Consider the following 50,572-nt stretch of genomic DNA (forward strand, 5'->3'; position numbering starts at 1 on the left):
GCGGATTATGCACTTGCAGATAATCCGGATTGTTTCAGTGTATTTGTTCATGCAAACCTTGACTGGCGTATCAACCGTATTGCTCAGAAATACAATAAAAATGCTAAAGAGGCCAAGGACATGATCAACAAAACAGACAAAAGCCGTTCCAGCTACTATAATTATTATACCAACAAGAAATGGGGATCTGCGGACAGCTATAATCTTTGTCTGGATAGCAGCAAGCTTGGCATTGATGGAACTGCGAAGGCAATTATCGAAGCCATTCACATTTATGACAGCCTGAAAAAATAAACATCAGATTTTTAGGCACCCTGCCATTTTATGGCGGGGTGTTTTCTGTATCAGCGCGATACCCTGAAGTCGGAATTTATCTTTGCAGGTTATTGGAAAATAATGTTTATGTTTTTTTTAGACACAAACCAGAGATGCTATGTTATAATCACCTGGTGGAGGAAATTACTATGAAAATTCGTTGGAACCATCGTTATGTGCAGTTAGGTGTGACTGCATTTCTGGTTATTGCTGCCAGTATTTTATTTTATTACGGGATTTTCCATATGAAATCTCTGATCACCGGAATTAAAACATTTTTCGGTATTATGGCGCCGATCATTTACGGAGCTGCCATAGCATATCTGCTAACCCCCATTGTTAATTTTCTGGAGCGGAAGATCATTTTTCCGATTTTTGAAAAAAGGAATAAAGCACTTCAGAAAAAGGGGAGGAAAGTAGTACGCTGGATCTGTGTGATCCTTTCTGTATTTCTTATGTTTCTGGTCATTTATGCCCTTGTCATGATGATCCTTCCTCAATTGATTCGAAGCATCATGAATATTATCTACAGTTTTCCTCATTACGTAAGTGTAGTGGAAAACTGGTTAAATTCCGTCGTGGAAAAGGGATGGAAACTGAATCCGGATATGATCAGCCAGATCAATCAGTATTCCAGCAGATTACAGGAGTATCTGACAAATACGATCCTTCCCCAGATGCAGTTTATGATGAAAAATATATCCGCAAGCTTTCTGGATCTTCTTGTTTTTCTGAAGAATTTCCTTATTGGAGCGATCGTATCTCTTTATATACTGGCGGATAAAGAGGGATTTGTTGCCAAGGCAAAAATGGCTGTTTATGCAGTTCTTCCAACCAAATGGGCAACCTTTCTTGTTCATTCCATGCGTTTTACGCATAAAACCTTTGGTGGATTTATCAGCGGAAAGATCCTGGATTCCGCAATTATCGGTGTATTGTGTTATGTTGGAACATCGATCATCGGAACCCCATATGCGATTCTGGTCAGTGTGATCGTCGGTGTTACAAATGTTATTCCGTTTTTCGGGCCATATCTGGGAGCAGTTCCGTGTTTTCTTCTTATTTTGCTGGTAGATCCCATTCAGAGCTTGTATTTCCTGATCTTTATTTTGATCCTTCAGCAGTTTGACGGAAATATCCTTGGACCAAAGATCCTGGGTGAGTCGACCGGACTGTCCAGCTTTATGGTTATTGTTGCAATCATGGTCGGTGGTGGTTTATTTGGAGTTCCGGGAATGATCGTTGGAGTTCCGGTATTTGCTGTGCTGAATGCTGCTGTATGGAAGCTGATCGGACGTAGTCTTGATGAAAAAGATATGTCTGCAGATGCTGAGTTTTATAGAGATATTGATTGTGTAGACCCCGTTTCCGGAAAGGTCCTGCCAATGCCGGTGAAAAAATCTGTATCAAAAGCACAGGAAGTTACAGTAAAAGCGGAAAAAAACAGAATCTGGTCCGGGGCTTGGGATGAAATTAAACGAATGTTTACATTTTTAGTTAAATTTATTCAGGCGAAATATATAGGCTTTCGATTGAAGCAGAAAAACAGACGGAGACGGAGGAAGAACAGGTTATGAAATTTGTAATTCAGCGTGTAAATCATGCAGAAGTCAAAGTGGACGGAGAAATTGTCGGAAAAATCGGAAAAGGGTTTCTTGTTCTGATCGGCGTTGGCCGTGAGGACACCAAAGAGGATGCAGACTGGTATCTGAAAAAGCTTCTGGGACTTCGTATTTTTGAGGATGAAAATGGAAAGACCAATTTGTCCTTGGCGGATGTAAACGGGGAATTGCTTTTGGTTTCACAGTTTACCTTATATGCAAACTGCCGTAAGGGAAACCGTCCAAGCTTTATAGAAGCCGGTGCACCGGATGAAGCAAATAAATTATATGAATATATTATTTCAGAAGCCAGTAAACAGGTTCCGGTTGTGGAACACGGAATTTTTGGTGCAGATATGAAAGTATCTTTGGAAAATGACGGGCCGTTTACCGTTATTTTTGATGAAAATCTACGGAAGTAGCCGTTTGCACTACCCATCTATTTGAAAAACTCGGGTTTGTCGTATAGATATAGATGAGTGTAAAACCACTTCTTTTAACAGGTGTTTCAGGTATTTCCTGCAAATTATGTAAAATTTATATATTAAGGAGTTTTTATGGATAACAAAATTACTTACCACGAACAAAATGACATTGACAATACTTTAAAACTCCGTGAGGTTTTAAAAACGCTTCCGCCATTTTGCAGGGATTATTTCCGGGCTATCGATGCAACGACTACAACCAAGACCAGAATTTCCTATGCATATGACATTCGTATATTTTTCCAGTTTTTACTGGAGCAAAATCCAATGTTCAAAGACAAAACCATGTCGGATTTTACAGTTGATGTTCTGGATCAGGTCAAAGCTGTTGATCTTGAGGAATATGAAGAATTTCTCAAAGTTTATAAATCCGCGGACTCTTCCAAAACGGAAACAAATGGTGAACGTGGCGTCAAACGTAAAATTTCTGCTTTAAGAAGTTTTTATGCTTATTATTATAAACATGAAATGATTACCACCAATCCGTCTGTTCTGATCGATGTGCCCAAGATCCATGATAAGAATATTATTCGTCTGGATACAGATGAGGTTGCCATGCTGCTGGATTATATTGAGCATTGCGGAGATACGCTGACCGGGCAGAAACGGATGTACCATGAAAAAACGAAGGACAGAGATCTTGCTATTGTTACTCTCCTTCTTGGTACCGGGATTCGAGTATCGGAATGTGTCGGACTGGATGTTGAGGATGTAGACTTCAAAAACAATGGAATCAAAGTTACCCGAAAAGGCGGAAATGAAATGGTTGTATACTTTGGTCCTGAAGTAGAAAAAGCGTTGAAGAAATATCTGGAAGTCAGGGAGAATATTACGCCTCTGGCAGGCCATGAGCACGCTCTCTTCTATTCTACCCAACGCCGCCGGATCGGTGTTCAGGCTATCGAGAATCTGGTTAAAAAATATGCCAGGGAGATCACAACTACAAAAAAGATCACCCCGCATAAGCTTCGCAGCACCTATGGTACTGCCCTGTACCAGGAAACCGGTGATATTTACCTTGTAGCGGATGTTTTGGGTCATAAGGATGTCAATACTACTAAGAAGCATTATGCGGCTCTGGATGATGCTAGACGGCGTCAGGCGGCCAAGGCGGTACGTCTTCGCGAGGACTGATGAATAATGGGACTGCGGAGCAACTGATTCGTTTGACATGCATTGCATATAAATATAGAGACAGTTAGTTCACATAATATAAATTATGTAAATCAACTGCCTCTATATATTTAATCAGATCAAGAAAATCTCAAATTCCCTGTAGGGTTCAAAAAACCTTAAGCAGTGATTATGGACATCTGTATTATATCCATGACCCAAAATCAAAATCCGTACTTAACTTATTTATCAAAATCTGTCTCGAATACACCCTCCGGAGTACGCATGGTAAGAACACCCAGATTAAATTCACTGTCCATAATTGAGATATGATATTCAAAGATCACATCATCATCAAATTTGGAAAGCAGCACATAGCTTCCATTCTCTTTCCCATCGATCTGATCGCAGATGTCGTCGTAAACGTCCTCTCCGGAAATCTTTCGCGGGTATCCGCTTGCTTTGATCTTCTCTTCGATCGCTTTATATAATTCTTCCATACTTTATCCCATATCCTTTCTGATATTAATTTGCTGATAAACCAGATATGTTTTTATCATACCAGATTTATCGGCAAAAATCAGCAAATATTTGGTTGTTTCTGATAAAGTTTCAGATAGAGATACCGATTATAGGATTTGCTGCATATGAAGGATTTTATTTCTTTTCGTAAAGGAATTCTTCCGGCAAAGTTACTTTGAAATCTTTTGCAAGAGCACGGAAGTCATTCGGTGTGATGGTCTGCAGTTTCTGCGGAGCCATGGATAAGATCTTAACCAGGATCTCTGCGGATTTTTCAACGGTATGAAGAAGTCCGAAGGTCAGGTCAAAATCCTCGCCTGAGCAGAACATACCATGATGCGCCCAGATAACCACATCATATTTTTTCATCAGTTCAGCGGTTTTGATCGCGATTTCTCTTCCACCTGGAACCATCCATCCGATAACTCCCACACCATCCGGAAATACTACCGGACACTCTGTTGCAGATTCCCAGAGTTCACGGGTGAATACTTTGTCATCCAGAGGAAGAACAAAGGTAAGTGCAATGGTATTGGTGGTATGTGCATGGTAAATAACACGATGTTTACCGTTGGTAAGCTTTTTCTTTACTTCATGGTTCATCAGATGAGTTGGGAGCTCGCTGGTCGGTCTTCCTCCCTCTACAAGACCCCAGCGGATACGGTAATTTGTTCCTGTCTCGTCAAGCTCAATGATCGCAAGACATACTTCCGGGTCAACGATGATATTACGGAAGTATTTTCCGCTTCCTGTTACCAGGAAAAACTCTCTGGCAAGTCCCGGAACCTCAACACCGATAGGGGTCCATTCTCCTGGCGCGTTCAGTCGTGGACGGATCATCTCTACTTCTTCTGCTTTCAGACGATAACTTAAGTTTCCACCGTTTCTCTCGTGCCATCCCTGCTGATATCCATCGTCTGCCATTTTGATAAAGCCCTGTACGAATTTAGATTCAAGAATTTTCATAATATATTTCCTCCGTGTTTAAATGTGGTTTATTGTTGGGTTTGCGATTGCTTCAATATGCTTTCTTGTTGTTTGTGACTTTATTATATGCCCGATTATGTGGATTTGTAAAGGGCTTTTTTGAAAAAATATCAATAAATCCACATGTAAAATACAAAAAATCTTGTAAACATTCAATAAACCACATAAAAATAAACATAAAGCAACAAAAAGCACGAGTGGTCAATAGTAATGACATGTACATTGAATGTGGTTTGATGTTGCTTTGCGATGTGGGATTTATAGTATGGTAGATAAACTTGGAACGCCGAAGAATTGTAAGAAAAGAAAAAACAGGAACATTTCCGTATTCTGTACCTTAGATACTCACACGAAAATATTCCTGCTGGTTTAAAAAAGATTTTTATTTAATTTTTTCGGAAGCATACTGAGATAAGAAGTCTGTACAGTGTCCGACATGTGATATCCCAATATGGCAAGCAGATCTTCCATTTTGGATAAAATTTCTTTCCGCTCACTTTCCTGCTCTGCGATCACCTCAAGCTCCAGAAAGTCTCCAAGCCCCTCTACCTGATCCAGACAGGCGGTAAATCTGCCACATTTCATATACTTTCGCATTTTCATGACAGACGCTACCGGAGAAAAATCCAGATGGATGAGAATATTTTTAAGCACTTCTGCATCGGATACTTCTGTTTCCAGTTCCATTCGGGACATGGAGATTTTATCCAGTTTGGGCCCCTTAAAATTAATCTGAGTCTTAGAAATACCGGATCTGCAGTCTGTGCTTGTTCGGATACGCAGTGCTTCATCACGTTTTTTTACATCATGATAGACACTGTTAAAATAGGTATCTTCTTCCTGGATCTGTGCTGTCTCCTGAAATCCCTGATCTGTCAGAAATTTCAGGGTTTCCTTAAGATTCTTTAATGGAAGCTTGATCTCAATTTCAAACTGGGCCATGTGATTACTTCAGAATTTCTGCTTTTTTGTTCAGAAGTGCTTCGCAGGCTGCACATGCTGGGCAGTCACAGTATTTTGCACCGGAAGCTTTGATCTCCTCAGCATGAGCCAGGATCTTTTTTGCGTCATCTGCGCCAAATACCTGTGCGCCCATGTCAGAACCTGCAAAAGAGATCAGTCCGTCGATGGGCATGATATCTGCTTCCAGCTCTTTTACGTAAGCAGTTGCTGCATCTGCTTCTTTCTCAGTTCCTGCCGCATCCAGATAATTCTGTGCCGCTTCTTTTACTTCTTTGCATGCAGATGGTGCCTGAAGAAGATCCTGTGTTAATTCTTTAATTGTTTTTGCCATGATAATTTCTCCCTTCTGATCATAGCACTCCCAGAAATTACTGCATCAAGTTCAGCTGTGCAGAACATGAATGGTTGGAAGTGCTATAATAACAGATAAAATCTGCCTGTTATGTATTGATAACAATATCATACCACAACCCTGGATTATTTGCAGAAAATATTGAGACGTTTTTTATAAAGGCATACAGGAACATCCGATTCCCAGTCCGTCCGGGCCAATATGGCAGGAAAGTCCAAGGGAAAGATCATCACACATCACATCCATTCCCGGAAAGCTTTCCCGGATCTGTGAGATCCAGTCTGCGGTAACTTCCGCAGTGCTGCTGGAGGCAGCCATAAGATATACTTTTCCGGCATCATATTCTTTTTTGAAAGTTGTTTCCAATTCTCTGTGCATAGCATCGATCATGGCTTTTCTTGATTTTTTCATGCCTCTGCATTTCTGGAAAACATCCAGTTTACCGGTTCCAAATTTCATAACCGGTTTGATATTGAGAAGATTTGCGGCCAGTGCTGTGGTGGTATTGATACGGCCTCCCTTTTTCAGATATTCCAGTGTGCTTAATCCGACATAGATCACGGTTTTTTCACGGGAAGCTTCCAGAATATCCTTGATCTGCGGTGCTGTATATCCATCTTCCACCAGGTCTATCGCATCCAGAATGGAACGGTGAAGGGGTGTGGAAACACGCCCGTTATCTACCACATACACTTTGTTTTCGTATTTGGGTTCCTGAGACAAGGCGGCAGCAGTCATGCAGGAACCGCTTAAACTACTGCTCAACGGAATGTAGAGGATCTGATCATAAGATAAAAGCATTTCGTCCCACATTTCCATAACTTCCTGTGGGGAAGGCTGTGAAGTTGAAACATCTGCTCCTTCACGCAGCTTCTCATAAAATCCTGTTCTGGAAAAATCCAGGTCTTCATGAAACAGTTCTCCATTCAGATAAAAAGGCATGGGAAGGACATGAATATCCAGTTCCTCTGCTTCTTGTTTTAAAATGCCACTGTGGCTGTCAGCCATGATTCCAATTTTTTTCATTTTCCATTTATCTCCTGCGTAATTTATGAATGTGTTTCGCAACGCGGTTCTTTTTTATAAAGAGCTACACTTTCACGGAAGCGTTTTTTGTTCAGCTCCCGCATCTGGGAAACCTCGTTTTTCTTTACGAAACCATGACTTTCCATAAAGGTTCTTTGATCCAGCTGGTCCATATATATGGAATAATCCGTATCCTTCTCTATTGAAATCTGTTTGAGAAGCCCGGTACCGATTCCGTTTCTACGGTAATCTTTGCTTACATAAAGAAAGAGGATATTTCCGGGAGTCGGTTTCTCCGGGGAAACAGTCAATTGTTTTTTCATATCCTGAAGTTTGTTAAAATGCTCCAGATTCTTCCGGCCTTCCTTAGTAAACTTCAGGCGCAGGAAATGATAGCCTTTTTTCAAACGGAAAACCGGGGCAAAATGGCCATGAGATTCTTTACCGGTAATGAGCACCCCAACTACCTGATCACGGTAGGTTGCCACGGTAACGCTATCTCTGTATATCATATAGGTGTAAAAGAAAAGTCTGGTCAGATGTTTTTCGGTATGTGTTTCCTCAAACTCCCAGCGGTCTTTATAATTTCTTCGGATAAATTCCCGGATTATTGAAAAATCTTCCTTTTCTGCTTTCCGGTAGGCAGGTGCTTTTTTTAATAACATAGTCCATATCTCCTGTATTTTTTCATAAATAACTATCCTATACTTTAAAAGATGATCTGCAACTTAACATCAACTGTTTCTCAACAATTGTTGAAGTTTATGAAAAAGTTTATATAAAATAAAAAACAACGGAAGAACCTCATGAAAAATAAGGTGTCCGCTGTTTTTTGGTTTTATGGATATGTGTAAAATATTTGTTTTACAGTATAACAGTAAAACGACAGCCGCTTCCGGGAATATTTTCCACGGAAACGGTTCCCTTACACAGGTTCAGGATCTGTTTTACAAGGGCAAGTCCAAGACCGTTTCCCTCCTGTTTATGGGAACTGTCGCCCTGGTAAAATTTGTCAAAGATATGTTTCATGGAGTATTCACTGATCTGGGGGCCTTCGTTTTCTATGGAAAAACGAATCTTTTCTCCTTCCGGCATCATCCGGATATAGATCGTACCACCACAGGGACTGAATTTGATAGCATTGGAAAGCAGATTGTCCCATACATGACAGATGAGATTTTCGTTTCCAAGATACTCCACATCCATCATGTCCACATCAAATTCAATTTCTTTTTCTGACCATTTCGGTTCCATCATAACAATGGATTGTCGGATCTGCTCATCCAGACGGTACCAGTTCTGACGGGTCTGGATCGACTGGTGTTCGATCTTGGACAGCAACAGGATATTTCCTGCCAGGTGGGAAAGCCTTCTGGTGTTAAAAAGGATTTTGCTGATGTACTGCTCCTGCTCTTCTGATATAGGCATGTCATCATCCTGCAGCAGAGTTGCATAACCCTCAATAGCACTGATGGGAGTTTTGAATTCGTGGGAAACATTGGAAACAAAGTCTGTCTGCAGAATCTCCGTTGCTTCCAGTTCCTGGACCATCAGGTTGAAATTAGAATAAATATCCCGGATTTCCTTCATTTGCTTTTCCGTTTCCAGTCGGACGGAAAAATCGCCTTCAGCAACCTGTTGCATGGCTTTTTTCAGCTTTAGTACAGGACCGAAATACCGGATACTGAGAAAGTTGTTAAGGACACCCCCTGCGGTCACGCTGGCCAGGATGATCCATACGATGTTCGGAACAGCTGAAATATGCAGTACATCCATAACAAGCCAGGATATCAGAGATACACAGACAAGCTCCAACATGATCATAAAGATAAAACGTAAACGAATGCTTAAATTTATGAAGAGTTTCTTTTTCATGCCTTTACCACCTTATATCCAACTCCACGGATCGTCACGATCTTAAAATCCGGATTATCGCGAAAGCGTTCCCGAAGCCTTCCAATGTGGACATCTACTGTGTGGGCATCGCTTGCGGAATCATATCCCCAGATATCATCCATAAGCTGTTGCCGGGTAAAGATTTTTCCCGGAAAAGAAACCATCTTATATAAGAGCATGAATTCTTTCTGAGGAAGTACCATACTTTCCGAGGAGGTGGAGACCGTCAGGGAATCGCACTCCAAAATGGTATCTCCGATTCGCTGTTTCCGCTCATTGATCATCTGTGCTCTGCGGAGAAGTGCACCTACCCGCAAAACCAGTTCATTGATATTGACCGGTTTCACCATATAATCATCGGTACCGGACAGAAATCCCATACGCATATCATCAAAAGCATCTTTGGCAGTGACCATAAGTACAGGAATGGAATCTCCGGCATCTCTGAGTGAGCGGACCAGTTCATAGCCATCCATGTTGGGCATCATTATGTCCGAAATGATCAGATCGTAATAATCTTTTTCCAGGACATCCAGCGCTTCCTGCCCGTCAGAGACCCCTTTTACTGTATAACCGTTTTTTAAGAGGACATGCCGGAAAAGCTGGCGGAGTTCCAGGTCATCTTCCGCAATGAGAATTTTAAACATTTTTACATCCCTATTCCTTGATCTTTTCAATGTCCATGTTTTCAGGCAGGATACAGCTTAAAACAATGGATATGATAAATACAACAGCAACTACATTTTACGCAAAAACGGACTGTATGATCGACGGGAAAATATCCCAGATCCCGCTCTCACTTGCTGTGGTGAATCCGATTCCGACAGCAAGAGAAAGAGATAGGCGGCAGCAGTCCGATGTGAAACAAACTACTATTATAAGAAAAATTACGGAATAATCATAACATAGATTCGTTGTGGAAACCAGACGGATTTTGATGAATAAATGTAATAATAGATGAATTAGGTCATATTATGAATATTTATACACGAAAAAAAGAAATACCCTCTTGCATTTTCGAAACTTTTACTGTAGAATTATTAACCAGGTAAACACAAATGTATGCCATACCCGAACACTGATTACAAAGATGTAACCAATCTTAACTGTATCAGTGTTTTTTAATATACAATGGGGAAACGAGGAAAAAGATTATGGAAAAAAAGCATGAAATGATGAGTCTGGAGGACTCCGAACAGCTGAAAGGCAGAATGAAATTCTTTGAAAAGGAACTGGTAGAGAATCATCACATCGATCCCAACCTTTATGTGGAATACGATGTAAAAAGAGGACTTCGTGATTCCGCAGGTAAAGGTGTTCTCACAGGTCTTACTGAGATTTCCGATGTTACCGGCTATAAGCTGGTCAATGGCAGACGTATTCCTGCAGACGGTGCATTGTATTACCGGGGAATCGATGTGCAGGATATCGTAAACGGACTGAAGGACAGACGTTTTGGTTTTGAGGAGACGATCTATCTTCTGATTTTCGGTAAGCTTCCCAGCAAGGAAGAGCTTTCCAGATTTCTTGAGCTTCTTTCTGACATGGAGGATCTGGGAGGACGTTTTGTCCGTGACGTTGTCATGAAGGGAACCAATGCCAATATTATGAATGCTATGGAGCGCTGCGTACTTGCTCTCTATACATATGATGATAACCCGGAAGATATTTCTGTGGAGAATGTACTCCGCCAGTCTCTGGAACTGATCGCTAAGCTTCCTGAAATCGCGGTTTACTCCTATCACGCATACCGTCATTTCCGTAAAGACGAGACACTTTTTATCCGCAATCCGCAGAAGGGGCTTTCACTTGCCGAGAATATCCTTCTGATGCTTCGTCCGGATGGCAATTATACAGAGCTTGAGGCCAAGGTCCTTGATATCGCACTTGTACTTCATGCAGAGCACGGCGGTGGTAATAACTCTACTTTTACCACACATGTAGTAACATCTTCCGGAACAGACAGCTACTCTTCTACCTCTGCATCCATCGGTTCACTGAAGGGACCGCGTCATGGTGGTGCCAACCTGAAGGTCCAGAACATGTTTACAGATCTGAAGGCCAATGTAAAGGACTGGGAAAGTGATGAGGAGATCACGGCATATCTGCAGAAAATACTGAATAAAGAAGCATTTGATCATGCAGGTCTGATCTATGGTATGGGACATGCAGTTTATACACTCTCCGATCCGCGAGAAGTGATCCTGAAACGTTTTGCACAGGCTCTTGCAGAGGAAAAAGGAATGATAGATGAATTTAAACTCTATGATAAGGTTGAGGGTATTGCCGGAAAACTGGTCATGGAACACAGAAAGCTGTTCAAAAATGTTTGCGCAAATGTTGACTTCTACAGTGGCTTCGTTTACTCAATGCTTGGTATTCCGGAAGAACTTTTTACTCCGATCTTTGCCATCGCACGTATGCCTGGCTGGAGTGCACATCGTCTGGAAGAGCTGATCAGTGCCAATAAGATCATCCGTCCTGCTTATAAGTATGTGGGGCATCATGCAGATTTTGTACCTTTTGATGAGAGATAATAAACAGAATGATAAAAGCAGTGGGGATTTCTGACCTATTTAAGTTGGAAATCTCTGCTGTTTTTTTGTTCTCCTAAATTACAGAAAAACAGAATCATAACTATACATAATATATATTATGTAAAATAAATATCTGTTTTCACAAAAAAACAAGGCTCACCGCATAAGATATGATCGGATTGCCTTGTTTTTTATGGAATCTTACTTTATTATTCCTTTCCTATCGGAAGCTCTTCAGCCAGTTTACAAGAGAATCATGCCAGATGTTGTCGTATACGGTCTTTTTCATCTGGTCATCTACGGGTCCGTTTCCTGCCATTTTTGCAAGGATAGCAGCCTGAAGTTCGCCTACTGTCATTTCTTCTGGTGTTTTGTGCGGATTTGGCGCAGTGACCGTTTCCGTTTCCTGTGTATTGGAGGATTCTGCTTCAGGAGTTGACGGAATATCCGCTGCGTTTGCTGTATTGTCAGAAGCTTTATCTGTATTTTCAGCGTTTGAAGCTTCTTTTTCCGGGGCAGCTTCTGTTACAGTGCTGTTTTCAGCCGCCTGCTCCTCTTCTGCCTCAGATGCAGCGTTTTCGTTCTCTTTTGCTACGGCAGTTTCCAGAACATTAGTCTGAACCGGCTTATATTCCGGCATATCTCCTGCAGGAAGCCAGATCTCACCGCTGTTTGCTGCAACACGGACACGGATCCGTCCGCCCTGTGCGGAAACCTTCTGACCTGTGAGGGCACCTACGTATTCCGGAGCACTTCCTGTTGGAAGGTTCATCTCTGAATCACTGTCATCATTATTCACAGTAACGATCACTCGTATGCCTTCCAGATCTCTTGCAAAGGCAAACTGACGGTTTGTAAGAGCCAGTTCTGCGTAGGAACCATAGCTTAATGCAGGAGTTCCCTGGCGGACCTTTCCGAGGGCTGCGATCAGTGCAGTACATGGGTTCTTTGTTGCAGCATCCGCATAATCGTTAAGATCAAGTGCCGGACGTAAGCTGGCATCGGAAAATTTTTCTTTTTTTCCGTCAATACCAAATTCTGAGCCGTAATAAATGCTTGGAACGCCAGGTAAAGTATAAAGAAGTACATGTACAGGAGCAAAATGTGCTTTGTTCTGCAATTTGGTATGAATTCGCTCTACGTCATGGTTGTCCACGAAATTGTAGAGGTCCAGATCTCCCATATTCTGAAGATATTTTACTGTATGAGCAATTTCAAAATAGTTGTGGTCATTATGTCCGCTGTAAAGTGCCTTGTGAAGGGCATAGTTGGTTACACTGTGAAGAGTCTGTCCGTTTACCCAGCGGCTGTAATCTCCGTGAATGACCTCTCCCATAAGCCAGAAGTCTTTCTTAACCTCATCTGCGGTATGACGTAGAATACGCATGAAATCAAAATCCAGAACATCAGCGGCATCCAGGCGGATTCCATCAATATCAAATTCGGAAACCCAGAAACGGATCACATCACAGATATAGTTCTGTACTTCCGGATTGCGCTGGTTCAGCTTTACAAGAAGATTGTATCCACCCCAGTTTTCATAGGAAAAACCGTCATTATATTCGGTATTTCCGCCGAAATTTACATTGCAGTACCAGTTAACGTAAGGGGAATGCTCACGGTTTTTCTGGATATCCTTAAAAGCGAAGAAATCACGGCCTGTATGGTTAAATACACCATCAAAGATCACGCGGATGCCTTTTTCATGGCAGGCTTTTACAAAATTGGTGAGATCTTTATTGGTTCCAAGACGGGAATCCAGTTTTTTGTAATCGGTTGTCTCATAGCCATGTCCGACACTTTCAAAAAGCGGCCCTATATATAAGGCAGTACATCCGATCTCTTTGATGTGGTCAATCCACGGCAGCAGTGTGTTCAGTCGATGTACAGGAGTTCCGTAATCATTTTCTTTTGGAGCGCCTGTAAGTCCAAGTGGATAAATATGGTAGAAGATTGCTTCGTTGTACCAGCTCATAATATTACACCTCTGTTCTAAAAATTTGCAATTTCCTGATAATTAGAGAAATTACACAAATATCTTCTCTATAATACCAGATTCCTATAATATAATCCAGAATAAATCAGCCAGTTTTTCAGCGAAAAATCCGGCATATTGCTAATTGCCGGATCTTACCTGATGGACATATGTTTATTCGTCAAATTCTGCAGTAACTATAAAGCCGCGTGGCGTATGCTCAATGCTTTTGATGATCCCCTCTTTGGATCTGATGCGGTCTGCGTTTCTGTAGCAGCCAGACATGGCTACTGCAGGCTCAATGATATAGCTGTAGTTTGTGGCAGAGAGAAATTCGGAGATCTTTACTTTATCTCCCACCTGTATCAGCCCCTGTCTTTCCATTTTAAATTTTTCTTCTCGCATAAACATGCCTTCTTTCTGTATAAATACGCAATGTGAATATATCTGTAAATACAATTAATTACATGTTTAAGATCTTTAAGAACCGGATGGGATCCGTACCAGAAGCTTCTGTCCGTCTTTTTCTACTGCTGTAAGAACGGGAATATGTTTTTTTCGCAGAGCATGAACGATGGGATACAGGGAAAACATGGCATTATCTGCAAAAACTGCTTCCGGTTTGTAGCGGAGGATTTCTTTAATCCTGTCTTTTATAAAGCTTTTCCATTCTGTCTTTTCCATGGAGAGTTCTCCGTAGATTCCGTTCAGAGTCAGCTCCGGTAATTGGGGAACCGGCAGATGTACGATCCTGGCAGAAGAAAGATCCGGAAGCTTTTGAAGCAGCATGTCTGTTTCTTTATTTCCGCCAAGGCTTACGATCACAGCTTCTTCATGGAAGGCGGCAAGACTGCTCCTGCAGGCAAGAACAGAATCCTCAAGGGTTCCGCAGGTCATGAGAAATCCTCCTTTATGACAAAAGGCTGCACTTTTAAGACCGGTTACCAAAGATAACTCTTCGCCTTCCAGGCCAAGCCAGGAAGAAGGAAAACTGCATTTGTAATTCATGGAATATTCTTTTTTCTGTGGCTGGATACAGTAACCGCCCCGGTTGGACGGAAAGATCACAAAAGCAATGTTAGTTTCCGAAAGGCGTTTTTGGCAGGGAATAAATTCCGGAAGTATAAGGATATTGGTATTTTCTGCCGGGGTATCGCCCGAAGCCAGGGAAGCAGCATGTTCTGTAAGAACTTCTTCCACCCGTCTGTCTGCACGTTCATTTCCAAGGTAACGCTCGAATTTATTTTCCAGGATCATACCTGCCACACTGACTGCCTGGAAAAAGGCTTCGTCATTGCTGCTTTTGGAATCCCATCCCGGATTAAAATTGCCGATCAGTGTGGCAAGTTCATTTTTTTCACCGGTATTATCATTGATATCCAGAGGCTGGACAAAGGATTCATCGAATTTTAGTGCCAGCTCCTCACCTAGGATTTCCGGTCCAAGCTTTTCCCAGAGAAGGCCGAAGGCCGCATATGGGACGCCATTATCGCGGATACGGCTGTCTTTCTGATGATGATCATACTGTCCTCTGCCAATATCAAAAACAAGACCTTCATAGTTTTCAGGAACCTGGTTTCCACGTGTGATGGTAATCTCGGGATTCAGATATAAAAGCAGAGCGGCAGAAAAAACATCGTCTGCGTGAAATTTTCCGCTGTGGGTGAATGCGGATGCATTTTTTTGTTTGATTTTTTCCAGTAAATGATTCATATGAAACGCTCCTGTGTGTTTATTCTGCTCTTCAGTATACCACAGAAATGAAGAATAAACAAAGTTTCCTACAGTTAAAAAGGGATCCGTCCTGAGGACAGATCCCTTTAAAAATTTACGTTCTTTTATGCTTTATGTACAAAATAGGACGTTCATATTCAATTTTATTATAATGCGCAGATAATTTTATCCTGATATGCTTCCGGAACTTCTTCTTTATCCAGAGACATACTGATAATAAAGGAAACTTTGAAGGTTTTACCGATGGCACTTAACTGATCCAGTGTTTCGGTTGCATCCTTTCCTTCAAGCTTGGCTGTTGTAAGGAAGCTGTCCAGATATACCTGCTCCAGATCATGATCCTGAGAGAGGATACCACAGATAAATCCTACAAATTCGTCCGCATTTTTAACCGGAAATCCGGAAACATCGATAAGGCGGACCTTGTTGTTCAGCTCATACATGTGCTTGGTGCTCTTGTCTAAGTAAACAATACTACCGTTGGCGTCCTTAACAGCTCCGTTTACTTTGTCTAACAGTACTTTTGTTTTTCCTTTGCCTTTCTTTCCTACGATCAGTTCAACCATCCTGTTTTCCTCCTTAGACACATATAATAATTTTGAATAAAATTGCTATTGATATGCTTCAAATTATAGTGCATTGTGAATAAAATTGCAAGGGCTTTTTGAAAAAAACTGGTAATTTTAATCAAGCTTTACTACTCTCTTTCATTTTCCATTTGTGCTTTTGCTTTCCTTCCAATCCGGGCAGTGCTGTTCATGATACTGGCCCGGGTAACTTTGTCGTTTCCGTACTTCAGACGGATGGAATCCAGTGCTGCATCCAGTTTCTGCTGGCGTTCCTTCTTGTGAGTATCCTCAAAAAAGGACAGCTGTTCAAAGGAATCATCCGTAAGACCGGTCAGTGATACTCCCAGGAGCCGGAGTGGCTGTCTCATCCAGGACTCCTGAAAGAGGTTTTGGGCATTTCTGTAAATCTCTTCTGTGATATCGGTGGCATTTGGCAGTTTAGTCTGATGAGATTTGTTTCGAAAATCCAGGGTACGGAAGGTTACAGAAATGCAGGTGCATTTTTTCTTTTTGCGGCGCATGCGGGCGGCCAGAATATCGCATTGTTCCAGCAGGATCGGAAGTGCCTGCTCCAGTGAGACCAGATCATCGTTAAATGTAGTTTCCAGACTGAATCCTTTTGCTTCATCAGGTTTTGCTTTCACAGGGGAGTCATCAAGGCCACGGGCATACTGATATAACTGCTGTCCTGCTTTTTCACCGAGAAGTGCCTGTATCTTTGCTTTTTTTTCATGAGCCAGATCTCCGATGGTTCTGATCCCTGCATCCTGCAGTTTTTTTTCAGAGGATTTGCCAAGAAAAAGAAGCTCTCTCACTGGAAGAGGCCACATTTTTACAGGGATTTCTTCCGGAAATAAAGTATGCACCTTATCTGGCTTTTCGAAATCAGAGGCCATTTTTGCAAGAAGTTTATTGGTGGAGATGCCGATATTTACGGTAAAGCCGAGTTCTGTACGGATCTTATCCTTCAGCTCATGGGCAGTTGCCACCGGATCCGGGTAAATATAGGAGGTTCCGGTCATATCCAGAAAAACCTCATCAATGGAAAAGGATTCCATTACCGGTGCATAGGACCCACAGATTTTTTTGAAGGCTCTGGAACATTTATCGTATAATTCAAAGTCAGATGGAACGGCCACAAGATTCGGACATTTGCGAAAAGCCATAGCCATAGGTTCTCCTGTCTGGATTCCGTATTTTTTTGCAGGAATGGACTTGGCGACAACGATGCCGGTACGTTTACTGGGGTCTCCGCCAATACAAGAAGGGATGTCTCTCAGATCCGGAAGTCCCATCTTTACTCTTTTTGCTGCTTCCCAGGAAAGAAAAGCACTGTTTACATCAACATGAAAAATCAATCGTTCCATATAGGGTTCTTCTTTCAATTGTATAAAGTGTGTCTGTTATATCTATTTACAGATTTTTGCAGACAGCTGATCAAAAAGGTTTCGATATTCCTCTTCTACCTGTGAAAAAGGGTATTGCCGGTATTGGATCGGAACATGGACAACCGGTTTTGGAGTGTCCGGTGTTTCATTCAGAAGATATTTCAGGTCATACCAGAGCAGGTCATTGTCGATCTCCTTCAGCTTCTGCTCTTCTATGGCAGAAAGTCCGGATCCCAGATATTTCTGATAGATAATGTTTAAAAGAGCTTCCTCCTGTTTCCGATACTCAGGAAGACTTTTCTTAAATGGTCTTGGAACATCGGACATATAACATTCGCTGGCATCGTGAAGAAGGGACGCCAGTATAAGACGGCCGGAATAGCCACGTGCTTCGGCTTCTTTGGCACAGAGGATGCAGTGCTGCCCTACAGAGAAAAAAGTCCTTACATGACCATTTCCGCGGCATAGAAGAGAAAGTGCGTGTGCAATGTCCTCAATGCAGATCAGCTCTTCGTCCGGATGTGTCGGATCAAAATGTTTTCCAGTGTATGTGGTAATGCAGTCGCCCATAAAATGTTACGCCTTTCTTTAAGTTATGAATAAATATGATTATTTATTATAAACACCCAGAGAAAGTGTGTCTATATGATCGCGAAATAAATTTCGGGAACTGTTACAGAAAAACAAAAGAAATACATGGCTGTTTTACAAATATGAGTGATTCTGTGCTATAATACAAAAAAACGACAGGGAGATCATCAGCGATGAAACATATGGAAGAAATGAAGATTGCCGGATTAGCCATGGCATTATGTATCGTGATGCTGGGAATCTATATTGTCGTCCCAAAGGATGGAACGGTTTCTCATCTTACTGCTATTCCGGATAATAATGCGGCGGAGCCTGTTACAGATTCTACATCAGAGGGAACTGCTGATGCGGATTTTCCAATCTATACAGAGGACAGCTACAGCAGTGAGCCCGAGAGTTCTGACGATACTGGGGACGGAGATTCCTACACGGAAGAGCCGACTTATGATCCAGGTGATAATTCTTACGACGGCAATACGGATAGTGAAGCCAATGGAGCAGATACTTCAGATACATCTTCAGATGGAACCGATGAAGACGCAGGCAATTATGAAAATCCGGACAGTGGCTCCGGTGAAGTGGTCGATGACAATGATTACAGTGGTACTTCGGATACGGATCTTGATAGCAGTGAGACCGAAGATACCGGCAGTGATGGCACTGATGATATAGTAGAAATTAACTGAATGTAAAAAAAAGAATAAAAAAGCAGATCTGCGAAATAAAATTTCAAACAGATCTGCTTTTTTGTTTTTTGTATGGAATCCTGTCAGTTGATGTTCTGGAGCAAGGATGTCATTTCCTGATAAAGAACATCCTTTGAGGACGCACCCATGACGATGGAAATAAATGGCTTCCCATAAGCATTCTGGCTTAAAAGTGCCAGACAGTTACCGGCTTTATCGGTTGTTCCTGTTTTTCCTCCAAGGATAGTGACATCCTTAGGAGTTGCTGCCTCTCCGGTAAGATAATGATCTGTAGCGGGTAAGGTAGCACTTGCATCGGAGCCATCGGAATGCTTATAGCTAACTGTATAAGATGCCATTTGTGTGATGTCTGTAAACTCCGGATAATTCAAGGCTTCTTTCAGCATCAGATAAATGTCATAAGGCGTTGTATAATGATTTTCGTCCTGAAGACCATGGGGATTGGTAAAGTGAGTTCCTGTACAGCCAAGTTCTGCAGCAAAGCTGTTCATCATCTCTACAAATTTATCTGTTGATCCACCTATATGTTCCGCAATGGCAGATGCTGCATCATTGGCAGAATAAACAAGAAGACAATGAAGAAGCTGATCCATGGTAACCTGATCTCCCGCCTGGAAACCAGCTACCTGAGAACCGGATTCCAGGGTAACATTCTCCTGTGAGATCGTTACTGTATCGTCCATGTTTCCATATTTCAGTGCAAGCATAGCTGTCATGATCTTTGTGATGCTGGCAGGATAAACCTTGTTGTAGGCACCTTTTGCATAGAGTACCTTTTTATCACTGAGATTCAGAAGCACACCGGACTGGCTGTCATCCAGACTGACAGAATCCAGAGCAACATCTTTTGTAACAACACAGAGATCATGGGCGAAACCTGCCGCGCGCTGCTCTTCTTTGGAAGTCAGAGTATTATCAAACTCGGAGAATGCATTGAAAGAATTTGCAGGAGTAGAAAAATCTCCGCCCTTCAGCATGTAAACACCAAAACCGCCAGCTGTGCATAGTACGATCAGCAGAAGAAGGAGAAAAATGGTGTTGCGGATCCTTTTACGACGCATCCGTTTCATCCGGGTATTTTGAGCTTTACGTCTGGCAGAAACAGTTCTGTCAGACGGCATGGAAGTTGTTTTTGTCCCCTTGGAAGCTGTATGTGCAGCCCGGGAAGCCTGACCTCTGGAAGGATTGCCAGAACGTATATGATTTTTTACAGGTTCTTTACGTGTCATAAGTATTCCTCTTTCCGAAAGTAGGTATCCGATTTCTGACCTTTTTTCTGTAATTCTTTATTATATGCACTGCTCTGCAGTCCTACATTGAGAACAAGTCCCATACCCATAAACAGACTGATCAGAGAAGTAAGACCATAGCTTACAAAAGGAAGCGGAGTACCTGTGTTTGGTGCAAGGCCGGTAGCAACACAGATGTTGATGAAGCTCTGTATGGAAACAATGCTTCCAACACCGCAGCATATGATCTTACCGGCAAGATCCTTGGCCCGCAGGCTCATACGGATACATTCAAAGGTGATCAGAAACAGCAGCAGTACGATCAGAGTACAGCCGATAAATCCGTACTGCTCTCCAGCCACCGCAAAAATAAAGTCGGTCTGATTCTCAGAAACAAAGTTTCCATCATTTACGGATGTAACACTGGTGTCATTACTGAAAGCACGTCCCACAAGCTCTCCGGAGGCGATGGCTGTTTTTGAGTTGTTCTGCTGTTCAATATCATCTGCGTATTCTTCGTTCTCCGGATACAGGAATGACATGATACGGTTTCTCTGGTAATCCTGTATCAGTTTCTGATCCGGCTGCACGATAATGGACAGAAAGATGATGGCCAGAGGAATCGCGATCAAGGCTACACCTCCGATGATCTTATAACTAAGTCCTGCGATGTAGATCAGAATACAGAACAGGACTGTTACGGTGATGGTGTTTTTCATATCCGGCTGTACATAGATCAGCATCAGTGGGATGACCAGAAGGACAGCTGATTGTATCAGAGTCTTTAAGGTATTCAGATCTTCCTCATGATCCATAAAAAATTTGGCAAAAAACAGGATAATGATGATCTTTGAAAGCTCGGTAGGCTGGAAACGGATAAAACCTAAATCCACCCATCTGGCAGCACCATTGGCGCTGGATCCGAAGAACCGGACAGCCAGAAGCATAACGATATTAAATCCATACATGATCCATTGAAAATTCAGCAGCCAGGAATAATCCATCAGTGAAAGGATCAGCATAAAGACTACACCGATGATCACACCCAGAAGCTGACGTGTGCGAAGGTAGTCGGCAGCTGTTCCTACAAGCTGAATTCCAATAAAGCTGATCGCCAGGAGAAAGATCACCAGTCGAAAATTGTAAAACCGCAGCTTATACTGTTTAATCATAAATTATGCATCTCTTTTCTTAAGTACGGGTATGACTGCATGCAGAACAGGTGGTTCCTGTGTGATCTGTATGGTCACCCCTGGTTCATCAATTACAACGTATTTTTTTACGGCATGTATCAGATCGTTCCGTAAAAGCTTCATCATCTGTGGAGAACAGTCTATGCGTTCCGATACAAGAAGAAGCTTCATCCTGTCGCGTGCATAGCCTGCAGAGTGGTTTTTCCCGGAGAAAAATCCCATAATCATTCCTCCTGTGATGAAAAATGTCAGACAGCAAAGCGTCTGTTATTTTCGAAAAATGCTGCCAAGACGGTGGAATACACCATTTTTTCGACGCACAGTAACATAAGGGACCTCTTCGCCCATAAGCCTCCGGCAGATATTGCGATACTCTTCTTCTGCCTGGGAATTTTTTCCGGATAAAGGTTCTCCCTGATTTGTGGAGATCACGATCTGTTCATCATCCAGGATCGCACCGATCAGATCTACAGCCAGGATTTCCAACACATCTTCTACGGACATCATATCACCTCTGGCGATCATTTCCGGTCGAAGCCGGTTGATGATCAGCCGGATATCACGGAGCCCTCCGGACTCCAGCAACCCGATGATACGGTCTGCATCCCGGATCGCGGAAACTTCCGGTGTGGTCACGACCAGTGCACGGTCCGCTCCGGCTACTGCATTTTTGAATCCCTGTTCAATTCCTGCCGGACAATCCAGAAGGACATAATCGAATTCTTCCCGGAGATCATCGGTAAGCTTGATCATCTGTTCCGGAGATACGGCAGTTTTGTCCTTGGTCTGGGCAGACGGAAGAAGATACAGTTCTGAATGCCGACGATCCCGGATCAGTGCCTGTTTCAGGCGGCAGCTCCCATTGATCACATCAACCAGATTATAAACAATACGGTTCTCCAGTCCCATGACAACATCCAGATTTCGGAGTCCGATATCGGTATCTACAACTGCAACCTTTTTTCCCATGGCAGCCAGTCCGGTCCCGATATTTGCCACGGTGGTGGTTTTTCCAACACCGCCTTTTCCAGATGTAATGACAATGACTTCACTCATGTTTTCTGATTCCTCCTATAAAATGTTCCACACTTCTGGTATCCTCATAAAGTTTGTTTAGTCATTCGATACATTACTGGTATCGCTTGCTGCATAGCCAGTGAGAATGGTGCTTTCATCTGCAAGTCCGAAAATGTATTTAAAGATATCATTAGCTGCAAGGCAGGCATTACCGGATGCATATCCGTTTGCGATTCGTACAGATATTGCGTACTTGGGATCAGAAACAGGCGCATATCCGATAAAAAGTGCATTGTTCGGATGATAATAGTCAATCTCGGCAGTACCGGTTTTTCCGGCTACTTCAACTCCAAGTCCGTTAAACTGATCATGAGTCTGCACTACACGATACATACCGTCATGGATGGCATCCCAGATATTGCTGGAAAGATCCAACTGTCCAGCTGTTTTGGAAGGATATTCCTTTATAAGTTTTCCTTTGGAATCCGTCACACGGTCCAGAAGGGAAAGCTTGTAGATCGTACCGGAAGTGGCGATCGTTGACGCATAGCGTGCAAGCTGGCTGGTCGTAAACGTATTGGTACCCTGTCCAATATAGGAAGGAACCGCGTTTTTGTCAGAAACCTGCGGAGAAGCCTCGGAAATTTCAATGCCGGTTTTCTGATCCAATCCCATGAGGGAAGCATATTTCTGAAGCATTCCAAGACTTCTGGCTTCAGAAAAATTACCTTCGGAATCTTTACCAAGTTCGAAACCGATCGTAGTGAAAAATACGTTACAGGACTGCTCAATGGCCTCACGGATATCAAGAGAACCGTGGCCCTGTTTATTCCAGCAGTTGATCGGAGGTGTTACAAGGTCAAAGCTTCCTGTACATTCAATATATGTGCCATCATCTATTACGCCCTCGGACATGCCGGCAACAGTAGATAAGATCTTTAATGTAGATCCTGGAGCCGTCTTCTGCTGTGTTGCCTTGTTGAAGAACGGGCTGGAAAGATCTGTGGAAAGCTTTGCATAATAATCGGTGTCCATATTGTTGGTCAGACGATTATTATCATATCCCGGATAGGAAACACATGCGAGAACATTTCCGGTTGTAGTATCTGTGATCACCGCAGATGCAGAGCACGGAGCCAACGCAAGCTGGGCCGGTGTGATCTCAAGATTTGCGATCTTGCGATACATGAAGGTGTAGGCATCAAGACCACCGGAGGCCATTGTCTGATACAGTTCGTCTTCTTTTGAAAGAACGCCCTGTTCATAGAGAACAAGACACAGATCTTCTCCACTGATGGTGTCTTCCTGAAGCATATATTTATACAGAAGCTTTGAAAAGCCTGTATCTGTCTTCAGGTAATCAATGATATAGGCGGTAAGAGCCTGATAGATCTCTTCAGAATCCAGATATTCTCCGGAGGTTGAGATCTGGGAAATATCGATCCAGTTCTGACTGGCAGCATAGTTCAGATAATCCTTCAGACTGATACTCTGGTCATTTTTCCAGGCTTTGTATGTTTCATCTGCGGTATCAATGGAATCACTTTTCAGTACCTTCAGGGTATTGGTAAGAAGATCATCACAGATATAGGTAAGATATTCCTGCATCTGCGTATCTTCATCCTTATAGGCTGGAGGATTGTCACCTGTCAGCCTGTTACTTATTGTATCAAAAACCTGTTGCTGTTTTTGCTGAAATTTGGCGTATAAATTTTTTTCTGTATCGGAAGCATCTGCATCGCTGAATTTATTGATATCGATCACACTGTTTGCGATCAGTGCATTGTATACATCATAGATTGGGATGGTGATCTTACTTGCATCTTTCTCTGCTTCATAATCAAAGCTTTTATTTGGTGTCAGTTTAGAGAGGACAATACCGGCAACACGCTGTTCCAGGATCTGGTAAATACTCTTCTGCCAGTCGGAATCAATGGTCAGATAAACATCGTTTCCGGCCACAGGATCAACAGTTTTGGAATTGTCGATATCAAGGACTTTACCAAGATTATCAACTGTGACCGTTTCTTCTCCATCTTTTCCCTGAAGTTCAAGCTCCATATACTGTTCGATCCCGGCTTTTCCAACAACCGCATCATTGGAATAATCAGGATTATCCTTACGAAGGGTTTCCAGTTCTTCAGAAGAGGCCTGGCCTGTGTAACCGAGGATCGGCGCCATACTCTCATCGTCCACATATTTTCTGGTGGAATCTTCTACAATGTCAATACCCTGGAGAGCGGCCTGATTTTCTTTTATGGCTGCCACAGATTTTTCACTGACATTTGTTGCAATGGTCACCGGCATATATTTCTTGAAACTGTTGGTGTTCAGCTGATAGCGCATGATCGCAATTTCGAGGATTTCCTGTTTGGTAAGCTCTTCCGGAAGAGAATGTGCGGCAAGTTCTTCCGGGGTGTAGGCATCTTTTCCGTAAAGAACGATAGAAAATCCGTTGCTTCCGGTAAGATGATCCATGATCTGGGCTGCGGTTGCGTTTTTCTGTTCATCACTGAGATCATCAATCTGTGCTTCTCCGTAAATATCCGCACGGAAACGGTTAAGAGTAAATCCTTCATCTACATCAAAAGCATAGTCGCCATGATCATTGACGGTAATATGAAAATTATCAGATAAGCTGTCCCCGTTTTTGGAAAGGATCTGTAATACCTGGTAGGCGATACCGTTCAGAGTCAGATTCTTTTCTCTGGTGCTGTTGTATGTACCGCTATCTTCGAATGTGACAGAATATGCAAGTACATTGGAGGCGACAACTGTGCCGTTACGGTCATAAATATTACCACGGGTGCTTTTGATCACGCGTGTTTTGGTGGTACGTGTCTGAAATTTACTGATGTAATCCTCTCCCTGTATGATCTGCAGACTGAAAAGCTGCCGGACCAGGACAGATGACAGAAAAATAAATACGATCACAAGAACTGTAGTACGTTTCAGACGGATTTTTTTGATGATTTTTTTTATTTTAATTCCCAAATAGACTCACTTTCTTTCCTTACAGTATCCATTAAGTGGTAGTTGATCCAGTAAAATACCCGGTATACGATGATGGTGAGAAAAACCGTATATACAATCTCGGGGATAATGATCCTGTATATGTAGGTCCAGAATCCAAGACGGCCTCTGAGCAGAAACTGGAGGCCATACACAGCCAGATTATAAAGAAGATCTGTTCCTGCTACAAGAAAAAGCGGAACTTTCAGATCATCATCATAAAAACTGCGGAATGCATAGCCGCTGATAAAACCTATATACATATAGATCAGTGCATAAAATCCAAACAATGATCCATAAAAGAGATCGACAAAAAGCCCGGAAAAAAATCCAGTCCACAGACCGACTTTTCTTCCACGCATAAGTCCCATAGATACACACAGGATCAAAAGCAGATTTGGAGTGATGGATCCAATGGAAATACGGTCCATTACTGTGCACTGAAGGAGAAAACAGACAATGATAGTGATAAATAATATAATCCTATTTTTCATTGGACGCATCCTCCGATTTGTCTATCGCGTCCTGTTTATTGGTGGTGATCACAAATACATCTTTCAGATGACCGAAATCAACCGGTGTAACGATCGTACCTGTTTTTGTCAGGTTATTGGGATCCTGCTGGATCTCACTGACATAACCAATAAACAGTCCTTCCACATATTTTTCACTGATGTTCGAGGTGACAATACGTTCTCCGACTGTTACCTTGTTATCCTGATCGTAAAGCTGCTCAAAGCTTAATTTGCCTTCATCGATCAGTTTCAGATCTCCAGTGACAACGCAGTTGTCGGAAGTACTGACTGCCATGGCACTGACATTGCTGCTGTCATCGATGATGGAACGGACAGTAGCCCAGGAAGGTCCCACTTCTGTAACGATACCCACAAGACCCTTTCCGGCGATCACGTTGTTATCAACCCGGATCCCGTTATTACTGCCTTTGTTGATCATAAAGGTATCATACCAGTTTCCGGGATCTTTGGAGATTATCCTTGCGGCAACCTTGGGATAGTCGGTATATTCCTGATCAAGATCGTAAAGTTCCTTCAGGCGTGTGAGCTCTGTCTGGTCCTGGATCAGGATGTTATTCTGTTCCGTAAGACTGTTGATCTGACTTTTCAGCTCTTCGTTTTCCTGAAGCACGTCCTGTTTATCACGAAGATTGTTTTTTACATTTCCAAATATATCGCTGACACCGGCGATCCCCTTTTCAAAGGGAACGATAAGAAAACCGGCTGCCTCCTGAAGTGGTGCGGAAGAGGTTCCGGAGGCTGCTGTAGCTACAATGCAGCTTCCACAGAAAAGTGTCATGATTACCAGAAGATGTTTACTTTTTAAATTAAAATGAAAACGCACTTTTTTTCGGATGTTTTTCATTATATATGCCCCTTTACAGTTTTTTCTGCTTTACCGGCTGGGCCCATTTGCGCAGGTTTCTGTCGCGGATGATCTTTTCCAGGCCGTATGCTGCAGAAGTTTCATACAGATCAGAAAGATTAAAGGCAAATCCTGTATAGCTAGCCAGATAGTTATCTATATAAGGAAGCCGTGTACTGCCGCCGGTCAGATAAATGCCCTCTTTTGCGATATGATAAGCAATCTGTGGCGGGGTACGTTCCAGAAAAGATTTCATCTCTGCTGCGATCTGATTCACACAGTTGGCGATCCCTTCATTAACAACGTAGGCAGAAATAACTTCTTCTCGTGGAAGTCCGGAAATACTGTCGATCCCGACTACTTTTCGGGCTTCTTTTTTCTGATCATTCAGTCTTCCCATAACTACTTTCAGACGTTTTGCAGTTCGTGTTCCAATCTGAAGATTATAATGTTTTCGGATCTCGCTGCAGATAGATTCGTTCATCTGTCTGCCTCCGATGGGGATCTTACGGCTAATGATGATCTTGCCGTCGGTTATGATGGAAAACTCTGTACTCTGTGCACCGATGTTTACGATCATGCTGCCCTGATTCTTTTCAGGGTCGATTCCCATGGCAATGGCATCTGCAATAGGGGCCTCCACCATAAAAACACGGTTTTTCCGCAGCCAGTGACCATTGACCAGATGATAGTATGCCCTCTTTTCGATAGCAGTCATATCAAGTGGTACGGAGAAATACATGTCTGCTCCGAGACCGGATGTATGATCGATTTTTTTTATCATGCTGTAAAGGACGATCTCCTGCAATTCCAGATTTGCCAGCATACCGAAAGCCATAGGAGAATTTACGGAAATATCTGCAGGTGATTTTTCAAACATTTCATAAGCTTCGTTCCCTATGGCAAGGATCCGGCGTCCTCTGTAGGCTACCATGTTCTTTTCTATGTAACTTTTGTTTCTGAAAAATGAATAGACTTTTACAGAGCTGCTTCCAAGGTCTACTCCGTAATTATTTCTAAAAAGCATAAATCTGTCCCTTCACTTAAGTATATTCATCAAAAATCCCTTTTTCGCGGAAACTGACATACCTGTGATCACCGATGATGATATGATCCAGAAGATGGATGCCGAGGAGTTCACCACAATGATAGATCCGTTCCGTAACATCCAGATCAGCCTGGCTGGGGGAGGGATCGCCTCCTAGATGATTGTGGACTAGGATCAGGTTCACCGCCCGATACTTTACAGCTTCTACAAAGACTTCTCTTGGTGTGATCAGTGTGGCATTGACAGTACCGCGACTTAAAAGCTGTTCCCCCGACAAATGGTTATGTCCGTCCAGCATCATGCAGTAAAGCAATTCCTGCTCTTCATGCCGGAGCCGCTCCATATAATATTTCGCAATGGTTACCGGATGGTGAAAAGACAATTCCGGTTTTGCAGCTGCGGTTGCCATACGCTTGGAAAGTTCCCCGATACATTTCAGCTGTATGGCTTTTACCTTACCGATCCCATGGATCTTCATCAGTTCCTGCATGGAAATATGAAACAGTCCAAGCAGGCCACTGTATCCGGTCTGTTTCGATAAATTCAGGATTTTATCTGCCAGAGTCAGGGAACTGGATCCCTGTACGCCACAGCGCAGGATCACGGCAAGAAGCTCTCGATCGCTTAAGGACTGTTCTCCTTCCCGCAGACATTTTTCATACGGACGCTGATAATCTGGCATTTCCATTATAGTATCTTTCATATGATTTCCCTTTTCGCTCTCGAAGAAGGGGATGCAAAATTGCAGAAGTTATTTTAGCATAAAAAAGCAGGGATGTACACTCTATCCCGGAAATTTCCACTTTTTTCACATTTTGTTTACAGGCAGGGCATAAACAGAAGCGACTGCTTCTGCCACCTTGATCCCGTCCATCGCTGCGGATGTAATGCCTCCGGCGTAACCGGCGCCCTCTCCGCAGGGGTAGATCCCTTCTATATTGGAAGTGAGCTTTTTCGGTTCCCGAACGATCCGTACAGGAGAAGAGGTACGGCTTTCTACTCCTTCCAGCAATGCATCCGGTCGGTCAAAACCGGAAAGCTTTTTTCCAAAAGCATGGATTCCTGCTTCAATGGAATCGCCGATCTCTTTTGGGAAAATACTGCGGACATTGGTAAGTGTATAAGCTCCTTTGATACAGGGGATCACATCTCCAAGCCTGGTACTTTTCTGATGGGTACAGTAATCTTTGAAAAGCTGTACCGGAATTTTTCCTTTTCCGGCTTCCCAGGCAGCGCGCTCCAGTTTTCGCTGCAGAGCGATTCCGCCGAGAACTCCCTCTTCAGGAAAATCAGAAGGGTTTACCGTAACGATGATAGCACTGTTGGCATTATGGCTGTCACGTGCCTGATAGCTCATACCATTCACTGCAAGCATACCTTCTTCAGAAGATGCATTTACAACATATCCGCCGGGACACATACAGAAAGAATAAACGCCACGTCCGTTTTCCAGTGTATGGGTAACCTTGTAGCTGGATGCACCCAGACGATCGTTTTCCGGTTCCCCGTAAAGATCCTGGTTGATCATAGTCTGCGGATGTTCCACACGTACCCCCACTGCAAAAGATTTCGGCTCCATGTTAATATTGTGTTTTTCCAGCATGGCAAACGTATCTCTGGCGCTGTGGCCGGGAGCAAGAATGCAGATTTCTGCCGGTATTTCCTCTTTTGCATTGACAATGACTGCATTAAGCTTCCGGTCACGGATCATCAGATCAGTTACTGTGGAACGAAAACGGAATTCCCCGCCCATTTCTTCAATCTGATGACGCATAAACTGAACGATACCTACAAGCTGATCTGTGCCAAGATGAGGCTTTTGCTGGTAAAGGATCTCAGAGGGAGCTCCTGCCTCCACAAATCGGGAAAGAACTTCCTTTCCTCTTCCAAAAGTATCTTTTACCAGAGTATTCAGCTTTCCATCGGAAAAAGTCCCTGCACCGCCCTCTCCGAACTGTACATTGGAATCCGGATCCAGGATGCCGTTTTTCCAGAAATTTTCCACGGTTTCCTGGCGTTTGTCTGCTTCTTCTCCCCGTTCCAGTACCAGTGGACAGTATCCGGCTTTGGCCAGGTACCAGGCACAGAATAATCCTGCAGGTCCGCTTCCGATCACTATAGGACGATGGGACAGAGTTTCAGAGCCAGATGAGGGAAAATGATATTTTCTCTCAGAGGTTAACATAATATTTTTATCGTGAACCTTTTTGAGAACACGGGATTCGTTATCCAGTTTAATATCTACAGTGTAGACAAATTTTTTGTCCTCTTTGTGCCGGGCATCCAGAGATTGTTTTCGGATCTCATAGGTGAACGGCTGATTTCCAAGACGAAGCATTTTTGCTATTTTTCGGTGAAGCTGCTCTTCTGTATGAGTGATGGGAAGCTTCAGCTGTGTGATCCGGATCATTTTTCTTCCTCCTTTGCTGCCCAGATACCGGCAGCAGCTCCGCTTGACCACGCCCACTGCAGGTTATAACCTCCGCAGGTACCGTCAATGTCAAGGAGCTCTCCGGCAAAATAAAGACCTTTATGAAGTCTGGACTCCATGGTTTTGCTGTGAACTTCAGACGTATCCACTCCACCGGAACAAACCTGTGCCTGTTCGAAGGAAAGGCCGTTTTTTACCGTGAGACGAAAATCGGTGATCCCGCGGATAAGATCCTTCTGTGCACATAAAACACGGATCAGTTTTTCAGGAAAAAGTCCGATGAGAAGTTCTTTTTCTGTTTTGTAAGGACAGGCTGTTTTTCTCTGTTCCAGGTATTCTTCCAGCTCTTTCCGGTTCAGTTCCGGAAAAAAATTTATGGAAAGCTCCACATTTTTGTTTTCATGGACGGCACGGATAGCATAGCGGGAAATCTGGAATACCGGGATCCCGGATACACCGTAATCGGTAAGCTGCAGTTCTCCCTGCTGGGAAACTGTCGGTGTGCCGTCTATATAAAGTGTTATCTTACCTTCTGTCCGTACACCACTCCAGCCGGAAAAAGAATTTCCCTTACATTTCAGAGCTGTCAAAGCTGGAAGGGGTTCGATCAGATGATGTCCGAGACTTTTTGCAATTTCATATCCGCTTTCGCAGGAACCTGCAACGGAAGACGCACGGGAACCATTTGCAAGGATCACGGCATCACCACTGTAGGTCCATCCGTCCGTATGGATCTTCCACTGTCCGTCTGCAAAAGACACGCCGGTAACGGTCTGATTGGTTTTCAGCTTTACCTTCAGGCTGCGTGCCTTCATGACAAGAACATCTACCACACTCTGTGCCTGGTTGCTTCGGGGATAGATCCATCCGCTGCGGTCTGTGGTACAGATTCCCAGTTCCTGAAAGAATTTCAGAGTTTTTTCCACAGGAAACTGTGCCAGGGCATCTTTGGCAAATTCAGGATGAGATCCCCGGTAAGCGTTTTCATCCTGATTCAGGTTCGTCATATTACAACGGCCGTTTCCCGTAGCACAGATTTTTTTGCCGGGACGGTCATTTTGTTCCAGAACCGTAACTGCAGCTCCGTATACAGCAGCCTGAATAGCTGCCATAAGACCGGAAGCCCCGGCTCCTATGACAAAGATCTGTTTTTTTAAGTCCGGTCCTTCGGATTTTTTCATAATCTCACAAGTTCCTTATCAACCATATACTGAAGAGATTTCAGGATTCCCAGCTTTGCATGCTCCCAGGTGAGACCACCCTGGAAATAAACTGCATAAGGCGGTTTCATAGGACCATCGGCAGAAAGCTCGATGGAAGAACCCTGGATGAAAGCCCCTGCTGCCATGATCACCTGGCTGTCATATCCCGGCATATCCCACGGCTCCGGTGTTACAAAGCTGTCTACCGGTGCAGCAGCCTGGATACCCTGGCAGAATGCTACAAGACCCTCCGGTGTTCCGAGAGTGACCGCCTGGATGATATCCTGACGTGGTTCTGTGCTGTTCGGTACCACCGGGAAACCAAGTTTTTCGTAAATGTTTGCTGCAAAAACGGCGCCTTTTAAAGCTCCTTTGGTAACCATCGGTGCAAGGAAAAATCCCTGGTACAGAGAACGGTTTACACCAAGGGTTGCCCCCACTTCCATGCCCAGTCCCGGGCAGGTCATACGGTAGGAAGCGTTTTCCACACAGTCTTTTCTTCCGGCGATATATCCGCCGATAGGGGCAAGACCGCCGCCTGGATTTTTGATCAGGGAACCCACCATGATATCTGCACCTACATCACTTGGCTCTATGGTATCTACGAACTCACCGTAGCAGTTATCTACCATGCAGATCACATCCGGTTTGATCTTCTTTACAAAAGCGATCAGCTCACCGATCTGTTTTACAGAGAAGGAAGGACGAGTCTGATAGCCTTTGGAACGCTGGATGGTTACCAGCTTTGTTTTTTCATTGACTGCTTTTCTGATGTTTTCATAATCAAAGGTACCATCCTCGAGAAGATCCACCTGACGATATTTTACGCCATATTCCGCAAGGGAACCATTGGACGGGCGGATACCGATCACTTCTTCCAGGGTATCGTAAGGCTTTCCTACAGGGGAAAGAAGCTCGTCACCGGGGCGCAGGTTTCCGAAGAGAGCAATGGCAAGTGCATGAGTTCCACAGGTGATCTGCGGGCGTACCAGGCAGGCTTCTGTGTGGAAGGTATCGGCATAAACCTGCTCCAGAGTTTCGCGGCCAAGGTCGTTGTAGCCATAACCGGAGGAAGCTCCGAAACAGGCCTCACTGACACGGTTCTTCTGCATGGCGCGGATAACCTTCATCTGGTTGTATTCTGCAGTCTTATCAAATTTCTCAAAACGTTCTTTCAGGGAATCTTCCACAGATTTACCGAAATCGTAAACTGCAGAAGAGATTCCAAGCTGTGCATATAATTCTTTCATGATCATTTTTCCTTTTTTATTTTATTTGGCAGGGAGGATTCCCTTTTCCCTGCATACAGAAAGCATGTAGGAAAGGATCCTGCTGTCATCGTAATCAAAGTTATCTTTATCTACCCAGGTTACTTCGCCTTCTCTGCGGAACCAGGTAAGCTGACGTTTGGCAAAGTGTCTGGTGTCACGTTTCAGGACCCTTACGGCTTCCTCATAAGAATAGTTTCCGTCCATCCAGTCCAGGATTTCCTTATAGCCAAGCCCCTGCATGGAAACCATTCCCCTGTGGCAGCCCATCTCCCGAAGCTTTTTAACTTCTTCTGTCAGACCGTTTTTCAGCATTTCGTCCACTCTTGTGTCAATGCGTTCATAGAGAAGTGGGCGTGGTGCGTTCAGGACGAAATAAGCCAGTGCATAGGGACTGGTATGCTCCTTCTGTTCTTCATTATGTTCGGAGATCCTGGTACCGTTCTGTTTATAAAATTCCAGGGCACGGATCACCCGCTTGACATTGTTCTCATGGATATCTTCGGCTGACTTGGGATCGACCTTGGCAAGCATGTCATGGAGAAATGCAGGCCCCTTCTGCTCTGCCAGCTCTTCCAGCTCCCTGCGGTAATGTTCATCCTGGTCGGAGCTGGTAAAATCAATATCTCTGGTCACAGACTGAATATAAAATCCTGTGCCGCCTACCAGGATCGGAATCCGGCCTTTGTCATAAATTTTGTCCATGGCATCTTTTGCCATCTGCTGAAAAAGGACAATGTTAAAATCTTCTGTTGGCTCCAGTACATCCACCAGATGATGTGGGACGCCATCCATTTCTTCCGGCGTGATCTTGGCGGAACCGATATCCATATGGCGGTAAACCTGCATGGAATCCGCGGAAATGATCTCTCCGTTTACTGCTTTTGCAAGTGCAATGGAAAGCTTTGTTTTTCCCACGGCAGTAGGTCCGGTAAGGACGATAAGAGGTTTTTTCATAGATTTTCTCCGTTTATGATAGGTATCTTACACGATACGTTTAAATTTTTTTTCAATCTCTGTCTTACTCATGGCAATGATGGTTGGCCTTCCATGAGGACAGTTATAAGGATTTTCCAGTGTCAGAAGTTCATCGATCAGCTTGTCGGCTTCCTGGGGTGACATGGAATGATTGCCTTTTACAGCAGCTTTGCAGGCCATAGTTGCAAGCCTTGCGGTAAACAGTTCAAATGCATCTTTGGAGCCGTCTGCAGTGAGATGGTCCAGCATTTCCAGAAACAGCTCTTCCTCTGTCATTCCCAGAAGACTGGATGGCACCGCACTGATACTGTACTCTCTTCCCCCAAAAGGTTCGATCTCAAAACCGAAATCCCGAAAATATTTTTCGTTTGCTTTTAACAGGTTTTCTTCCTCAAGGCTGAGTGAAACGATCAGCGGAGGGCTTACGTACTGAGACTGGATATTCTGAGACTGGAACAGCTTTACGAACCGCTCATAATATACTTTTTCATGGGCCGCATGCTGGTCAATGATATAAAAATTATCTTCGAACTGTACCAGCCAGTAGGTGTCAAACAGCTGTCCGATCAGCCTGTGGCGGCTTCTGGATTCCGGGGCAAGAAGCCGTTCTTCGAAAAGTTCCAGCTGTTTTGGCGTTTCCTGTTCCAGGGATTTGATCGGCTCGCTGTTTATCTCAGGAGATGTCGATTCGGCAGGTTTTTCAGATATCACTTCTGGATCAGCTGTTTCTACAGCGGAAGTCTCTTTTTTTCCGTCCTTCAGTGTGCCGGAAAACATTTCCTCTTCTTCTTTTGTAAAGGGCTGAGATCTATATACGGGATTTTCCCGCAGAGAACCCATATGCCTGTATTTATCTGTAAAAGAATCTGAAGAACTGTGAGCTGTTTCAGCTGAGCCATAGGAGGCTGTACTATTTGTCAACTTATTATAAGGTATCGATGAAACCGGCGATGTATGTACTTCAGAAGCTGTCGGTGCAATATGGGAAGCTATATTCGCCGTCCGGTTCTGGTGTCCGTACATCTCCTGCCGTCTTTTTACCTCGAAAGGTTCCGGAACATTTCCTGGCTTCATCTGCTCGTTGTGAGATGTCGGTTCGTCTTTTCCCACAGATACCTGCGGGATTAGTTCTCTGTGAGTCAGTACCTTACGAACAGTTTCATAGATAGCCGTATAAACTTCGGTTTCTCTGGCAAAACGCACTTCTCTTTTTGCCGGATGTACATTAACGTCCAGGTCATTACCATCCATTTCGATCCGAAGGGAAACAAATGGAAATTTATGCTGCATGACCAGTCCTTTATACCCATCCTCAATAGCCTTGGTAATGATCTTGTTTTTTACATACCGGCCATTGATATAATAATTCTCAAAAGTGCGGTTTCCTCTGGAAATCTCCGGTTTTCCCACAAAGCCTTCGATCTTCATAAAATCATTTTCATAGGAGACTTCCAGAAGTGCTTTGGCGATCTCCCGTCCGTAAACGCTGTAGATCACATCCTTTACGCTGTAATTTCCGGAACTGGAAAGTTTCACCTGACGATTCTGGATATATTTAAAGGAAATTTCCGGATGGGAAAGCGCCAGCTGTTCCATCAGCGTATTGATGTAACCGGCTTCTGTCATGTCGGATTTCAGAAATTTGCTTCTTGCAGGTGTGTTGTAAAAAAGGTTCCGGATCAGGAAGGTGGTTCCCTCCGGTGCGCCCATCTCCTCCAAAGACTGTTCTTTTCCACCTTCGATCACATAGCGGGTACCGCTGATGGCAGAAGGAGTTTTTGTGATCAGTTCTACCTGGGAAACTGCGGCAATACTGGAAAGAGCCTCGCCACGAAAGCCCAGGGAGGCAATATGTGTCAGGTCTTCCACTTTTTCAATCTTGCTTGTAGCATGACGTAGAAAAGCAAGGGGAACCTGTTCTGCTTCCATTCCGGAGCCGTTATCTGTGATACGGATCAGCTTTTTTCCACCATCTGTGATCTCTACTGTGATGGCGGTAGCTCCTGCGTCAATAGCATTTTCCACAAGTTCTTTTACAACAGAAGAAGGCCGCTCCACAACTTCACCTGCTGCGATCTTATCAATGGTATTCTGGTCTAAAACTGCAATTTTTCTCAAGGTATCACCACCGGTTCTTTATTTTGTTCTGCAGATTATAGAGAATATTCAGGGCCTCCATTGGAGTCAGGTTGCCAATCTCCAGGCCTTTGATCTCTTCGATGATATCATTATCCTGCACCGTGTCAAAGAGTGACATCTGTGCCATATCCACCTGATCATAGGTGATCTTCTGTTTCTTTTTCGGAGCAGTCAGGTCTTTTACCGCTGCGGTGATATCTGCGTCACTGAGCTCTTCCACAAGTTCCTTGGCACGCTGGATCACGGAATCCGGAACACCGGCAAGCTTGGCCACCTGGATACCATAACTCTTGTCAGCGCCACCTTTTACGATCTTACGAAGAAATACGATATCGTCACCCTTTTCTTTGACAGCAATACAGTAATTGTTGACACCGGAAAGTTTTCCCTCCAGTTCGGTAAGCTCATGATAATGGGTCGCAAATAAGGTTTTGGCACCGCAGAGCTTGGTATTGCTGATATGTTCGATCACTGCCCAGGCAATGGAGAGGCCGTCAAAAGTACTGGTTCCACGTCCGATCTCATCCAGGATCAGAAGGCTACGGGAAGTGGCATTGCGAAGAATATTGGCAACCTCCGTCATTTCCACCATAAAGGTACTTTGTCCGCTTGCAAGGTCATCAGATGCACCTACACGGGTGAAGATCCGGTCAACCACACCGATGTTTGCACTGTCTGCCGGAACAAAGCTTCCGATCTGTGCCATCAGTACGATCAGGGCTGTCTGGCGCATATATGTGGATTTTCCGGCCATGTTTGGTCCTGTGATAATGGAGATCCGTTTTTTGTGGTTGTCAAGATACGTATCGTTTGGAATGAACATATCATTTTCGATCATCTGCTCCACAACCGGATGACGGCCGTTTCGGATATCAATGAGGCCTGTCTCATTGATCTTTGGCCGGACGAAATTATTCCTCTGGGCAACCAGTGCAAGAGAAGCGAAAACATCCAGTGCAGCCACTGCTTTTGCAGTGCGCTGGATACGGACAACTTCCGCTCCAACCTGATCACGGATACTGGAAAACAGTTCAAATTCCAGCGCATAAAGCTTATCCTCAGCTCCAAGGATCAGATCTTCCAGATCTTTCAGTTCCTGAGTGATATAACGCTCTGCATTGGTAAGGGTCTGTTTGCGGATATAATCCTCCGGCACAAGATCTTTGAAAGTATTGGTAACTTCCAGAGAATAACCAAATACACGATTGTACTTGATCTTCAGGCTTTTGATACCGGTACGTTCCCTCTCTCTTGCCTCCAGCTCAGAAAGCCATTTCTTTCCATCTGTCCGGGAACGGCGGAATTTATCTACATCTTCATTATATCCTTCCCGGATAATGCCACCGTCTTTCTGGGCAAGAGGCGGATCATCGGTGATAGAGTTCCGGATCAGCGAGGTAATGTCTGTCAGAGGATCCATATCTTCGTTGATCTTAGTAAGCAGTGGAGATTTGAATTCTGCCAGGACCTGTTTTATATAAGGAAGCATTTCCAGAGAAGAGGCAAAAGAAACCAGATCTCTCGGATTAGCGGATTTGTAACTGATACGGCTGATCAGACGTTCCAGATCATAGATCGGGTTTAAATATTCCCGGATCTCATCCCGTTCCATGGGTTTTTCATTCAGTTCTTCCAGAGCACCCAGTCTCTTTTCGATTTCCTCTGCATCGATCAGAGGCTGTTCCACATAAGACCGAAGTGTTCTGGCTCCCATAGCTGTTTTGGTCTTGTCCAGTACCCAGAGAAGAGAACCTCTTTTCTGTTTTTCGCGCATGGTTTCCACAAGCTCCAGATTACGACGGCTGGAGCTGTCGATAAGCATGTATTTCTCGGCAGAGTAAGGGCGGATACTTGCCATATGGGAAAGTGCTGTTTTCTGTGTTTCTTTCAGATACAGGAACAGAGCACCGGAAGCGATGATCCCGCTGTCGTAGTCACCAATTCCTAACCCCTCCAGATTTCCCACATGGAAATGTTCTTTTAGAGTTTTCTGACACAGCTGATCGTCAAAGTACCAGGGATCCAGGGCGAATACGCAGATTCCAAGACGTCCTTTCAGATCCTCCACATCCACACCACTTAAAAGAAACGCATCGTTGCAGATGATCTCTGCAGGTGTGAATTTATTGATCTCATCCAGAAGTTTCTGAGGCTTATCCAGCTCTGTAAGAAAGCAGTCACCGGTTGTGATATCTGCAATAGCACAGCCAAAATGCTCTCCAATGGAGACAATGGACATCAGATAATTGTTTTTGGACTCGTCCAGTGACATGGTATCCAGAGTAGTTCCCGGTGTGACAATGCGGACAACCTCTCGTTTTACAAGACCCTTGGCTTTTTTCGGATCTTCTACCTGTTCGCAGATGGCAACCTTATAGCCCTTTTCGATCAGCCGGTTGATATAAGTTTCCGCAGCATGAAAAGGAACGCCACACATGGGCGCTCTCTCTTCCAGTCCGCAGTCTTTTCCTGTAAGTGTAATTTCCAGTTCCCTGGATGCAGTCAATGCATCCTCAAAGAACATTTCATAAAAATCGCCCAGACGGTAAAAAAGGATACAGTCGCTGTACTCTTCTTTGGTCTTTACGTATTCTTTCATCATCGGTGATAATACACTAATATCCTCCGGAAACCCAGTATTTATGCGGCTTTTAGAAGTCCCAGATGTTGATTTGACCACATTATTACGATAGTTTTTTCCCTCGTTAGTGTTTTTGTCTATACTCAAGTATTTAAACCTCTCTTTAAAATTTTATCTCCATTTGCAAAATCAGGTTTCTGTTCCGTATTTTTGAATATACAGTTCGTATTCGTCATCTATATGTTCTTCTTCAATGTGTGTATAATAATTAGTCATTTTTTCATCAGAGTGTCCAGCTATTTTCTTTACTGTAGCGGCATCCATTCCCGATTGAATGCATCTTGTTACAAAAGTATGACGGAAAATATGAGGATGAACATCCATTAAATTCGGATCTCTGTTCTCTTTTTCTGCCAGAGCAATTTCATGTTTATTAACAATCCCAACAATCCGCCTGCATTCTGTTTGAGCTGATGATGGAAGATAACTTCTTCCTGAAGATGTTGTAAAAATCAGACCGGGATATTTTTTTAAAAGTATATTTGGTTTTCCCCAGTTTTTCCCCAGTTTTTCTTTATCACGATCCTGTTTTTCCTTCCAGCTCATAAAAGCAGCAATCACTGCATCCGTTAATGGAACCTTTCTATTGCTGGCACTTTTCTTTGGTGTTGTAATCTGAATAGTAGAATACCTTTCAGGAAGTTCATTTCCTTTCGAATCATAATATTTTGTAACTCTGTTTAAGGTTTTATATACACGAAGCTTTTCATGCTTAAAGTCAAGATCACACCATTCTAGGGCAAGTGCTTCCCCTATACGTAATCCTGTATGAAGAAGAATAAAAAAGAGTTCATAATACCGGGTATTCTTGCAGCTCTCAAGGAAACGATGAGTGTCATATATACTAAGACATTTTTCATCTTCTTGTTCCTGCATTATCTTCTCATCAGGTATTTCACCCGGTTCTTCTTTAGGCAGTTTAATATCGGCTACGGGATCTATGGGTATCATTTTTCCACTATATGCCTTTTGGAAAAGCTGACGGACTACACTTAATGATTGTATTACCGTTGTACGTGCATATCCTTCTTCTTCGAGTCCCTTTATCATGTCAAGAATATGTGTCGGACGGACCTCTATTAACCTCATGTAACCAATATATTCTCTTACTCGCTCAAAACCATTTACATAGTTACTTAAAGTGGTTGCTTTAACAGAATGCACCACATAAATAAGCATCCATTTTTCATACCACTTTGAAACAGAAATTCTAGGATCATATCCTGCAATTCCGGGGGAAACATTAGCAAGGTAGGCATTTCTTTCTTTTTTTAGATTTTGTAAATTTGTACCATAAATTGAAAACGTTTTTCCTGTACCGCGAACGAAAATTCTGGCCTCATATCGTCCATCTTTTCTTTGATATAATCCTTTTCCTAATTCTTTACCCTTTAAGTTTTTGCCCATAACACCACCATCCTTTCTGATGATAATGCATGGCACTGGATATATATTTTAGCACAACAAAAAAAAGCTTTCAAGACTGCCGATCTATCCATTTTTGAAATTTTTTCTTATCAATCAGTGTTCTGCGCCCAATCCGTACCATGAAACAGTTTTCATTCATCAATGATCTCATTGTTTTCTCAGAAAGTCCTGTAAGCTCACAGGCTTCTTTAACGGATATAAGAATTTTATCGTTGTTTGCTTCCGGCTGTGTTTTTTTTCGCAGCATATATAACCGGTCAATATCTGCAGGCAGATGATATTGACCGTTCCTCCTCTCTATTATATAAATTCTAAAAAAGGCTGCCTGCTGGCCTTATAGATTAATCCAATGTTCTACGTTCCTGTTGGCTGACATAATACTCCACTGCTTCCTGTAAACTGCATCCGGCCCTATGGCTTCGACTTATTACACTGCTTTTATTTATTCCTAATTCCTCACAGCATACTTTAAGCGATGGATAAACAGTTCCATGATATTCAAATTCCGGGTTACTTAACATTTTTTTCCTTTTTCTCGTCATAAAATGTGTAAACGATTCTTCAAGAGAACAATTCTTATCTCGTGCTCTTTGTCTCACACATATATCATCAATACCATATTTTTGACAACATGCCCGGAGACTTCGATATTCTATTCCTTTAAATGTAAATTTTTGTATTCTTTCGGCAATCATATCTTTATTTTCAATAAAATGCTCCAATGATTCTTCCATAGTACAATTCAATCTATATTTTCTTGAAGATACACTGTCAGCGTTGACTCCATATTCCAGACAGCATTCTTCCAAAGACCTATAGGTTTTGTCTCTAAAAATAAATAACGACGGCTGTATTTCCATTCTGGCTTTCTTTATGAAATGATCCAAAGATGCTTCAATGCTGCATTCTGTTGTTTTGGCACGGTTACGCACACTGGAAGCATTAACGCCGTATTCAGCACAACATGCTGAAACACTTTTATACTTTTTCCCTTTATAAAAGAATTGCATTTTCGGTGTTTCTGTTTCCTTTTTTTGAATATAATATTTCACAGCTTCTTCCCATGTACACTTTTTTCGCCAAGCTCTACTGCGTACACTAGATTCATTAATTCCATAGAATTCACAACATTGTCCAAGTGAGATATATTTATTTCCCTCATAAAAAAAAGCCTCTTTCGCACGATGCCTTTCTTTAGACATCACCTGATTTTCAGAAATTTCTTCTTTTTTCGTTACTTCTTTTGGCATACAACCTTCCATATGAGAGATAATTTCTTCCATAACATCCGCGTGAGGACGTTTCGCTTTAAATACTGCTGAACTTACTGACTTTGGCTTTAATCCATACGCAAGACAACATTCCGTAAAATTTTTGTATTCTTTTCCACGGAATTCAAAGGCTCTTTTCTCTTTAGATTTGATATAATGTGTAATCGCACGTGTAGAAGAAACCCCATTTTTTTCCATATACAAACGTACTGATATAGGATTTATTCCCAGGTCTTCACAACATTGAGGCAGTGATGGGTATTTCACACCATGATATGTGATTTCATGTGCTTTTTTCCATTCTATTGCCCGTTCAATCGCTTCCTGTGGTGTGCATTTTCGATTCCATATATCGGTCTTGACAGAATCTTCGTTTAAATCATAAAATTCGCAGCAGGTCTTAATGCTGGCCCATTTTCGATTTCGGAATATGATCTCTTTATTTTTTTTCAATTCAATAAAATGTGTAATTGCTTCTTCAGTATTGCATTTATATTGATTCTGGTACGACATTACACTACGGTAACATATTCCATAAACTTTGCAGCATTGACGTTTACTTTCAAAAGTCTTTCCATTATATACAAATTTGAATTTCTCCCTATAGTTTGATCTGATTTTACGTGGCATAAAAACTTCTTTCCTCCTTTTGGCGTGATTGGATCTGATACATGTCAAAACATTTTGCCAAACAAAAAAAAGACACTCCAAGAGTCCATTTTACTCTTTTTGTGTCTTTATCGGTTGATCCGCAGACGCGGTATAAAGTATAAAATTCTGACCTCGTATCAGAATAAAATTTTATGCAATCTGCCTTGCAAAATGTTCTATTTTATCGTATCATTCCAGATATTTAATGTCAATTTCACTACAGGCTTTAAACAGTAGCAGCTGCGTAGTATTTTACTCGTATTCCTGCGAATACATACATAAACTGTTGCATACATGTAAATGCCCCTCCGGTCTTTTCACCGGAAAAGGGCACTTACAGAAAACTTTTTGTATTCATGTCATACAAAAAATCATATAAATCAAGATTGGAAATGAAACAAACATAAGCCCAAAATCAACAAAGATCAATATCAGCCAAAGCAACTTTAATTTTTCCTCCAAAGCTCATCCTCCGTTTCGAGTATATTTAAGGAATTCCATAAAATCCCTTATACTTAAATAAAAGAGAATTTCAGAGCTGTTTCTGTAAATATCCCCAAACTTTCACAGGAATTTCATTTTTACTTTTGAAGTTACTTTTGTGATATATCAATCTGCTATTATGCGGCCTGTTCTTCCAGTTCCCGATTCCCTGCCTCCATTAAATCTTCCTCCAGAATTTCAGCAAGCAATTTGTTGCAATACCCAACACCATTTACACGAACGCCTTTGCTGCGGAGCTCGTCAATCTCTTTTTTCCTAAGACTCTGACTTTTTACAGCCAGTTTATAATCTTCTTTTGCCAGTTTCTTTTTTAATTGTTTCTGCCATTTTATAAGAAAATCCCTTGCAAGCTCAATATCTTCATTCTGCTGGTTATAAAAAGTACGTGTCTGCCTTATGGTCCCATCCGGTTCCACTTCAAGCGTATAGTACGCCTCCGTTGGTTGTTCTGCCTTTCTCAAAAACAGGATATAGGATTCCTGCTGGCTCATTCGTTCATAATAGGTTTCTGTATTATTTACGCAGTGATGCATCAGTTTTGCTTCATACAAAATGTCATCCACTTTTTCCGGCACAACGATCTGATACTCTTTGTCCGCATATTCATATTTTTTCAAATCCCTGCATATACGATTCAGACCCGGATACTTCTTTTCCAGCTCTCCGGCTCTTAAAATCAAATCTTTTGCTTCTATCTCTTTTATCATTTCATTATGTCTCTGCATGAGCTTTCGTGCACGGTAGATAACAGAATCCTGCACATTCACTCCGACCCGAATTGCCATATTGAGATAATCCTTCCATGTTTTGATCAGGTCTTTCACGGATTCCCCACTTTCTGCTGCCTGCTTTTCCAGATAATTTTTGATCTGTAAAGGGGTCATACGATCCATAATGAACATAAGATCCGCTGGTTTAAGCTTTTCCCGGCACATCCATGAAATCACATCGTCACGGATCAACTTGTTTTGGGCTTTTTCAAGTAATAGCCATTGAAGAAAAATCTCTCCCCCATTGTTTGTACGCAGCCTTTTTAAGCGGAACCTGTCAATTCCCAGTGCTTTTCCAAGGTCTCCGGAATCTTCACAATAGATCTGTGCTTTATTATCCATAATGTCCTCTGCCAGATGATAAAGTCCTGCTTTAATGAGCCGTTCCAGATAAGGTCTTTCTTTAACCATTTCAAAAAAACTTACCGGATCTAAAAACCTTTTGACTTTTGCATATTCGTAGAATCCTGTCCTACGGAATGTCCTGTTTTTAATGCCATACAGTGATTTTCCATAAATATTTCCCATATTATATTTTTCATATGTCATATAGCCACCGTAACCTGGATACAGTGGAACCTGTAATTTACCCTGGATCCATCGGCTTTCTTTTGTCCAATGATGACGGCCGAAATAATATTCTTTCGTATTTAATTTTTCATCATACAGGATTCTCCGGCGCTCAAAGAAAGAATATACTGGTTTTTTATATGAGCTGCTTACTATGAGCATCTGAAGCTGGAATTCTCTCAAAACAAATACATTATTCCCACAGGTCTGAAGCAGGTATGCAGTCTCTTTTTGGGTTTCTATATTTTTGGCCCGGCCTAATGCTTTATATTGAATCTGATGTCTGCATTTTGGGCAATGCCCCACTGCATTATGGTGAGGATGGCTGATTGGAACTTCGCTTTCACACCAACTACAATATCCTGTCTGATCTTTCCTGCGGCTGTAATGATAAAAGATAAAATTCTGGGTAATTCCAACTTTTTTCTGCCATCTCAGCCAGTCTTTCGGAACTTCTGGGAGTCTATCCATACACTGATCCCAGTTTGTCAGAATTTTTTCATATTTCATTCCCAGCCTCCGGTGTCTCTGGTCACATTGATATACATACAGTGCATAAAAAGCATCGTCATATTCACTTTCAAGATACTTTTGGATCAACGCTGTATCCGCCTCTTTCATATAAGAATTTTCCTGATATAACCATTTTGAAAAAATGGTCTTATCCAGCATACTTTCTGACCATTTCTTTTTCTGGTAATCATACCCTTTAAAAACATCGTTCTTTTTATCAACGTATAATGTATATACAGGTTTCCGACAGTCCATGGAAAGATATTCTGCCAGATAAAATGCTACTTTTAAAATATTGTTTTCTACTTCTGCACGTAAATATAGCCCCCTCTGATAAATCAGCTGCTCCGTATAGTATCCTTCATCTCTTACTGGCACATCTTCTTTTGCAAGTTTTATCAGTTCATCCGTAGCTTCCAGCAATTTCATATTACGCAATTCTTTTTTATTCATATCCGTCCTCTCCTTCATTTTCTGCTGTATATAATGTCATTTTCTCTTTTCTGCTCAAATGCAGCAGGGGAACTCCCTGCCGCATCCACTTTATCCTTTTATTTACGCCGCTATTTCAGTAGGGCTTTCTCCGTTTTCTGCCGATTCCACTGGTAGGTCCATTAAGTCTTTCTCTAAAAGATCAGCCAGAAGTTCCCCAGCAAATGTTCCGCCATGGACAACTACATGCTTATCACGTATCTCCTGATAGTTCTGCTGCCTGAGCTTCCTGCTTTCTTCTGTGCTCTTACGATCTTTTTGGGTTAATCGTTTCTGAATTTCCTTCTGCCACAATGTTAAAAAAGAAGTCACTTTATCAATGTCCTTATTTTGACGATTAAATTCCGCACGTTTTTGCCGGATGGTTCCATCTGGTTCAACTTCCAGTGTATAAAACGGTACTTTCGGATTCTCTTTTTCCCGCAAAAACAGGATATAGCTTTCCTTTGAAACGATCCGGTCAAAATAAGTATCCGTTTTATTTACACAGTGATGAAGCGTATCACCTTCATATAGGATGTCATCGATACTCTTTGGCGCAATAACCTGATATTCACCGTCACTGAACTCATATTTTTCTTTCAAATCAATGAGATGTTTCTGAAATCCGACATACTTTTCTTCCAGCTCCCTGCGTCGGATTCCGCGTTTCATTTCTTCTATCTTCAAAACCGCCTCTTTATGGCGCAGTTGAAGATCTCTGGTACGGTAAATAATGGAATCATGTATATCCATTCCCAGTCTTTTTGCCATAGAAAGATAATCGTTCCACACCTGCAGCACATGGCTGATATCATCCCCGGATTTTTCTGATTGTTTCACAAGATAATGTCGAATCTGGCAGATGCTCATCTGATCCAGAACAAACTTCAGGTCGTTTGGTTCAAATCCTTCTTTTACCATCCAGCATATTTCTTCATCCCCGATTGTTTTTCCTGTACTCTTTTCAAGTTGCAGCCATTTAAGTTCTTTTACCCCGCCATTCATATCTCGGAGTCTTCGAAACTCTTTCTTATCTACGGACAGGAATTCTGTTGGTTTTCTGCCTTTTCTTTTTATTGCATCTGCTGCCCTGTGGTCCAGTACATCATCAACTAACTGGAAAAGCCCCGCTTTTACAATCTGTTCCAGTACCGGGTATGTCTTCCACAGGTAAAGATATTTTCCAGGATCTATCTTTTTCTGACCAAGGGCGTACTCACGCAGACCTGTTTCTTTTAATTCATGCCTGGACAGATCCGACAGGGTATATGGATAAACCATTCCTTTATATTGACTGTCACAGCAAGTATAATACCAAGAACTTCTACACGAAATCCAACGCATTTCCCGTTGTTTGAACAGATCATAAACGAAATTGGAAATTTCCTCTCCATTTGCAGAGAAGATTCTTCTCTGCTCTTCATGGCAGGTAGTTTCGCAATCTGTATAGCCGCCCCTTTTATACCACGTTCTGGCATGAAAGATCCGGAGCACAAAACCAGAAGTCTTGCGTCTCCTCTGGATAAGATAGACTCTGTACCACTTTGTACAAAATCTTCCAGACTTTCCCACAGAACGAAAAGTAATCGGTTGTCCACACACATTGCACTGTCCTTTCTGGTTATATTTGGGTGAGCGGATAGGAACATGTTTTTTGCAATATGTACAGTATCCTTCTGTAGCACCATTTTTCTGATACTTGTAGAAGATATAGTGTTCCGTAATTCCATATTTTGAAACCCATCCGATCCAGTTCTTAGGCAGTCCAGATACAGTTTTCATCACCTGGTCCCATGAATCTGTAAGTTTTTTATCATGACGTATCCTTTGTTCTTTACGGATATTCGCCTGAAACTCTTCCAGTGCCCGGATTGCAGGCTGTATTGTCTTTAAATATTTTTGGATGATCTTTGTATCACAGCCATTTACATAGATGTTGCCCAAATTAGTTCTTACATCCCATAAGATACTTTCAAGAAGTGCCTTTCTCCATTTTTTTAATTTTTCATCATAGGTAATAAACCGTCTCTCTTTTCTGCTTATAAACAGACGGTACCTTGGAAAGTTTATATTCTCCTCAATATCCGTTACGGCAAACAGATACACTTTTAAAATTCCTTTTTCTACTGCTGCCCGACAATACATCCGATATTTTCCGGGTTCACCCCTTTGTTTCTCCAATGGACTCAAAGATATTTCAGTTTTCTTTGCATCGGCGATATGTCTGTTCATCACTTTTAATGGTTTTAATTCCATCAACCTCTTTTTTCTCATAACTCCACCAGCTTTCCAGTCACATCAATCCATGTTTCCTCCGGATATTTCTGACCATCGATACAGATGACCCCAATTTCCAGGATCTGGCTGTTGCCAGGCTGCTCCTTTAAAAGTAACAGTAAATCGCCCTTTTGTCCTTTGGCTTTGGGGTCTTTTCCACGTACAATGCAAAATCCGTTGCAGCTGGTCCCGTTTTCTTTTGCAACATGGGAGTTCCATTTCCGGTTTGGATATTTCGCCATGTAAGCAGCTCCATGTAATAACAGGCTTCTCAATTCAATTTTCTTTAACAGGCGCATCTTTGTGCAGGAGATTTTTGAATCTTCTCCATCTTCATCCAAATCCCCTGATGCATCTACTATGTAATACACGGAATTTTTCCAATTCGGATAATAGCAGAGACAATCCAGTGGGTTTTCTGCACAATGAAATCCATTTTGTCTACAGTTTGCTTTTTCCGTTTCATTTATGCCATACTCCTGAAACTGAAAGCCCCGACATTTCAAATCCTTTTGAAATCCTTTATATGCGATCATATCCTTCTCCTTTAACTCTCTTTCGGCTGCATCATGTCAAACAAGGACATCTGCCCGGAATCTTTTGATTTTTTCTTGCTGATATGCTTTTCTTCCTGCTCCGCTGCTTCTTTGGGATGCACCTCGGAATCTTTCTTTGTCCCCTGGTTTTTCGGTATTGTTTTCGTTCTCTTATTTACCGAATCCCATTCCTTTTGAAGCTTTTTCTTTTCTTCCTGCTCTTTTTCTGCTATTTCTTTTTCATCATCTTTCGCATAATATTCAAGTACCCAGGGAAAAACCTGGTCGCCGGAGAGTGCCAGGCCTGTATTGGCCCGAATGCCGTTCTCTCCCTTTTTTTTCGCTCCCTCCAGTGCAATGTTGTAGGCTTTTTGCGTCACGTAATCCAAACATCTCTGAAGCATCTTATGTTTTTTTAACACCTGTGCATCTAAAGCAGAATCCGTTTTGGCAAGATTTATGAGATACTGTCCTATGATGTCTGCAAAGCCTGCATCCTTTAAGGCAAACATTTCTGCACGCAGTTTTTCAGACGCATTCGCAAACTTTCTTTCCTCAATCGGTATATCAACCAGCCGGTAGCGGCTGCCCTGAATAAATTCCTCTGTCTGTTTTTTGGAAACTGCATGTGCTTTGGCAAGTTCCCGCACACCATCCATATTCCCGCTCTGGCGGTAATACAATGCTGCTGTATTTAATTCTTCTGCAGTTTTTATGATCTCATTTAACATAATCGATCCCTTCTTTCCTGATAAAAACATGAGGCAGAAGAAAAAATCTCCTGCCTCTGCCTGCTTTTTATGCCGCATTCATTTTCTGTTCAGCCGCTTCCATTTCTTTTTCTACTTCCAATGCAATCCTGCGTCTCTCAGCATCATCAGAATCCAAAAGACTGATCATTTCCAACACAACACGGCGAACCCATTCATTTTCCTCCCATCCTGCACTGATCTGGCGGGCTTTTTCTGTCAGTTCCTTCCAGTCAGCATCTTCCAGATCCCTGCCACGATATTCCTTATAGAAAGAATAGATTTCTTTCATGGCTTTCGGTGCCTGAATCTTTGCCGCTTCATTCAAATTGGAAAGGAGCCCCATCAGCATGGGATGGTTTTTATATTTTTCAATCAAAGGACGGATACCGGTCTGTATTTTACCCGTATAAAGTCCTAAAAAATCATTAAATATTCCTGCAATCAATTTCTGATCTGTCATTCGTTTCCTTCCTTTCTGTGAATTTTCTTACTCTGCGCCTGACCGTAGATGGAAAACACTGAAATGCTTCCGATACTGCATCCTGGCTGTATCCCTGATCAAGAAGAGCCTTCATAGCCGCTGCCATTTCTGATTCCTTGAGCTTTTTTATGGACGGTTTCCGAACTTTCTTTTTCAGTATTTTCCGGCAAAGCGGATGATCTGGTCCGTATTCGTACATTGTGCTGGCTTCCGCTGCATTCAAATCGCACAGGATTGCGATCAGCAGACAGTAATATCCCTTATATTCGTCGTCTTTCATGCCGCACCACCTTTATTGCCTGATTTTCAAATGTACCTCTTTATCCTAATTTGCTTTAAATTCTTTTTGATCAAGACCATTTTCGAGCAGATATCTTTCCGTACCTTCTGGATCGAGCTGTGCAAGTCGTGCAAGATTAAACTCTGCGACATAATAGCTGCCATAATTGATTTTCCTCTTACCTACAACTTTTCCGAGTTTATACTTCTCAATAAACGCAACCTTTGCTTTTGCTCCGCAATCTGAGATTATTGCCTGCCCCGGTCTTAGGAATCCCATAACTCCAATTGTAAGGTCTCCGAATAATTCCAGTTTTTCCTTACATTCTTCTTGCTTTTGCCATAATCCGACATACAGGGATCCGTCGCAGTACATATTCACTCTGACATATAATTCCTCATGTCCACATTCCCAGTCATATCCCAATGGTTTTTCATCTTTTCGAATGCATATATCCTGTCCCATATTCTGCCTCCTTTTTGATTTTCCTGTTCATCTTTTATGGATTATTTTACATTTCCTCCCTTCCTGCTTTTTTGTACACCTCACATTTCGTTTTTGGGCAACAAAAAAAGACACCAAAAATCTTCTTTTGATTTTTGATATCTTCCTATTGATAAAAGGCCTTCGCCTAAATGTTGCTCCCGGAACAGCATATCCGGAACAAAAAACTTTACTGCGTGGCAAACCATGCATAAAAAATAATCCATTTATATGGTAACACAATATATTGCATTCGTCAATAAAAAACAGTAAATGAAACACCACATCTTGTTGTTGCATCATTTTTTGAGTGCACTTACCATCTTTACTTTTCTTCTATTTTCATGTCCAGCATGCCGATAAATCCTTATAATATGCTGATCTCTCCTGTAATATATATTTGACAAATCATCAACGTAAAAAATCCATTGTCTGAATAGTGGACTTCTTTTTTGACTTTAAAAGAATTTTAAAGTTTTTGTTACCATCCGGAATTTTTTACGATATATAGTATGAGTAGAAAATTTCCTTTCGGAACACAAAATGAAGAGAACAAATAAAAATATAAAGCAAAACATTTTTATGATATCATTAATCATAATTGAAGTAACTCAGAAAATCAGAATTATGGAGACCATTATGAACAGAATATTTCAGAAATTTTTGCAAAGCGTAATTGACCTTTCCTCTGTGGGAGCAAAGTGCCGTGAAGATAATACACATGATATTGATATGAACCCGGATGCAGAAGTGCCCATCCCTGAATGGAAGGTTTATTTTGACGGAAACTTCTGGGAGCCTTCAGGAAAAGGCCATGCCGGAACAGAACTTCGATTAAATAAGCAATTCGAATGGGCTGGGCATCATTGGATTATTCCTGCGGTGTATTCTTGCAATAAAGGTCTTGTCTTGGATTTTTGTATGTGTACTCCGGCAGAAGATATTCGCGAATTTATGAAAAAGTGGGATTTAAGCCCCGAAAATGACTCTTGTTTAAATTTTACGCAAGAACAACAACTGCAAATAGATTTAGACAACCCTCTTTGCCTTGATATTATTCCTTGTTTAAAATTAAATGGAAAAACAATGCAGGCCTCTCACAGCTGTTCGGTGGTCTTTAATCCCTGCTTATCGGACGAAACAAACAATGAACTGGAAGCAAAATGGGCGGTGAAACACTACGAATTGGATATCTCCTATGGATGGATGATTTTTAGGGCGGCATTTCGAGACTATGAAAAAATCTCTGTAAATAGGATTCTTCTATGATAAGAAAGGGTGAG

The 50,572-nt window shown here is 42.4% G+C and carries 46 protein-coding genes and 1 pseudogene (1 of these 47 cut by a window edge); 7 read left to right on the forward strand and 40 right to left on the reverse strand.

Going from position 1 to position 50,572, the window contains the following annotated elements:
* From NE638_RS03470 to NE638_RS03485, 4 genes are all read left to right on the forward strand, one after another.
* On the forward strand, positions 1-294 hold the final stretch of the coding sequence (locus NE638_RS03470) for a cytidylate kinase-like family protein (protein ID WP_022427272.1). It extends 348 nt beyond the left edge of the window; only the last 294 of its 642 coding nucleotides appear in the window; its start codon lies beyond the left edge, outside the window; it ends in the stop codon at positions 292-294.
* 170 nt (positions 295-464) lie between these two features.
* Positions 465-1,892, forward strand: a complete 1,428-nt coding sequence (locus NE638_RS03475) for an AI-2E family transporter (RefSeq protein ID WP_044961815.1) — start codon at positions 465-467, stop codon at positions 1,890-1,892.
* Positions 1,889-2,338 carry a D-aminoacyl-tRNA deacylase gene (dtd, locus tag NE638_RS03480; RefSeq protein WP_092069999.1) on the forward strand — a complete coding sequence of 150 codons (450 nt, stop codon included), beginning with the start codon at positions 1,889-1,891 and terminating at the stop codon, positions 2,336-2,338. Before NE638_RS03475 ends, dtd begins: the two co-directional genes overlap by 4 nt.
* 135 nt (positions 2,339-2,473) lie before the next feature.
* Positions 2,474-3,535, forward strand: coding sequence for a tyrosine-type recombinase/integrase (locus NE638_RS03485; RefSeq protein ID WP_022427274.1), 1,062 nt, complete (start codon positions 2,474-2,476; stop codon positions 3,533-3,535).
* A gap of 221 nt (positions 3,536-3,756) precedes the next feature.
* On the opposite strand, the gene NE638_RS03490 is transcribed toward NE638_RS03485, so the two are convergent.
* From NE638_RS03490 to NE638_RS18185, 9 genes and pseudogenes are all read right to left on the reverse strand, one after another.
* Positions 3,757-4,014: a hypothetical protein gene (locus NE638_RS03490; RefSeq protein ID WP_015525151.1), complete on the reverse strand. Its 258-nt coding sequence runs from the start codon at positions 4,012-4,014 to the stop codon at positions 3,757-3,759.
* 157 nt (positions 4,015-4,171) lie between these two features.
* Positions 4,172-5,002 carry a rhamnulose-1-phosphate aldolase gene (gene rhaD, locus NE638_RS03495; protein WP_022427275.1) on the reverse strand — a complete coding sequence of 277 codons (831 nt, stop codon included), beginning with the start codon at positions 5,000-5,002 and terminating at the stop codon, positions 4,172-4,174.
* Positions 5,003-5,392: 390 nt separating this feature from the next.
* Complete coding sequence (gene cyaB, locus NE638_RS03500) at positions 5,393-5,965, reverse strand: class IV adenylate cyclase (RefSeq protein ID WP_022427276.1); 573 nt, start codon at positions 5,963-5,965, stop codon at positions 5,393-5,395.
* 4 nt (positions 5,966-5,969) lie between these two features.
* Positions 5,970-6,317 carry a hypothetical protein gene (locus NE638_RS03505; protein WP_015525145.1) on the reverse strand — a complete coding sequence of 116 codons (348 nt, stop codon included), beginning with the start codon at positions 6,315-6,317 and terminating at the stop codon, positions 5,970-5,972.
* Positions 6,318-6,491: 174 nt separating this feature from the next.
* Entirely contained in the window at positions 6,492-7,364 is an 873-nt protein-coding gene (locus NE638_RS03510; RefSeq protein ID WP_022427277.1) for a DegV family protein, read from the reverse strand.
* Positions 7,365-7,387: 23 nt separating this feature from the next.
* Positions 7,388-8,029 (reverse strand): GNAT family N-acetyltransferase, encoded by a 642-nt coding sequence (locus NE638_RS03515; RefSeq protein WP_114001614.1) that lies wholly within the window; start codon positions 8,027-8,029, stop codon positions 7,388-7,390.
* A gap of 199 nt (positions 8,030-8,228) precedes the next feature.
* On the reverse strand, positions 8,229-9,239 hold the full coding sequence (locus NE638_RS03520) for a HAMP domain-containing sensor histidine kinase (protein WP_059085857.1): 1,011 nt from the start codon (positions 9,237-9,239) through the stop codon (positions 8,229-8,231).
* Positions 9,236-9,907 (reverse strand): response regulator transcription factor, encoded by a 672-nt coding sequence (locus NE638_RS03525; protein ID WP_021652048.1) that lies wholly within the window; start codon positions 9,905-9,907, stop codon positions 9,236-9,238. The genes NE638_RS03520 and NE638_RS03525 overlap by 4 nt, the downstream gene beginning before the upstream one ends.
* A 10-nt stretch (positions 9,908-9,917) precedes the next feature.
* Positions 9,918-10,103, reverse strand: a pseudogene (locus NE638_RS18185) (purine permease); the annotation flags it as partial.
* Between the two features lie 311 nt (positions 10,104-10,414).
* Here NE638_RS18185 and NE638_RS03535 point away from each other — a divergent pair.
* Entirely contained in the window at positions 10,415-11,797 is a 1,383-nt protein-coding gene (locus NE638_RS03535; protein WP_022427281.1) for a citrate/2-methylcitrate synthase, read from the forward strand.
* Positions 11,798-12,017: 220 nt separating this feature from the next.
* On the opposite strand, the gene NE638_RS03540 is transcribed toward NE638_RS03535, so the two are convergent.
* From NE638_RS03540 to NE638_RS03565, 6 genes are all read right to left on the reverse strand, one after another.
* Positions 12,018-13,772, reverse strand: a complete 1,755-nt coding sequence (locus tag NE638_RS03540; protein WP_118607987.1) for an alpha-amylase family glycosyl hydrolase — start codon at positions 13,770-13,772, stop codon at positions 12,018-12,020.
* 174 nt (positions 13,773-13,946) lie between these two features.
* A complete protein-coding gene (locus NE638_RS03545) occupies positions 13,947-14,177 on the reverse strand; it encodes a hypothetical protein (protein WP_015525138.1) in 231 nt (76 codons plus the stop codon).
* A 75-nt stretch (positions 14,178-14,252) separates the two neighbouring features.
* A complete protein-coding gene (locus tag NE638_RS03550) occupies positions 14,253-15,485 on the reverse strand; it encodes an MYG1 family protein (RefSeq protein WP_114001617.1) in 1,233 nt (410 codons plus the stop codon).
* 167 nt (positions 15,486-15,652) lie between these two features.
* Complete coding sequence (locus NE638_RS03555) at positions 15,653-16,072, reverse strand: twitching motility protein PilT (protein ID WP_114001618.1); 420 nt, start codon at positions 16,070-16,072, stop codon at positions 15,653-15,655.
* Between the two features lie 131 nt (positions 16,073-16,203).
* The gene (locus NE638_RS03560; RefSeq protein ID WP_114001619.1) at positions 16,204-17,442 is read right to left on the reverse strand and encodes a DNA polymerase Y family protein; all 1,239 of its coding nucleotides are present in this window, start codon (positions 17,440-17,442) and stop codon (positions 16,204-16,206) included.
* A 42-nt stretch (positions 17,443-17,484) separates the two neighbouring features.
* Positions 17,485-18,033 carry a hypothetical protein gene (locus tag NE638_RS03565; protein WP_015525131.1) on the reverse strand — a complete coding sequence of 183 codons (549 nt, stop codon included), beginning with the start codon at positions 18,031-18,033 and terminating at the stop codon, positions 17,485-17,487.
* A 194-nt stretch (positions 18,034-18,227) separates the two neighbouring features.
* On the opposite strand from NE638_RS03565, the gene NE638_RS03570 reads away from it, so the two are divergent.
* The gene (locus NE638_RS03570) at positions 18,228-18,740 is read left to right on the forward strand and encodes a hypothetical protein (RefSeq protein WP_114001620.1); all 513 of its coding nucleotides are present in this window, start codon (positions 18,228-18,230) and stop codon (positions 18,738-18,740) included.
* 83 nt (positions 18,741-18,823) lie between these two features.
* Here NE638_RS03570 and NE638_RS03575 read toward each other — a convergent pair whose 3' ends face one another.
* The 25 genes from NE638_RS03575 to NE638_RS03695 all read right to left on the reverse strand — a co-directional run bounded on the left by NE638_RS03575 (position 18,824) and on the right by NE638_RS03695 (position 49,271).
* On the reverse strand, positions 18,824-19,990 hold the full coding sequence (locus tag NE638_RS03575) for a D-alanyl-D-alanine carboxypeptidase family protein (protein WP_015525129.1): 1,167 nt from the start codon (positions 19,988-19,990) through the stop codon (positions 18,824-18,826).
* Positions 19,987-21,162: an FtsW/RodA/SpoVE family cell cycle protein gene (locus NE638_RS03580; protein ID WP_015525128.1), complete on the reverse strand. Its 1,176-nt coding sequence runs from the start codon at positions 21,160-21,162 to the stop codon at positions 19,987-19,989. Before NE638_RS03580 ends, NE638_RS03575 begins: the two co-directional genes overlap by 4 nt.
* 3 nt (positions 21,163-21,165) lie before the next feature.
* Positions 21,166-21,405, reverse strand: a complete 240-nt coding sequence (gene minE / locus NE638_RS03585) for a cell division topological specificity factor MinE (RefSeq protein ID WP_015525127.1) — start codon at positions 21,403-21,405, stop codon at positions 21,166-21,168.
* A gap of 45 nt (positions 21,406-21,450) precedes the next feature.
* Positions 21,451-22,239 carry a septum site-determining protein MinD gene (minD, locus tag NE638_RS03590; RefSeq protein ID WP_118752708.1) on the reverse strand — a complete coding sequence of 263 codons (789 nt, stop codon included), beginning with the start codon at positions 22,237-22,239 and terminating at the stop codon, positions 21,451-21,453.
* Positions 22,240-22,296: 57 nt separating this feature from the next.
* Positions 22,297-25,194 (reverse strand): penicillin-binding transpeptidase domain-containing protein, encoded by a 2,898-nt coding sequence (locus NE638_RS03595; RefSeq protein ID WP_173745779.1) that lies wholly within the window; start codon positions 25,192-25,194, stop codon positions 22,297-22,299.
* Positions 25,179-25,706 carry a rod shape-determining protein MreD gene (gene mreD / locus NE638_RS03600; protein ID WP_021652034.1) on the reverse strand — a complete coding sequence of 176 codons (528 nt, stop codon included), beginning with the start codon at positions 25,704-25,706 and terminating at the stop codon, positions 25,179-25,181. The genes NE638_RS03595 and mreD overlap by 16 nt, the downstream gene beginning before the upstream one ends.
* On the reverse strand, positions 25,696-26,592 hold the full coding sequence (gene mreC, locus NE638_RS03605; protein WP_015525123.1) for a rod shape-determining protein MreC: 897 nt from the start codon (positions 26,590-26,592) through the stop codon (positions 25,696-25,698). The genes mreD and mreC overlap by 11 nt, the downstream gene beginning before the upstream one ends.
* A 13-nt stretch (positions 26,593-26,605) precedes the next feature.
* Complete coding sequence (locus NE638_RS03610) at positions 26,606-27,619, reverse strand: rod shape-determining protein (RefSeq protein ID WP_015525122.1); 1,014 nt, start codon at positions 27,617-27,619, stop codon at positions 26,606-26,608.
* A 16-nt stretch (positions 27,620-27,635) separates the two neighbouring features.
* Entirely contained in the window at positions 27,636-28,343 is a 708-nt protein-coding gene (gene radC, locus NE638_RS03615; protein ID WP_173745780.1) for a RadC family protein, read from the reverse strand.
* Between the two features lie 105 nt (positions 28,344-28,448).
* On the reverse strand, positions 28,449-30,050 hold the full coding sequence (locus tag NE638_RS03620; protein WP_173745781.1) for an NAD(P)/FAD-dependent oxidoreductase: 1,602 nt from the start codon (positions 30,048-30,050) through the stop codon (positions 28,449-28,451).
* Complete coding sequence (locus NE638_RS03625; RefSeq protein ID WP_110925773.1) at positions 30,047-31,252, reverse strand: NAD(P)/FAD-dependent oxidoreductase; 1,206 nt, start codon at positions 31,250-31,252, stop codon at positions 30,047-30,049. Before NE638_RS03625 ends, NE638_RS03620 begins: the two co-directional genes overlap by 4 nt.
* Positions 31,249-32,523 carry a methionine gamma-lyase family protein gene (locus tag NE638_RS03630; RefSeq protein WP_118607983.1) on the reverse strand — a complete coding sequence of 425 codons (1,275 nt, stop codon included), beginning with the start codon at positions 32,521-32,523 and terminating at the stop codon, positions 31,249-31,251. Before NE638_RS03630 ends, NE638_RS03625 begins: the two co-directional genes overlap by 4 nt.
* A gap of 21 nt (positions 32,524-32,544) precedes the next feature.
* The gene (miaA, locus tag NE638_RS03635) at positions 32,545-33,498 is read right to left on the reverse strand and encodes a tRNA (adenosine(37)-N6)-dimethylallyltransferase MiaA (RefSeq protein ID WP_059085844.1); all 954 of its coding nucleotides are present in this window, start codon (positions 33,496-33,498) and stop codon (positions 32,545-32,547) included.
* A gap of 27 nt (positions 33,499-33,525) precedes the next feature.
* A complete protein-coding gene (mutL, locus tag NE638_RS03640; protein ID WP_092070037.1) occupies positions 33,526-35,637 on the reverse strand; it encodes a DNA mismatch repair endonuclease MutL in 2,112 nt (703 codons plus the stop codon).
* A gap of 4 nt (positions 35,638-35,641) precedes the next feature.
* Entirely contained in the window at positions 35,642-38,260 is a 2,619-nt protein-coding gene (mutS, locus tag NE638_RS03645; RefSeq protein ID WP_173745790.1) for a DNA mismatch repair protein MutS, read from the reverse strand.
* 168 nt (positions 38,261-38,428) lie between these two features.
* Positions 38,429-39,706: a tyrosine-type recombinase/integrase gene (locus NE638_RS03650; protein ID WP_173745782.1), complete on the reverse strand. Its 1,278-nt coding sequence runs from the start codon at positions 39,704-39,706 to the stop codon at positions 38,429-38,431.
* A 70-nt stretch (positions 39,707-39,776) separates the two neighbouring features.
* Positions 39,777-39,974 (reverse strand): helix-turn-helix domain-containing protein, encoded by a 198-nt coding sequence (locus tag NE638_RS18385; RefSeq protein WP_005422911.1) that lies wholly within the window; start codon positions 39,972-39,974, stop codon positions 39,777-39,779.
* A gap of 94 nt (positions 39,975-40,068) precedes the next feature.
* On the reverse strand, positions 40,069-41,628 hold the full coding sequence (locus NE638_RS03660) for a hypothetical protein (RefSeq protein WP_173745783.1): 1,560 nt from the start codon (positions 41,626-41,628) through the stop codon (positions 40,069-40,071).
* Positions 41,629-42,269: 641 nt separating this feature from the next.
* Complete coding sequence (locus NE638_RS03665) at positions 42,270-44,459, reverse strand: PcfJ domain-containing protein (RefSeq protein WP_173745784.1); 2,190 nt, start codon at positions 44,457-44,459, stop codon at positions 42,270-42,272.
* A 102-nt stretch (positions 44,460-44,561) separates the two neighbouring features.
* Positions 44,562-46,754 carry a PcfJ domain-containing protein gene (locus NE638_RS03670; RefSeq protein WP_173745785.1) on the reverse strand — a complete coding sequence of 731 codons (2,193 nt, stop codon included), beginning with the start codon at positions 46,752-46,754 and terminating at the stop codon, positions 44,562-44,564.
* On the reverse strand, positions 46,751-47,293 hold the full coding sequence (locus NE638_RS03675) for a DUF7666 domain-containing protein (protein ID WP_173745786.1): 543 nt from the start codon (positions 47,291-47,293) through the stop codon (positions 46,751-46,753). The genes NE638_RS03670 and NE638_RS03675 overlap by 4 nt, the downstream gene beginning before the upstream one ends.
* Positions 47,294-47,304: 11 nt before the next feature.
* On the reverse strand, positions 47,305-48,024 hold the full coding sequence (locus NE638_RS03680) for a Cas9 inhibitor AcrIIA9 family protein (RefSeq protein ID WP_173745787.1): 720 nt from the start codon (positions 48,022-48,024) through the stop codon (positions 47,305-47,307).
* A 67-nt stretch (positions 48,025-48,091) separates the two neighbouring features.
* Positions 48,092-48,505 carry a hypothetical protein gene (locus NE638_RS03685; RefSeq protein ID WP_173745788.1) on the reverse strand — a complete coding sequence of 138 codons (414 nt, stop codon included), beginning with the start codon at positions 48,503-48,505 and terminating at the stop codon, positions 48,092-48,094.
* A complete protein-coding gene (locus NE638_RS03690; RefSeq protein WP_055066226.1) occupies positions 48,471-48,806 on the reverse strand; it encodes a hypothetical protein in 336 nt (111 codons plus the stop codon). Before NE638_RS03690 ends, NE638_RS03685 begins: the two co-directional genes overlap by 35 nt.
* 45 nt (positions 48,807-48,851) lie before the next feature.
* Positions 48,852-49,271, reverse strand: coding sequence for a DUF4313 domain-containing protein (locus NE638_RS03695; protein WP_244094792.1), 420 nt, complete (start codon positions 49,269-49,271; stop codon positions 48,852-48,854).
* Positions 49,272-49,928: 657 nt separating this feature from the next.
* Between NE638_RS03695 and NE638_RS03700 the strand changes: the two genes are divergently transcribed.
* Positions 49,929-50,558 (forward strand): hypothetical protein, encoded by a 630-nt coding sequence (locus NE638_RS03700; RefSeq protein WP_244094793.1) that lies wholly within the window; start codon positions 49,929-49,931, stop codon positions 50,556-50,558.
* The last annotated feature ends 14 nt before the right edge of the window (positions 50,559-50,572 follow it).

This window comes from Blautia sp. MSK.18.38 (genome assembly GCF_024460535.1).
GTDB classification, from domain to species: domain Bacteria; phylum Bacillota; class Clostridia; order Lachnospirales; family Lachnospiraceae; genus Blautia_A; species Blautia_A fusiformis.

What these genes read in the sequence shown, in the direction of transcription:
- NE638_RS03475 (WP_044961815.1), top strand. Translation starts at nt 465, where the DNA reads ATGAAAATTCGTTGGAACCATCGTTATGTGCAGTTAGGTGTGACTGCA.
- dtd (WP_092069999.1), top strand. Translation starts at nt 1,889, where the DNA reads ATGAAATTTGTAATTCAGCGTGTAAATCATGCAGAAGTCAAAGTGGAC.
- NE638_RS03485 (WP_022427274.1), top strand. Translation starts at nt 2,474, where the DNA reads ATGGATAACAAAATTACTTACCACGAACAAAATGACATTGACAATACT.
- NE638_RS03490 (WP_015525151.1), bottom strand. Translation starts at nt 4,014, where the DNA reads ATGGAAGAATTATATAAAGCGATCGAAGAGAAGATCAAAGCAAGCGGA.
- rhaD (WP_022427275.1), bottom strand. Translation starts at nt 5,002, where the DNA reads ATGAAAATTCTTGAATCTAAATTCGTACAGGGCTTTATCAAAATGGCA.
- cyaB (WP_022427276.1), bottom strand. Translation starts at nt 5,965, where the DNA reads ATGGCCCAGTTTGAAATTGAGATCAAGCTTCCATTAAAGAATCTTAAG.
- NE638_RS03505 (WP_015525145.1), bottom strand. Translation starts at nt 6,317, where the DNA reads ATGGCAAAAACAATTAAAGAATTAACACAGGATCTTCTTCAGGCACCA.
- NE638_RS03510 (WP_022427277.1), bottom strand. Translation starts at nt 7,364, where the DNA reads ATGAAAAAAATTGGAATCATGGCTGACAGCCACAGTGGCATTTTAAAA.
- NE638_RS03515 (WP_114001614.1), bottom strand. Translation starts at nt 8,029, where the DNA reads ATGTTATTAAAAAAAGCACCTGCCTACCGGAAAGCAGAAAAGGAAGAT.
- NE638_RS03520 (WP_059085857.1), bottom strand. Translation starts at nt 9,239, where the DNA reads ATGAAAAAGAAACTCTTCATAAATTTAAGCATTCGTTTACGTTTTATC.
- NE638_RS03525 (WP_021652048.1), bottom strand. Translation starts at nt 9,907, where the DNA reads ATGTTTAAAATTCTCATTGCGGAAGATGACCTGGAACTCCGCCAGCTT.
- NE638_RS03535 (WP_022427281.1), top strand. Translation starts at nt 10,415, where the DNA reads ATGGAAAAAAAGCATGAAATGATGAGTCTGGAGGACTCCGAACAGCTG.
- NE638_RS03540 (WP_118607987.1), bottom strand. Translation starts at nt 13,772, where the DNA reads ATGAGCTGGTACAACGAAGCAATCTTCTACCATATTTATCCACTTGGA.
- NE638_RS03545 (WP_015525138.1), bottom strand. Translation starts at nt 14,177, where the DNA reads ATGCGAGAAGAAAAATTTAAAATGGAAAGACAGGGGCTGATACAGGTG.
- NE638_RS03550 (WP_114001617.1), bottom strand. Translation starts at nt 15,485, where the DNA reads ATGAATCATTTACTGGAAAAAATCAAACAAAAAAATGCATCCGCATTC.
- NE638_RS03555 (WP_114001618.1), bottom strand. Translation starts at nt 16,072, where the DNA reads ATGGTTGAACTGATCGTAGGAAAGAAAGGCAAAGGAAAAACAAAAGTA.
- NE638_RS03560 (WP_114001619.1), bottom strand. Translation starts at nt 17,442, where the DNA reads ATGGAACGATTGATTTTTCATGTTGATGTAAACAGTGCTTTTCTTTCC.
- NE638_RS03565 (WP_015525131.1), bottom strand. Translation starts at nt 18,033, where the DNA reads ATGGGCGACTGCATTACCACATACACTGGAAAACATTTTGATCCGACA.
- NE638_RS03570 (WP_114001620.1), top strand. Translation starts at nt 18,228, where the DNA reads ATGAAACATATGGAAGAAATGAAGATTGCCGGATTAGCCATGGCATTA.
- NE638_RS03575 (WP_015525129.1), bottom strand. Translation starts at nt 19,990, where the DNA reads ATGACACGTAAAGAACCTGTAAAAAATCATATACGTTCTGGCAATCCT.
- NE638_RS03580 (WP_015525128.1), bottom strand. Translation starts at nt 21,162, where the DNA reads ATGATTAAACAGTATAAGCTGCGGTTTTACAATTTTCGACTGGTGATC.
- minE (WP_015525127.1), bottom strand. Translation starts at nt 21,405, where the DNA reads ATGGGATTTTTCTCCGGGAAAAACCACTCTGCAGGCTATGCACGCGAC.
- minD (WP_118752708.1), bottom strand. Translation starts at nt 22,239, where the DNA reads ATGAGTGAAGTCATTGTCATTACATCTGGAAAAGGCGGTGTTGGAAAA.
- mreD (WP_021652034.1), bottom strand. Translation starts at nt 25,706, where the DNA reads ATGAAAAATAGGATTATATTATTTATCACTATCATTGTCTGTTTTCTC.
- mreC (WP_015525123.1), bottom strand. Translation starts at nt 26,592, where the DNA reads ATGAAAAACATCCGAAAAAAAGTGCGTTTTCATTTTAATTTAAAAAGT.
- NE638_RS03610 (WP_015525122.1), bottom strand. Translation starts at nt 27,619, where the DNA reads ATGCTTTTTAGAAATAATTACGGAGTAGACCTTGGAAGCAGCTCTGTA.
- radC (WP_173745780.1), bottom strand. Translation starts at nt 28,343, where the DNA reads ATGAAAGATACTATAATGGAAATGCCAGATTATCAGCGTCCGTATGAA.
- NE638_RS03620 (WP_173745781.1), bottom strand. Translation starts at nt 30,050, where the DNA reads ATGATCCGGATCACACAGCTGAAGCTTCCCATCACTCATACAGAAGAG.
- NE638_RS03625 (WP_110925773.1), bottom strand. Translation starts at nt 31,252, where the DNA reads ATGAAAAAATCCGAAGGACCGGACTTAAAAAAACAGATCTTTGTCATA.
- NE638_RS03630 (WP_118607983.1), bottom strand. Translation starts at nt 32,523, where the DNA reads ATGAAAGAATTATATGCACAGCTTGGAATCTCTTCTGCAGTTTACGAT.
- miaA (WP_059085844.1), bottom strand. Translation starts at nt 33,498, where the DNA reads ATGAAAAAACCTCTTATCGTCCTTACCGGACCTACTGCCGTGGGAAAA.
- mutS (WP_173745790.1), bottom strand. Translation starts at nt 38,260, where the DNA reads ATGATGAAAGAATACGTAAAGACCAAAGAAGAGTACAGCGACTGTATC.
- NE638_RS03650 (WP_173745782.1), bottom strand. Translation starts at nt 39,706, where the DNA reads ATGGGCAAAAACTTAAAGGGTAAAGAATTAGGAAAAGGATTATATCAA.
- NE638_RS18385 (WP_005422911.1), bottom strand. Translation starts at nt 39,974, where the DNA reads ATGCTGCGAAAAAAAACACAGCCGGAAGCAAACAACGATAAAATTCTT.
- NE638_RS03660 (WP_173745783.1), bottom strand. Translation starts at nt 41,628, where the DNA reads ATGCCACGTAAAATCAGATCAAACTATAGGGAGAAATTCAAATTTGTA.
- NE638_RS03665 (WP_173745784.1), bottom strand. Translation starts at nt 44,459, where the DNA reads ATGAATAAAAAAGAATTGCGTAATATGAAATTGCTGGAAGCTACGGAT.
- NE638_RS03670 (WP_173745785.1), bottom strand. Translation starts at nt 46,754, where the DNA reads ATGAGAAAAAAGAGGTTGATGGAATTAAAACCATTAAAAGTGATGAAC.
- NE638_RS03675 (WP_173745786.1), bottom strand. Translation starts at nt 47,293, where the DNA reads ATGATCGCATATAAAGGATTTCAAAAGGATTTGAAATGTCGGGGCTTT.
- NE638_RS03680 (WP_173745787.1), bottom strand. Translation starts at nt 48,024, where the DNA reads ATGTTAAATGAGATCATAAAAACTGCAGAAGAATTAAATACAGCAGCA.
- NE638_RS03685 (WP_173745788.1), bottom strand. Translation starts at nt 48,505, where the DNA reads ATGACAGATCAGAAATTGATTGCAGGAATATTTAATGATTTTTTAGGA.
- NE638_RS03690 (WP_055066226.1), bottom strand. Translation starts at nt 48,806, where the DNA reads ATGAAAGACGACGAATATAAGGGATATTACTGTCTGCTGATCGCAATC.
- NE638_RS03695 (WP_244094792.1), bottom strand. Translation starts at nt 49,271, where the DNA reads ATGGGACAGGATATATGCATTCGAAAAGATGAAAAACCATTGGGATAT.
- NE638_RS03700 (WP_244094793.1), top strand. Translation starts at nt 49,929, where the DNA reads ATGAACAGAATATTTCAGAAATTTTTGCAAAGCGTAATTGACCTTTCC.